42 protein-coding genes and 1 pseudogene (1 of these 43 cut by a window edge) are annotated in these 57,671 nt (G+C 61.7%); 19 read left to right on the top strand and 24 right to left on the bottom strand.

Going from position 1 to position 57,671, the window contains the following annotated elements; translation table 11 throughout:
• From AC3A5O_RS03300 to tagH (AC3A5O_RS03265), 8 genes are all read right to left on the bottom strand, one after another.
• Positions 1-1,775 carry the 5' portion of a protein kinase domain-containing protein gene (locus AC3A5O_RS03300; RefSeq protein WP_487752850.1) on the bottom strand. The gene continues 1,324 nt to the left of window position 1, outside the view, so only the first 1,775 of its 3,099 coding nucleotides appear in the window; the start codon lies at positions 1,773-1,775; its stop codon lies beyond the left edge, outside the window.
• Positions 1,772-2,503 carry a PP2C family protein-serine/threonine phosphatase gene (locus AC3A5O_RS03295; protein ID WP_003206909.1) on the bottom strand — a complete coding sequence of 244 codons (732 nt, stop codon included), beginning with the start codon at positions 2,501-2,503 and terminating at the stop codon, positions 1,772-1,774. The genes AC3A5O_RS03300 and AC3A5O_RS03295 overlap by 4 nt, the downstream gene beginning before the upstream one ends.
• Positions 2,504-3,157 (bottom strand): type VI secretion system-associated protein TagF, encoded by a 654-nt coding sequence (gene tagF / locus AC3A5O_RS03290; RefSeq protein WP_122567580.1) that lies wholly within the window; start codon positions 3,155-3,157, stop codon positions 2,504-2,506.
• Complete coding sequence (tssM, locus tag AC3A5O_RS03285; RefSeq protein ID WP_122567581.1) at positions 3,154-6,654, bottom strand: type VI secretion system membrane subunit TssM; 3,501 nt, start codon at positions 6,652-6,654, stop codon at positions 3,154-3,156. Before tssM (AC3A5O_RS03285) ends, tagF begins: the two co-directional genes overlap by 4 nt.
• Complete coding sequence (locus tag AC3A5O_RS03280) at positions 6,651-7,964, bottom strand: DotU family type VI secretion system protein (protein WP_116833752.1); 1,314 nt, start codon at positions 7,962-7,964, stop codon at positions 6,651-6,653. Before AC3A5O_RS03280 ends, tssM (AC3A5O_RS03285) begins: the two co-directional genes overlap by 4 nt.
• 6 nt (positions 7,965-7,970) lie before the next feature.
• Positions 7,971-9,305: a type VI secretion system baseplate subunit TssK gene (gene tssK / locus AC3A5O_RS03275; protein WP_487752849.1), complete on the bottom strand. Its 1,335-nt coding sequence runs from the start codon at positions 9,303-9,305 to the stop codon at positions 7,971-7,973.
• A 15-nt stretch (positions 9,306-9,320) separates the two neighbouring features.
• Positions 9,321-9,827, bottom strand: a complete 507-nt coding sequence (tssJ, locus tag AC3A5O_RS03270) for a type VI secretion system lipoprotein TssJ (protein ID WP_060740022.1) — start codon at positions 9,825-9,827, stop codon at positions 9,321-9,323.
• 68 nt (positions 9,828-9,895) lie between these two features.
• The gene (gene tagH, locus AC3A5O_RS03265) at positions 9,896-11,389 is read right to left on the bottom strand and encodes a type VI secretion system-associated FHA domain protein TagH (RefSeq protein WP_487752848.1); all 1,494 of its coding nucleotides are present in this window, start codon (positions 11,387-11,389) and stop codon (positions 9,896-9,898) included.
• 416 nt (positions 11,390-11,805) lie between these two features.
• Between tagH (AC3A5O_RS03265) and tssA (AC3A5O_RS03260) the strand changes: the two genes are divergently transcribed.
• The 19 genes from tssA (AC3A5O_RS03260) to AC3A5O_RS03170 all read left to right on the top strand — a co-directional run bounded on the left by tssA (AC3A5O_RS03260) (position 11,806) and on the right by AC3A5O_RS03170 (position 37,133).
• On the top strand, positions 11,806-12,843 hold the full coding sequence (gene tssA / locus AC3A5O_RS03260) for a type VI secretion system protein TssA (protein WP_354335992.1): 1,038 nt from the start codon (positions 11,806-11,808) through the stop codon (positions 12,841-12,843).
• Positions 12,844-12,924: 81 nt separating this feature from the next.
• A complete protein-coding gene (gene tssB, locus AC3A5O_RS03255) occupies positions 12,925-13,431 on the top strand; it encodes a type VI secretion system contractile sheath small subunit (protein WP_003206923.1) in 507 nt (168 codons plus the stop codon).
• A 2-nt stretch (positions 13,432-13,433) separates the two neighbouring features.
• Positions 13,434-14,930 (top strand): type VI secretion system contractile sheath large subunit, encoded by a 1,497-nt coding sequence (gene tssC / locus AC3A5O_RS03250; RefSeq protein ID WP_122567584.1) that lies wholly within the window; start codon positions 13,434-13,436, stop codon positions 14,928-14,930.
• Between the two features lie 223 nt (positions 14,931-15,153).
• Entirely contained in the window at positions 15,154-15,642 is a 489-nt protein-coding gene (locus tag AC3A5O_RS03245) for an Hcp family type VI secretion system effector (RefSeq protein WP_122567585.1), read from the top strand.
• An 81-nt stretch (positions 15,643-15,723) separates the two neighbouring features.
• A complete protein-coding gene (locus tag AC3A5O_RS03240) occupies positions 15,724-16,164 on the top strand; it encodes a type VI secretion system amidase effector protein Tae4 (RefSeq protein WP_122567586.1) in 441 nt (146 codons plus the stop codon).
• Positions 16,161-16,601: a hypothetical protein gene (locus tag AC3A5O_RS03235; protein ID WP_305468840.1), complete on the top strand. Its 441-nt coding sequence runs from the start codon at positions 16,161-16,163 to the stop codon at positions 16,599-16,601. Before AC3A5O_RS03240 ends, AC3A5O_RS03235 begins: the two co-directional genes overlap by 4 nt.
• Entirely contained in the window at positions 16,595-17,107 is a 513-nt protein-coding gene (gene tssE / locus AC3A5O_RS03230; protein ID WP_058542707.1) for a type VI secretion system baseplate subunit TssE, read from the top strand. The genes AC3A5O_RS03235 and tssE (AC3A5O_RS03230) overlap by 7 nt, the downstream gene beginning before the upstream one ends.
• Positions 17,104-18,963: a type VI secretion system baseplate subunit TssF gene (gene tssF / locus AC3A5O_RS03225; protein ID WP_122567588.1), complete on the top strand. Its 1,860-nt coding sequence runs from the start codon at positions 17,104-17,106 to the stop codon at positions 18,961-18,963. Before tssE (AC3A5O_RS03230) ends, tssF (AC3A5O_RS03225) begins: the two co-directional genes overlap by 4 nt.
• Entirely contained in the window at positions 18,927-19,976 is a 1,050-nt protein-coding gene (tssG, locus tag AC3A5O_RS03220) for a type VI secretion system baseplate subunit TssG (protein ID WP_487752847.1), read from the top strand. The genes tssF (AC3A5O_RS03225) and tssG (AC3A5O_RS03220) overlap by 37 nt, the downstream gene beginning before the upstream one ends.
• Complete coding sequence (gene tssH, locus AC3A5O_RS03215; protein WP_305468841.1) at positions 19,969-22,647, top strand: type VI secretion system ATPase TssH; 2,679 nt, start codon at positions 19,969-19,971, stop codon at positions 22,645-22,647. Before tssG (AC3A5O_RS03220) ends, tssH (AC3A5O_RS03215) begins: the two co-directional genes overlap by 8 nt.
• A gap of 174 nt (positions 22,648-22,821) precedes the next feature.
• Positions 22,822-24,753 (top strand): type VI secretion system Vgr family protein, encoded by a 1,932-nt coding sequence (locus AC3A5O_RS03210; RefSeq protein ID WP_122567591.1) that lies wholly within the window; start codon positions 22,822-22,824, stop codon positions 24,751-24,753.
• Between the two features lie 18 nt (positions 24,754-24,771).
• The gene (locus AC3A5O_RS03205; protein ID WP_487752846.1) at positions 24,772-25,206 is read left to right on the top strand and encodes a DcrB-related protein; all 435 of its coding nucleotides are present in this window, start codon (positions 24,772-24,774) and stop codon (positions 25,204-25,206) included.
• 12 nt (positions 25,207-25,218) lie between these two features.
• Positions 25,219-29,670, top strand: a complete 4,452-nt coding sequence (locus AC3A5O_RS03200; RefSeq protein WP_487752845.1) for an RHS repeat-associated core domain-containing protein — start codon at positions 25,219-25,221, stop codon at positions 29,668-29,670.
• A gap of 1 nt (position 29,671) precedes the next feature.
• Positions 29,672-29,950: a hypothetical protein gene (locus AC3A5O_RS03195; RefSeq protein WP_305468844.1), complete on the top strand. Its 279-nt coding sequence runs from the start codon at positions 29,672-29,674 to the stop codon at positions 29,948-29,950.
• A gap of 75 nt (positions 29,951-30,025) precedes the next feature.
• Positions 30,026-34,444 carry an RHS repeat-associated core domain-containing protein gene (locus AC3A5O_RS03190; protein ID WP_487752844.1) on the top strand — a complete coding sequence of 1,473 codons (4,419 nt, stop codon included), beginning with the start codon at positions 30,026-30,028 and terminating at the stop codon, positions 34,442-34,444.
• Entirely contained in the window at positions 34,435-34,845 is a 411-nt protein-coding gene (locus tag AC3A5O_RS03185; RefSeq protein ID WP_122567596.1) for an SMI1/KNR4 family protein, read from the top strand. Before AC3A5O_RS03190 ends, AC3A5O_RS03185 begins: the two co-directional genes overlap by 10 nt.
• 253 nt (positions 34,846-35,098) lie before the next feature.
• Positions 35,099-35,764 (top strand): hypothetical protein, encoded by a 666-nt coding sequence (locus AC3A5O_RS03180; RefSeq protein WP_122567597.1) that lies wholly within the window; start codon positions 35,099-35,101, stop codon positions 35,762-35,764.
• A gap of 72 nt (positions 35,765-35,836) precedes the next feature.
• Positions 35,837-36,460, top strand: coding sequence for a hypothetical protein (locus tag AC3A5O_RS03175; protein ID WP_305468848.1), 624 nt, complete (start codon positions 35,837-35,839; stop codon positions 36,458-36,460).
• 202 nt (positions 36,461-36,662) lie between these two features.
• Positions 36,663-37,133 (top strand): hypothetical protein, encoded by a 471-nt coding sequence (locus tag AC3A5O_RS03170; RefSeq protein WP_122567598.1) that lies wholly within the window; start codon positions 36,663-36,665, stop codon positions 37,131-37,133.
• 406 nt (positions 37,134-37,539) lie between these two features.
• Here AC3A5O_RS03170 and AC3A5O_RS03165 read toward each other — a convergent pair whose 3' ends face one another.
• From AC3A5O_RS03165 to tssA (AC3A5O_RS03090), 16 genes and pseudogenes are all read right to left on the bottom strand, one after another.
• The gene (locus AC3A5O_RS03165; protein WP_122567599.1) at positions 37,540-38,472 is read right to left on the bottom strand and encodes a serine/threonine-protein kinase; all 933 of its coding nucleotides are present in this window, start codon (positions 38,470-38,472) and stop codon (positions 37,540-37,542) included.
• Positions 38,469-39,194, bottom strand: a complete 726-nt coding sequence (locus AC3A5O_RS03160) for a PP2C family protein-serine/threonine phosphatase (RefSeq protein WP_487752843.1) — start codon at positions 39,192-39,194, stop codon at positions 38,469-38,471. Before AC3A5O_RS03160 ends, AC3A5O_RS03165 begins: the two co-directional genes overlap by 4 nt.
• A complete protein-coding gene (gene tssM / locus AC3A5O_RS03155) occupies positions 39,191-42,664 on the bottom strand; it encodes a type VI secretion system membrane subunit TssM (RefSeq protein ID WP_487752842.1) in 3,474 nt (1,157 codons plus the stop codon). The genes AC3A5O_RS03160 and tssM (AC3A5O_RS03155) overlap by 4 nt, the downstream gene beginning before the upstream one ends.
• 13 nt (positions 42,665-42,677) lie before the next feature.
• The gene (gene icmH, locus AC3A5O_RS03150) at positions 42,678-43,541 is read right to left on the bottom strand and encodes a type IVB secretion system protein IcmH/DotU (RefSeq protein WP_487752841.1); all 864 of its coding nucleotides are present in this window, start codon (positions 43,539-43,541) and stop codon (positions 42,678-42,680) included.
• A 5-nt stretch (positions 43,542-43,546) separates the two neighbouring features.
• On the bottom strand, positions 43,547-44,878 hold the full coding sequence (gene tssK, locus AC3A5O_RS03145; protein ID WP_305491349.1) for a type VI secretion system baseplate subunit TssK: 1,332 nt from the start codon (positions 44,876-44,878) through the stop codon (positions 43,547-43,549).
• Positions 44,875-45,378 carry a type VI secretion system lipoprotein TssJ gene (gene tssJ / locus AC3A5O_RS03140; RefSeq protein WP_305468855.1) on the bottom strand — a complete coding sequence of 168 codons (504 nt, stop codon included), beginning with the start codon at positions 45,376-45,378 and terminating at the stop codon, positions 44,875-44,877. Before tssJ (AC3A5O_RS03140) ends, tssK (AC3A5O_RS03145) begins: the two co-directional genes overlap by 4 nt.
• A 59-nt stretch (positions 45,379-45,437) precedes the next feature.
• Positions 45,438-46,229, bottom strand: a pseudogene (gene tagH, locus AC3A5O_RS03135) (type VI secretion system-associated FHA domain protein TagH); the annotation flags it as partial.
• Between the two features lie 20 nt (positions 46,230-46,249).
• A complete protein-coding gene (locus tag AC3A5O_RS03130; protein WP_305468857.1) occupies positions 46,250-46,390 on the bottom strand; it encodes a type VI secretion protein in 141 nt (46 codons plus the stop codon).
• Between the two features lie 61 nt (positions 46,391-46,451).
• Complete coding sequence (locus tag AC3A5O_RS03125; RefSeq protein WP_122567827.1) at positions 46,452-47,963, bottom strand: sigma-54 interaction domain-containing protein; 1,512 nt, start codon at positions 47,961-47,963, stop codon at positions 46,452-46,454.
• A gap of 10 nt (positions 47,964-47,973) precedes the next feature.
• The gene (tssH, locus tag AC3A5O_RS03120; RefSeq protein ID WP_487752840.1) at positions 47,974-50,568 is read right to left on the bottom strand and encodes a type VI secretion system ATPase TssH; all 2,595 of its coding nucleotides are present in this window, start codon (positions 50,566-50,568) and stop codon (positions 47,974-47,976) included.
• A gap of 11 nt (positions 50,569-50,579) precedes the next feature.
• Complete coding sequence (gene tssG, locus AC3A5O_RS03115; RefSeq protein ID WP_122567607.1) at positions 50,580-51,584, bottom strand: type VI secretion system baseplate subunit TssG; 1,005 nt, start codon at positions 51,582-51,584, stop codon at positions 50,580-50,582.
• Positions 51,548-53,335 carry a type VI secretion system baseplate subunit TssF gene (gene tssF / locus AC3A5O_RS03110; protein WP_487752839.1) on the bottom strand — a complete coding sequence of 596 codons (1,788 nt, stop codon included), beginning with the start codon at positions 53,333-53,335 and terminating at the stop codon, positions 51,548-51,550. Before tssF (AC3A5O_RS03110) ends, tssG (AC3A5O_RS03115) begins: the two co-directional genes overlap by 37 nt.
• Before the next feature lie 6 nt (positions 53,336-53,341).
• Entirely contained in the window at positions 53,342-53,752 is a 411-nt protein-coding gene (tssE, locus tag AC3A5O_RS03105) for a type VI secretion system baseplate subunit TssE (protein WP_122567609.1), read from the bottom strand.
• Positions 53,753-53,758: 6 nt separating this feature from the next.
• Positions 53,759-55,234 (bottom strand): type VI secretion system contractile sheath large subunit, encoded by a 1,476-nt coding sequence (gene tssC / locus AC3A5O_RS03100; protein ID WP_122567610.1) that lies wholly within the window; start codon positions 55,232-55,234, stop codon positions 53,759-53,761.
• A 25-nt stretch (positions 55,235-55,259) separates the two neighbouring features.
• Positions 55,260-55,763, bottom strand: a complete 504-nt coding sequence (gene tssB, locus AC3A5O_RS03095; RefSeq protein WP_122567611.1) for a type VI secretion system contractile sheath small subunit — start codon at positions 55,761-55,763, stop codon at positions 55,260-55,262.
• 32 nt (positions 55,764-55,795) lie between these two features.
• A complete protein-coding gene (gene tssA, locus AC3A5O_RS03090) occupies positions 55,796-57,352 on the bottom strand; it encodes a type VI secretion system protein TssA (RefSeq protein ID WP_122567612.1) in 1,557 nt (518 codons plus the stop codon).
• Positions 57,353-57,671: the final 319 nt, after the last annotated feature.

Below are 57,671 nucleotides of genomic sequence, written 5' to 3'. Positions count from 1 at the left end.
CCCGGGTCGATGGAGGCCACGTTCAGCAACTGCACCGGCTGGCCGTTCTCATCCATGCTTTCGCGGGAATCGAAGATCGGCAACAGGTAGAACTGGTTCTGCGGTACCGCGCTGGCGGCCGGTTCCAGGGCCAACACTTGCTGCTCTTGCTGGGGGCTCTGCTGGGCCTTGAGCAAGACGTTCTTGGCGGCCGATGGGTTAGCCAGGAGCTTTTCCACTTCGCCAGGCTGACGCAGGAACATCACCGGCGCACGGCCAGAGCGTTCGGTGAACTTGAGCACCAGGCTTTGCTTCCAGTCGCTGACTTGGGTTGCGGGCAACCAGCCGTCGCTGCGCCCGTCGGTGGCCGCGCCGACCCGCACCCAAGCGCTGCCATCCACGTCTTTGCGCTGATACACGTACAACACCGAAAACGCCGGCAGTGCCTTGCCGGGCGCAGCGCCCGGCGCCTCGGCGAGTTTCGCCCCCGGCTTGCTGAGCACGCGCTGGAACAGGGTTTTCTTGCCGGCCATCAGCAGCGGACGCTGGCCGCCGTCGGCCTCGGCCGCCACGGGTGGCTGGGCCGCAGGGGTGACGGGAGGTTTAACCGCTGGCACCTCGGGAGCCTTCGGCCGGGACACCTCGGGAGGCTTGACCGAGGTCGTCGTGGTCACCGGCTTCTTCACCTCTTTCCCATCATCACCGGCCAACCACCAATAACCCGCGCCACCCAACGCCAGCGCCACGGCGACTGCCACGGCGGCCAGGGCGAACACCGGCCCCTTGCGCTGCTCCGACACCGAGGATTGAACCGTCGGTTTTACTGGCGGCGGAACGGGCTTGGGCTGCGGTTGAGGCTGCGGTTGTGAGTAAGCCGGGCCGCTGGGAATGTCGATGGACATGGGCGTCAAGCCCGCCAAGTCATCCACCGGCGGTGGCGTGGTCGGCAGTTGAAACGACAACGGTCGGATCAGCGTCGCCTCCGACGATTCCTCTGGCAGGTTATCCAGCGCCCGCAGCAACGCCGCCGCATCCGGGAAACGCTCCGCCGGATCCTTGGCCAATAGCTTGCGCAGCACATCCTGGTAACGACCATGGTGCACCGGCAACTCCGGCAACGGTTCGGTCAGGTGCGCCAGGGCTGTGGACAGTGCGTCATTGCCGGTATACGGCAGTTTGCCGACGAGGATTTCGTAGAGCACCACGCCCAAGGCGTACAGGTCGGCGCGGCCGTCGATGTCTTGCCCACGGGCCTGTTCCGGGCTCATGTAGCTGGGCGTGCCGACGGCAAAGCCGGCCTGGGTGAATTGGGTGCGGTCGTCCAAGGACTTGGCGATGCCGAAGTCCGAGAGCACCGCCGTGCCATCGGCGCGGAACAGGATGTTGGCCGGCTTGACGTCACGGTGGACCAGGCCCAGTCCGTGGGCATACCCCAGGGCCGAGGCGATCTGGCGAATGTAGGTCAGGCCCTGCTCCGGCGTCAGGCCCGCGGCGATGCGTTCCTTGAGCGTGCCGTTGGGCAGGTATTCCATCGCCATGTAATACAGCTCACCGACGTTGCCGATGTCATGGATGGTGACGGTGTGCGGGTGCGACAAGCGCGCCAGGGTCTTGCCTTCGCGCAGGAAACGTTCGCAGAAGGTCGGGTCGGCGGCCAGGGCGGCGGCCATGACTTTCAATGCCACCTTGCGCTCCAGCGAACGCTGGGTCGCCAGGTACACGCTGGCCATCGCGCCTTCGCCGATCGGCCCTTCGATGTCGTAGCCGGGGATGACAATGTTCAGGGTCAAGCTCATGACGGCACCTTCACGACCACCACGGTGATGTTGTCCGGCGCACCGCGCATCAGGCCCAGGGACACCAGGCTGCTGGCGATTTCGCCGGGCTCGTCGTGGCTCAAGACTTCGCGGATCTCATCATCCTCGACGGTCTTGGTCAGCCCGTCGCTGCACAACAGGTAGCTGTCGCCAGGCACCAGCAGCAGTTCGGTCAGCGCCAGGTTCAGTTGCGCCTCGACGCCGATGGCCCGGGTGACGATGTTGGCTCGTGGATGGACCCGCGCCTCGGCTTCGCTGAGCAGGCCACTGTCCTGCAAGTCCTGGACATAGCTGTGGTCCCGGGAGATGCCTTCGAGTACGCCGTCGCGCAGGCGATACAAACGGCTGTCACCGGCCCACAGGCACATGCCACGCAGGTCCCGGGCGGCCAGCACCACCACGGTGCTGCCCATCATCGTCACGCCACGGTTGGCGGTTTCTTCGCGCACGGCGGCGTTGACCCGCAGCAGGTCGCTTTGCAGCGCCGCAACGTACTCATCCAGTGAACGCCCCACGGCAATGCCGCGCAGGCTGTCGACGATCAGGCTGCTGACGTAGTCGCCCGCCGCGTGCCCGCCCATGCCGTCGGCCACCACCCAGAGGCCGTTTTCCGGCAGGTCCAGGCAGGCGTCTTCGTTGACCTGACGGACCATCCCGACATGGCTCTTGCTTGCAGACTTGATTGCTTTTCCGGCACTTGGACGCATCTACACAACACCTTCTTGGCCGAGCAAAAATTGCGCAAAATCAGCGGCTGCCGGCAATCCCTGGCAGCGCATCAAACCCGGGGCAATGCGCTCCGATCCCTGGCCCCACCACAAGCTCACGCCTTCGCAGGCCGCTTCGGCCAGAGCGCTCATGCGCCGCTGCGGGTCGGTGGCATCGAAGCGATGCAGGCTGGCGAAACGGCTGCTTGGCGTGCGCGGCAAATACATCGGGCTGCCGAGGGTTTCCAGCTGTTCGTTGAACGCCTCGAAACTGGCCTCCACGCTCAACGTGCTCAGCAACAGGTTCTCCACCCGCTCGAACCACTCGTCCGCACCGCCCACCACCGACGCCGGGTCCGCGTCGGGCTCCAGCAGCACCGCGACGGTCAACGGAAAATAACGGCCGACCCGGTCGATGCTCGGCATCACCACCCCAACGGCGGCGTCCGGGCCACACACACCGGGCGCGACCATGAAGCGCCACAGCGGGCTGACCAGATAGGCATCCAGCCAGCGCTCGCCGAGGCTGCTCTGACTGGCGAGCAAACCCGCCGCCAACCACGAATCCCACGGACCGATAAACCCCTGGGGCAAACCACGGCTGACAAAGTCCCCGCGGCTGGCCAACTTGCCGTAGAAGCCCGGCGTACTCATAGCCGCTCCGGCAGGCTGAAGCCGCTGAGCACCCGGCTCTTGAACGGGTTGAAGGCGCTGTTGGCCCGCAATTCGTAAGAGGCGCTGGCACCATCGACCCGCAGCCGCAGGTTGAAGCGGTCCGGCGAGTTGCCGGCGGTCAGGTCCGATTGCTCCAGCAGCCGGAACCAGGCCCACGGCCCATCCAGGGTGATGCCGGAGCGACCGCTGGACGACGGCGGCATGATCGAGATCCGCACCACGCCGATGCTGCCCGGGTTCGGCCATTGCATGGCGGTCGGCCGGCTCGGGCCGTGGTCGTAGCTCAGTTGCTGGCCGTCGAGGTCGAGCAGGAACTGGGTGATGGTCGAGTCCATCGCCACCGGTTTGAGTTCGAAGCGCACCATCGGCTGGGTGCCGCCGGAACGGAAGAACGCATCGCGGATGGTCGCCGCGCGCTGGAAGGTCTGCAGCACGCCAGGGGCGATGCCGAGCTTCTGCGCCGCGCCCGGTTGCCAGCGCCAGGTCGGGGTCGAGGTGTCGACGTAGGGTTGCAGGTACTTGCGGAAGTAGTTGTCCATCACCCCGCCGACGCCGAAGAACTGGCCAAAGTCATCCAGGGTCGCGTCCCGCGCACTGCCCGGCGACATCGGATAGCGCCCGGCCAGGGACTGACGATAGATGTTCACCACTTCGCTGGTCCAGGCGGCGTTCAGTTGGTTGCGCACCCCGCCCATCATGCTGTTGGTGGTGGAGTTGACCACCGACTTGACCAGGCCCTGCACCAGCGGCGGCTGGCGTTCGGCGTTGAGGCTGACCCGAGTGGCAGCGGCCGAGGCCTGGTTCTTGGCCTCGCCGAGCAAGGCGTCGCCGCTGGCACCGACCATGGCGCTGACCTGCACGTACAAAGCGTTCATGTCCGCCAGCAAGCCATCGATGGCCGCCGGCTCGCCTTCGCTTTTGCTGACGATGCTGTTGAGCTCGGCGAAGTGCGCGGTGATCGGGTCATCGCTCGCCGCCGGCGCGTTGGGCGTCGCCTGCTCCTGGCCGAGCAAGCTGCCCAGGCGCTCCTTGAGTTTGTCCACACCGCCTTCCACCGGTGTACCTTGGGCGGCCAGCAGGCGTTCATCCTGTTGCAGGTCGGTTTCCTTCGCCACCGCCACCAGCAGTTTTTTCAACGGCGAGGTCGGGCCGGAAATCACCCGCAGCACGTCGGCGGCCTGGGCCACGCTGGTGATCGGCACAAAGTCGATGTCGGCCAGCAAGGCGTCCCATTGGCGCAGATAATCCTGGAAGTACAGGCGACGCACATCGGCGGCCAGGCTGGCGACGTTCTGCTGATCGGCCTCTTCGTGGCCCAGTACCCATTGCTCTTCGGCCAGGGTACCGGTCTGGCTCAGGCTGGTGAGCAAGAAGCCCTGGCGGTAGCCCTTGACGGTGAAGAACCCGCTCAGCGGCTCGCCCAACGGCTTGCCGCTCTTGCGGCTGAACACCAGCGCCGCGTCACGCCCGGCGGCTTCGTTGATGCGGAAGTCCGGGATGCCTTCGGGCAGTTTCTGGCGCTTGATCCGGTCATACACTCGTTGGGCTACCGGCAATTGCTGCAACTGGCGGCGCAGGTCTTCGACCAGGCGCGTGTCGAGGCGCGCCAGCGGCGGACGCCGCTCGAACAGTGCCTGCAAATGCGCGGTCAAGGCTTGGCGTTGCTCGGCTGGCAAGTCCCGCGGCAGGCTGCGATCCCAATCCAGGGCGATCCAGGCCTTGATGAAATCGGCATCGTAATGCTCGGTGTCGGCGAGCATCAGGTAGGCCTTCAAGCCTTCGTAGAGGAAATCCGAATTGCCGCCGCTGTGCAGTTGCTCTTCGATGCGTGTCAGCAGGCGTGGCGCAAACACCGCGATCAGCAGCTTGCGGTAGACGCTGCCGGACTCGGCTTCGAGCATGTCACCCTGATACAGGCCCAGGCCTTCGGCCCAGCTCGGGGCGTCGTCGGCCAGGTGCTTCACGGCGTTAAGCAGCGGCAACACCGCGAGCACATCCCGTTGCGCCGGGCTGAGGTTCTGCACCGTCTGGCCCAATGGCGCGACCTTCTGATCGACCTGGGCGATGTAGGCCTGGTTAGCGCGGTAGCTGACCCACCACAGCGTGCTGACCACCAACACCAGCACCACCGTGGAAGCCAGTACACCCCGGGCGATCCATTTGCGCCGACGCTCGACTTTCGGGTCGACGCCCACCAGCCCGCGCTCGGCGAAGGCCACGGCGGTGAAGAGTTTTTCGATGAAGTAGCTGCGCCCGGTGCCGGTCTGGCGCGCCAGGTGCTGACGGTCCAGGTTCATGCTCTGGGCCATGGAGCCGATCAAGCGGTCGATCGGGCTGCCTTCCTGGGTGCCGCTGGTGAAATACACACCGCGCAGCAACACGCGCTCTTCGAAGGCGTTGGGTTTGAACACGCCTTCGAGGAAGCTTTGCAGACAATCTTTCAAGGCGCCGAACTGCTGCGGGAAGCCGTAGATCAGATCACGGCGCGCCGGGTCGCGCTCTTGTTGCAAGCGCTCCACCAAACGGTCGTTGAGGCGCTGCTCCAGGCCGGTGAATTCGCTTTGCAGGTGCGCCAGCGGGCTGTCGTTGCTCTTGCCATCGTCCAGGGCAAAGGTCATGCCCCAGACCTGGGCGCGCTCTTCCTTGCTCAGGGTATCGAAATACTCCATGAACCCCGGCACGAGGTCGAGCTTGGTCAGCATCAGGTAGATCGGGAAACGCACGCCCAGTTGGGTGTACAGCTCCTGGATGCGCAAGCGAATTGCCGCGGCATGGGCGGCGCGCTCGGCGTCGCTGCCCAGCAGCAGGTCGGACAGGCTGATGGCAATGAAGGCACCGTCAATCGGGCGTCGGGCCCGTTGTTTTTTCAACAGGCCAAGAAAGCCCAGCCACGCGGCCTTGTCGATGGTCGCGTCGCTGTCCTGGGTGGTGTAGCGGCCAGCGGTGTCGAGCAGGACCGCCTGGTCGGTGAACCACCAATCGCAATTGCGCGTACCGCCCACGCCGCGCACGGCACCGGCACCCAGTTGCGCGGCCAGCGGGAAATGCAGCCCGGAGTTGACCAGCGCGGTGGTCTTGCCCGAACCCGGCGGGCCGATGATCACGTACCACGGCAGCTCGTAGAGGTTACGGCGCTCGTCACCGCCAAGCTTGGCTTTCTTGAGCAGGGCCAAGGCTTCGTCCATGCGCTGGCGCAGGGTTTCGAGCTCTTCGGCTGTGGCGATGCTGGTGGGGTCGGGTGGGGTTTGCGCGGCCAGGCTGCGCATCACTTCGGCGGCCTGCCGGCGCGCCTGGATGATGCGGAACACCCGGTAGGCGATCCACACCGCGAACACCAGAATGATCAAGGCCCAGCGGCGGCCTTCAGGCACCAGCCAATCGAGCAGCGGGCCCACGAACCAGATGATCAGGCTCAGGGCGATCAGCCCCAGCAATGGAATGACCCAGCGGGTCATAAAACTGAAAAACGCCTTCACTCGACCCCCTCCGCCAATACTGTGATTTCAACCCGACGATTGCGCGCACGCCCCTCTGGGGTGGCGTTGGACGCCAACGGCTCGGTGTCGCTGCGGCCTTCGGCGCTGAAGCGCTCGGGCTGGCCGGTCTTGGCCGACAGAATTTGCAGCACCGATTGGGCCCGCGCTTCGGACAGCGCCCAGTTGGACGGGAACCGGAGGGTGGCGATCGGCCGATTGTCGCTGTGCCCGGTCACCAGGACCTGGCCCTTGACCTTGCGCACCGCATCGGCGATGCGCAGCATCAGCGGCTGGAAATCGTCCTTGATGCTGGCGCTGCCCGAGGCGAACAGTTCATCGCCGCGGATGGTCACCACCGAGCGGTCGACGGCGTCTTCCACCGCAATGCGGTTGGCGCGGATTTCATCGGCGAGGAAGCCGGCCAGACGTGGGCGCTCGACCACTTTCGGCTGCACCACAGGGCGGTCGATGGTCTGCACCGGGATTTCACCGAGGAAATGAATGTTCTTGAACACCGGCTCGGCATCGGAGGCCAGTTTCATGCGCAGGCCGAACAGCAACGCCAGCAGCAGGGCCGCGCCGATAGCCACGGCGATCCATGGCGGCATGAACTGGGCCAACCGGTCGCGGGCCACGGTGACACCGCGCCAGTGCGGCGACAGCTCGCGCTCGTAGTCGCCCCGGGCGCTGCGAATCACACCAGCGGTGCGCTCACGCAAGGCTTCCAATTGGCTGCGACCGTCGTTCATTACCCGGTAGCGCCCCTCGAAACCGAGGCACATGCACAGGTACAAAAGCTCCAGCAGATACAGGCGCTCGCGGGGGCTTTGCAGGCAATGCTCCAGCAGCTGGAACACCTTCTCGCCGCCCCAGGCTTCGTTGTGCACGGTGATCAGCAGGCTTTGCTTGCCCCAGTCGCTGGTGCCGCCCCACGGGGTGCTCAACACCGCTTCGTCCAGCGCGGTGCACAAGGCGTAGCGGGCCAGCAACACATCGTTGCGCACCACACCGGCGGCCTCGGCGCGCTCTTCGAACTGGCGCAGATAGGCCAGCAGCTGTGCGCGCAAACTGGCCGGCGCCGGGTGGGCGATGGTGTTGCGCAGGCGCGTCAGCAGCGCCAGCAGCGGGCCGGCGGCGCTTTCCAACGGGTTGAGGCCCTCGGCCTTGCCGGTCAGGACCGGCGCGGCCGGCATCGACAGCGGCGCAGGCTGTGGACGACCCGGGTCCGGACGGCCAGGGTCCGGGCGAAATGGATCGGCGCCACGGCCACCGGGCGTCGGCATGAATTGGGTACGATCGTCGTTGCTCATCGCGGTTTATCCTCGGATCGCCCAGAAAGCCAGGTTCAGTCCTGGGAACTGGCCGGCGATGTGGAACGCAAAGCCGCCGGAGTTGCTCAACTGCTGCCAGTGGTCGCTGCCCCGGTCGAGTTCGTAGTAGGTGGAACCGGCGTGGTACGGCAGCTGCCGTGGCGCCACCGGCAACGGCAGCAGGCCGATGCCCGGCAGTTGCAGGTTGACCAGGTCGCGGATGTGCTCCACCGAACCGACCTTGCTCTGCTGTCCGAAGCGGCTGCGCAGGGTTTCGGCCGGCACATCGGCACGCACCACCAGAATGAAACTGGCGCTGTCGAGCAAGGTCTTGTCGGCGAGCATCGCCACGTGGATGCCGTAGGCTTTCTCGACAATCGGAATCGGCGTCGCCTTGCTGTCGATCAGCATCGACAGGGCTTCGCGCAGGGCCTGCATCACCGGCGCGTAGCTGAGCGCCAGGTCATCGTGCTGGTACGGCGGGTATTGCTGCGGTCGTCGCCCGGAGGCGGTGAACGTGGAAAACTCCCCGGCCAGGCTCACCAGTTCGCTGTAGAAGCGCTCGGGGTGCAGCGGGCTCAACTGGCTCAGGTGCTGGACCAGCGGCTGAGCGCGGTTGACCAGTTGCAACAGCATGAAATCGGCGATCTCCGAGGCGCCACCGGCACCGGACGCCACCACCCGCCCGGCCAAGGCTTCACCGCGTTGATGCAGCAGGCCCAGCAGTTCACTGCGAAACGCCGCCAGCGGTTTGGAAGCGATGACATCCAGCAGCGGCGGGATGTAGGCGTCGTCGAGCACCAAGGCACGGTCAGCACGTTTTTCCTTGATGCGCACCACACCGATGGCGGCGTAGTCGCCGATGCCATCCTGCTCGGTCAACAACCGCAGGGCCCGGGAGCCGAGGGCCACTGGCGCACGGTTCTCGAACGGCGCGTTGTCGTCGCGCACTTCGCACACCTGGCTCACATACCGCGCAGCACCGAGGTCTTCGCCTTCATCCACAGTGTCACGGGCGCCGGCACGCTTGAGCGGCAAGGCCAGGTACACCAGGCCGTCACGCAGGTTGTCATCGACGTTCAGCGGTGTGGGCGCCAGGTCATCCTGGGGAATGTTGAAGGGCGTACCGTCCGGCAGCAGGCCCCGCGCCGAGATGATCGCCAGCTTGCCCTGGGCCAGCAGGCCCTGGTCGATCAGCAGTTCGGAAAAACCCCAGGCGCCGGCCGACAATGGGCGGCTGCGTGCGTCGATGAGGTTTTCCAGGTAGCGGTCGTGCTGTTGGAAGTGCTGCGTTCCAATGAACATGCCTTCCGACCAGACCACGCGATTGTTCCAGGACATGGGGGCTCCGATTGCTTATTGGGCAGGGCTGGATGGGGGAACGACGACGGCGCTGCGCACGGCGCGCACATCGAGGCTGATCTGGTATTCGGTGTATTCACGCGCCGGGACATTCATCACCGTGCGCCACAGCGACTGGTCCAGCTCGCGATAGCCCACCAGTATTCCGATGTGTCGCGTGGCGGGGTCGAGGTCGCGTTGCAGGCTCAGTTGCTGGCCGGGCTGGATCAGCACCTCGTCCTGGTCGATCAGGTCGGCGCCCAGCGTGGCCTGGGCCCGTTCGGCCAGGGCGAAATAATCGGAACGGCCAAAGGTCGCGGCATTTTTCAGTTCGAAAATGCGCACCCGGACCGGGGCCGGCTGGCCGGTGGCGCCGGGGTTGAGGCCGGCAATGGCATGGAAATGCAGCTCGATGGCGGCAGTGTCGGCCTCAGCTTCTTCGGGCTGGGGGTTGGCCGCATCCTTGGCGCACGCCGTCAGCAGAAGCGCGGTGGCGACTGCGAGTAAAAACCTGGGAATCATCCTGCGTCCTCAATGACGTTTGAGCTATCCGTTGTTGGCTTATCAATATTGTTATAGGACAGCGCCGCTCAACGGCGTCGCTGTCGTGTGCTGTGTTCTTCGTAGGCGCGGCTGAATTCACGGCCGAACAGATCTTGGAAATCCTCCTGGGCCTCACGGGAAATGTTGCTGTAGAGCTCGGTGAATTGCTGCCAGTACTGGGCCTGCCGCGAGCCGCTGAAAATACCGGAGAGCCCACCGGGCTTGGCCATGCGTTCTTCCAGTTGCGCTGGCTCGAAGCGCCCCAGCAAATGCTTGATCGCCGCTTCCACGCCGGCCATCACCGCCAGTTGGTGGGCCCGCAAGTCATCGAAACTGTCACGCACCGCCGCGTCCGGGGCCATGAACGCCTGGTTGCCGTGGCGCAACAGCAACAGCAGGGCTTCATCGACATTGGGGGCGAATTTCAGCGGGTTGTTTTCCACCGGCTGGATCATCGTCTGCTGGATGCGGAACTCACCCTTGAGGCTGCTGCGGGCGCGCAAGACATCGATCAGGCCTTCGACCATCAAACGATAACTGCGCCCAATGCTTTCCATCTGCGCTTCGGCCTGGGCCTTGTCCAGGCGCAACTGATCCAGCCCGGCACCGCGCAGGAAGGCTTGCAGCAAGTCGGGTTGGTTGGCCTCAATCGGGGCGACTGGAGCAACCGGAGCAACCGGAGCAACCGGAGGTGCGACCGGGGGCTCGACGCGGGTCACCGGCGCTTCACGCACGGGCGGCGGCGGAGCACTGATTTCAGCAAAGATGTCGACGAGCGGAGGCTGCGCAACAGGCGTCGCGACAGGTTCAACCACCGGCGGTAGCGGCACCGGCGGCGAGGCCACGGGCAGCGGAGCAACCGCCACCGACGCAGGCTTGTCGCTGAACGGGTCCCAGTCGTCCGGAATCATCGAGGCGGACGGCGGTATCACTGGCTCGACCACCGGCGGTGGGCTCGGCCGGGGAATCGGCGTCGGCGGGCGGAAATTGTGTTGCTCGGCCGGGACATGGTCAGGCTGGGTGGCCGGCGGGACACTGCTTGGGGTCAAGAAGTCGAACAGGTCCGGCAGGGTGTCCATGGCCGACACGCCCTGGAAATGCGCAGGCGAGGCCACCTGGATCGGCGACGGCGTATGCGCGGGGGCGCTCTGCTGGCCCATCAGGGCCTCGAAACTGCTGGGCGACTCGGCGAACGGGTTGCTGTCGGTGACCGGCAGGTTGAAATCCACGCGTGCCTGGATTTCATAATCACCGATGCGAATCACTTCGCCGTCTTGCAGGGGCTCGCTGTTGCCCTTGCGCAGGCGGACGCCGGCCTTGACCAATTCCACACCATTAGTGCTGTTATCGGTTAAATAATAACGCCCGTCTTTGTATTGGATAACGCAATGTTTACCGGAAACCAGACGCTCGGGGTCCGGTAATACCCAGTCATTATCGGAATTACGGCCAATTGCCATCACCCCCTGATCCATGGACTTTTCAGAACACTGGCCTGGGGTAATTTTGTGATAACTAGTGATAGTCAAACACAGCGGCATCTTGCCTCCTTGCTGAATACTTCGCGCGCGGGCGGGAGTGAGGGGTCAGGCCCTGACAACCCGCCGGCAACCTTGCCAACAACCGTGAAAACGGCTTTTTGCCAGCATGATTGCTGATCATAACCGGCTTGCGTGACAAAAACCCCACGTCAGTTGCCGCTTCGACCGGTAGGTCGGGCAGGCTGTTAAGCGCATCACAACTGTTACAGAGGGGCTACACTGGTGAAATAGCTTACCTTGACAAGCGATAAGTACTACACCAAAAATGCACAACTTCTTGAATATAGATGATGGCACTTTAAAATCATTGCGGATCTAAAGGGCCATTATCGTCAAGGAACATGTGAAGTTTTATCCGAAACTTGCGTGTGAACTGCCCGACTTCTATCAAGCGGGTGATAGGGAGATCGATCCAAGTGGATGTGCCTTTGTTGCTCGCCGCCGTTTCCGCGACTTCGCCGTGCGGTGAAGATCTGGAATATGACGCGGATTTCCTGCGCCTGGAGCGCGACTCCCGGGGCCAACCCGAGCGCAGCATGGGCGATTCGATCCTGCCTGCCGAACCCCCTGAATGGCGCAGCATCCAGCAGCAGAGCCTGGACTTGCTGCAACGCAGCAAAGACCTGCGCATCACCCATTTCCTGATGCAAAGCTCCCTGGCCCTCGAAGGCCTGCCGGGCATGGCCCGTGTGCTGACGCTGATCAGCGAGTTGCTCAAGCAATACTGGGCCGAACTGCATCCGCGCCTGGACGCCGATGACGACAATGACCCCACCGTGCGCATCAATGCCCTCGCCGGCCTGACGTCCGATGTCACTCTCCGCCTGCTGCGCGAAAGCATCCTGACCCGTTCGCGGACCTTCGGTGCCGTCAGCCTGCGCGCCGCCGCCAACGCCAGTGGCCTGCAAAGTTTCCCGGATGAAAACCTCGGCGCCGAACAACTCGCCGGTGCCCTGCTCGACAGCGATCCCGAGCAGTTGGAAATTACCCGCGCCGCCCTGCTTGAAGCCCGCAGCGCCGCCGAAGCCATCGAGCAGCAGGTCAGCGACCAGGTCGGTTCCGCCCAAGGCGTGGACCTCGGCCCGTTGAAGCAACCGTTGAAGATGGCCCTGCAGATTCTCGGTCAGTTCGCCCCGCAGAGTGGCGACAGCGCCCTGCCCGATTCCGTGAGCGACGACAGCGCCGCAACAACAGAATATGCCAGCGCGCCAAGCGCACCGCGCCACACCAGCAACAGCACCGTCAGCGGCGACATCAACAACCGTGACGACGTGCTGCGCAGCCTGGACCGAATTCTCGCTTACTACACCCGTCATGAGCCCTCCAGCCCGCTGCCGGTGCTGTTGAATCGGGCCAAGAATCTGGTGCACGCCGATTTCGCGGCCATTGTGCGCAACCTGATTCCCGACGGCATGAGTCAATTTGAAAACCTGCGCGGCCCAGACAGCGAATAAAAAGCGAGCGGATCACGCAGTCACGTCACCGGCACCCCCGATGACGCCAACACCGTCGCTCAAGCGACCAGGAGCAGCAACGTGGCGAAGCAAAGTTCTCAGAAATTCATCGCGCGCAACCGCGCGCCTCGAGTGCAGATCGAGTACGACGTCGAGCTCTACGGCGCCGAGAAAAAGGTCCAGTTGCCCTTCGTCATGGGCGTCATGGCCGACCTCGCCGGCAAGCCCGCCGAGCCTCTGGCAGCGGTAGCCGACCGCAAGTTCCTCGAGATCGACGTCGACAACTTCGACTCGCGCCTCAAGGCCATGCAGCCGCGCGTGGCGTTCCATGTGCCTAACGAACTGACCGGCGAAGGCAACCTGAGCCTGGACCTGACGTTTGAAAGCATGGACGACTTCAGCCCGGCGGCCGTGGCCCGCAAGGTCGACTCGCTGAACAAGCTGCTCGAAGCGCGCACCCAGTTGGCCAACCTGCTGACCTACATGGACGGCAAGACCGGCGCCGAAGAAATCATCATGAAGGCGATCAAGGACCCAGCGCTGTTGCAGGCCCTGGCGAGCGCGCCGAAGCCAGCACAGGACCAATGATCATGACTGACAATACAGCCCGCGAAGGCGTGCAAAACCTGGGCGCCACTCAAGAAACCAGCGAGTTTGCGTCCCTGCTGCTGCAAGAATTCAAACCCAAGACCGAGCGCGCCCGCGAAGCCGTCGAGACGGCCGTGCGCACCCTGGCCGAGCAGGCCCTGGCGCAGACCGACCTGGTGTCCAACGACGCCATCAAGTCGATCGAATCGATCATCGCCGCCATCGACGCCAAGCTCACCGCCCAGGTCAACCAGGTCATCCACCACCCGGACTTCCAGCAACTGGAAAGCGCCTGGCGTGGCCTGCACTACCTGGTCAACAACACCGAGACCGATGAGCAGCTCAAGATCCGCGTGCTCAACATCTCCAAGACCGACCTGCACAAGACCCTGAAGAAATTCAAGGGCACTGCGTGGGACCAGAGCCCGCTCTTCAAGAAGATGTACGAAGAAGAATACGGCCAGTTCGGCGGCGAGCCTTACGGCTGCCTGGTGGGCGACTACTACTTCGACCAGTCGCCACCGGATGTCGAGTTGCTGGGCGAGCTGTCGAAAGTCTGCGCGGCCATGCACTCGCCATTCATTGCGGCGGCATCGCCGACCGTGATGGGCATGGGCTCGTGGCAGGAACTGTCGAACCCGCGCGACCTGACCAAGATCTTCACCACCCCGGAATACGCCGGCTGGCGCTCGCTGCGTGAATCGGAAGACTCGCGCTACATCGGCCTGACCATGCCGCGTTTCCTGGCGCGCCTGCCGTATGGCGCCAAGACCGACCCGGTGGAAGCCTTCGCCTTCGAAGAAAACACCGACGGCGCCGACAGCTCCAAGTACACCTGGGCCAACGCCGCCTACGCGATGGCGGTGAACATCAACCGTTCGTTCAAACACTTCGGCTGGTGCTCGCGCATCCGTGGCGTGGAATCCGGCGGCGAAGTGGAAAACCTGCCGGCCCACACGTTCCCGACCGACGACGGTGGCGTGGACATGAAGTGCCCGACCGAAATCGCCATTTCGGACCGCCGTGAAGCGGAACTGGCGAAGAACGGTTTCATGCCGCTGCTGCACAAGAAAAACACCGACTTCGCCGCGTTCATCGGCGCCCAGTCGTTGCAGAAACCGGCCGAATACGACGACCCGGACGCCACCGCCAACGCCAACCTGGCCGCACGCCTGCCGTACCTGTTCGCCACCTGCCGGTTCGCTCACTACTTGAAGTGCATCGTGCGCGACAAGATCGGTTCCTTCAAAGAGAAGGACGAGATGCAGCGCTGGTTGCAGGACTGGATCCTCAACTACGTCGACGGTGACCCGGCGCACTCCACCGAGACCACCAAGGCCCAGCATCCACTGGCTGCCGCCGAAGTGATCGTTGAAGAAGTCGAAGGCAACCCGGGGTACTACAACTCCAAGTTCTACCTGCGCCCGCACTACCAGCTCGAAGGGCTGACCGTGTCGCTGCGCCTGGTATCGAAACTGCCTTCGGCCAAGGGCGCGTAAAGCTTTACTGAACGGTACAAGGCCAATGTGGGAGCGAGCTTGCTCGCGATGGCGGTGGATCAGTTGTCATGAGCATGCCTGACACTCCGCTATCGCGAGCAAGCTCGCTCCCACAGAGGATCTTCAGTGAATTGGAGATCGCCTTCGTAGCGTTCAACGGCAGTAATTTCGCAAGGTCAGCGTCAACCAAACAATGTGGTTAGAAACCACACAGGGAGAAAACATGGCTGTTGATATTTTCATCAAGATCGGCGACATCAAGGGCGAGTCCATGGACAAGGCCCACAAGGACGAGATCGATGTCCTGAACTGGAGCTGGGGCATGTCCCAGTCCGGCAACATGCACGTGGGCAGCGGCGGTGGTGCGGGCAAGGTCAACGTCCAGGACCTGTCCCTGACCAAGTTCGTCGACAAGGCGTCGCCAAACCTGATGATGCACTGCGCCAGCGGCAAGCACATCGACAAGGTCAAGCTGACCGTGCGCAAGGCCGGTGGTGAGAGCCAGGTCGAGTACATGATCATCAACCTGGAAGAAGTGCTGGTCACTTCCCTGAGCACCGGCGGCTCGGGCAGCGATGATCGCCTGACCGAAAACGTCACCCTGAACTTCGCCAAGGTGCTGGTGGACTACCAGCCACAGAAAGCCGATGGCACCAAGGAAGGCGGCCCGGTCAAGTTCGGCTGGAACATCCGTCAGAACGTCAAGGTGTAATCGAACACGCCCCCGGTGCCACGCGCCGGGGGTGTTTGGTGCTTGCTCGAATCCAACCCTTTCCCACGTGGTATCTGAGTCATGGCCAAGCCTTCGTTTATCAATTTGTGGAACAGCTATCCCACCACCTCCACACCCTGTGACGGGCCTTGGGATAATCAGTGCGCTATCCGGATGAGCATCACGCTCAATGCGGAACAGACGATCAAGGTCAACAAGTCGACTTACAGCGAACCCAAGTGTGCACACGAACATGCTCGGGGCGCCGAGTCGTTGGCCAGCTGGCTTTGGCGTCATCATCTGGGTCGTCCAACGATTCTGACCGGAAGCGCCGAGGACCGCCGCACACTCAATCAGAAGACAGGAATCATTTTCTTCAAGGACTGTTTTGCACGGCTCGGGCAATCCGAAGAAGCCCGTACCGGCGACCATATCGACCTATGGAATCGCGGCAGAGTCACCGGCGACTTCGCCGATCAGGCTCATCGCTCAAAGCAAGTCTGGTTTTGGGAGCTGCCATGATCAAACGAGCGCTGCTGGCGGCGTTGTCGAGCAGTCTTTTCCTAAGCCTGAACGCTTGCGCCGAACAGACCGACCCTGCGGCTGCACAAAGCGTTCAGGTCGATCTCGCCGGCCAGACCCTGACCCTGGAAAACCACGGTCAACGTTGTGCCTTGCGCAAACCAGACCAAAGCCTGCTCACGCTGGACATGCCGTGGCCCTGCCACTTGAGCGTCGACCGTAAAGGCTTGCCACGCGTCGAGCGTTTTAACAACGCCTTGATCATCATCGTGCAGCATTTCGAACCAGAACCGGCGCCCAGCACTGAATGTCGCTCTCAATACCAAGCCATCAGACAAATCGAAGGCCGGCTGGAGGCATCGATTGTGGCCGGTGGCGGCCGTTGCATGGCCGGCGCCCTTGATCAGAAAAACTTTGTGGCCCTTTTTACGTGGTAACCGAAATCGCCACCCGCGATCGCCTGCAACCGTCCCTGCTGGACCGGTTGACCGACGACGATCCGACCAACCCCAAGGAAAGCGCCGACAAGCGCGTGCTGTCGCTCACCCAGTTGAAAGCCTCGGTGCTGCGTGACCTGGCGTGGCTGCTCAACACCACGTCATTGCTCGACGCCGATGCCACGCTGCATACCCCGGCGGGCACGTCGGTGGTGAATTTCGGCCTGCCGGCGCTGGCCGGCAACAGCGCGTCGAACGTCGATGTCTCGGCCCTGGAAACCTTGATCCACCAGGCCATTGCCACCTTCGAACCGCGCATCCTGCGTCACACCCTGCGGGTACGGGCCCGGGCGACGGCTGAGATGAACCACAACGCCTTGAGCTTCGAGATCGAAGGCGACCTCTGGGCCCAGCCGGTGCCGCTGCGCCTGATGCTGCAAACCGACCTGGACTTGGAAACCGGCCACGTGCGCGTGGTCAACGCCGACCAGCGGAGACGCTCATGAACCCGCGCCTGCTGGAGCTGTACAACCAGGAACTGCACCACGTGCGCGAAAGCGCGGCGGAGTTCGCCAAGGAATACCCGAAGATCGCCAGTCGGCTGACCTTGTCCGGCATGGACTGCGCCGACCCGTATGTCGAACGCCTGCTGGAAGGCTTCGCCTACCTGACGGCACGGGTGCAGCTCAAGCTCGATGCCGAATACCCGACCTTCACCCATAACCTGCTGGAAATCGCCTACCCGCATTACCTGGCGCCGACACCGTCGATGACCGTGGTGCAGATGCAGGCCGACCCGGACGAAGGCTCGCTGAGCAGTGGTTTCCCGCTGCCCCGCGATACCGTCCTGCGCGCCGCCCTGGGTCGCGAAACCCAGACCTGCTGCGAGTACCGCACCGCCCACGCGGTGACGTTGTGGCCGTTGCAGGTCAGCCAGGCTGAATACTTCGGCAACCCGTCCGCCGTGCTCGGGCGCCTGGCCGCCAGTGAACCCAAAGCCAAGGCCGGGCTGCGCATCACACTGCGCACCGGCGCCGAACTGCCGTTCAACAGCCTGGCCCTGGACAACCTGCCGCTGTACTTGAGCGGCGCCGACGAACAACCTTTCCGCCTCTACGAACAACTGCTGGGCAATGCCTGCGCGGTGTTCGCCCGCAAGCCCGGCGGCGATTGGGTGGAGCGCCTGCCCCAGGATGCGTTGCGCTCGCGGGGTTTCGACGATGCCGACGCCGCGCTACCGGTGGTGTCGCGAGCCTTCCAGGGCTATCGCCTGTTGCAGGAATACTTCGCCCTGCCCCACCGCTTCCTGTTTGTCGACTTCACTCAGCTAAGCCGGGCGGTCAAGCGTTGCGACGGCCAGGAACTGGAGTTGATCGTGCTGTTCGACCGTCACGATCCAAGCCTGGAAGGTAGCGTCGGAGCTTCGCAGTTCCTGCCGTTCTGCACCCCGGCCATCAACCTGTTTCCCAAGCGCCTGGATCGCATTCACTTGTCGGAGCGGGTCAACGAACACCACGTGATCGCCGACCGCACCCGGCCGATGGATTTCGAAGTGCATTCGCTGAGCGGCCTCACCGGCCACGGCACCGGACCAGAGCAGCCGTTCCTGCCGTTCTACGCCGTGCGCGATCCGTCCCGCTATGGCCGCGACCTGGCCTACTACACCGTACGCCGCGAACCGCGCGTGCTGTCCAGCGACCAGCGGCGCAACGGCCCGCGCTCGACCTACATCGGCAGCGAAACCTTCGTCAGCCTGGTGGACAGCCAGCAAGCGCCGTACCGCCACGACCTGCGCCAGCTAGGCGTGACGGCGCTGTGCACCAACCGCGACCTGCCGCTGTTCATGAGCGTGGGCAACGGCAAGACCGACTTCACCCTGGCCGACAGTGCGCCGGTTGGCGCCGTGCGTTGCGTGGCAGGTCCCAGTCGCCCGCGGGCCAGCCATGCCCACGATGCCAAGGCCTGGCGGCTGATCAGCCAGTTGTCGCTGAACTACTTGTCGTTGAGCGAACAAGGCCAAGGCGCCGCCGCCCTGCGTGAACTGCTGCGCCTGTACGGCGACAGCAATGACGCGGCGCTGCAATTGCAGATCGAAGGTCTGCGGGAAGTCAGCAGCAAGGCATGCACCCGGCGCTTGCCGATGCCCGGCCCGATCGTGTTCGGTCGGGGCCTGGAGATCACCCTGGAATTCGATGAAAACGCGTTTCGCGGCACCGGGGTGTTCCTGCTCGGTGCGGTGTTCGAGCGCTTCCTGGCACGCTACGTGTCGATCAACAGTTTTACCGAGACGGTGATCCGTACCACCGAACGCGGCGAGATCATGCGATGGAAAGCCAAGCCCGGACGTCGTCCGACCCTGTGAGTACCCTGGAGGCGATGCACCAGGAACCCTGGGAATACGACTTCTTCCAGGCGTTGCGGCGCATCGAGTGCGAATCCCCTGAGCTGCCGCGCCTGGGCCATTCCCTGCGCCTGGCCGATGACCCGTTGCGCCTCGGGCAACAGGCCGATTGCACCTTCGCCCCGGCCACCCTCGCCTCGGTGCAAACAGGCGGCGACGGTACACCGGCGCGCCTGGAGCAATTCTTCTTCGGCCTCGGCGGCCCCAACGGCCCGATGCCGCTGCACATCACCGAATACGTGCGCGAACGCCAGCGCAACAACGCCGACAGCACCAGCAAGCGCTTCCTCGATGTATTTCACCATCGCCTGCTCAGCCTGTTCTACCGGGCCTGGGCCGAAGCGCGGCCGACGGTCAGCCATGACCGTCCGGACGACGACTATTGGTCGGCGCGCCTGGCGGCCCTCAGCGGCCGGGGCATGCCGAGCCTGCTCAACCAGGGGCTGATCCCCGACACGGCGAAGCTGCACTACAGCGGCCACCTGTCGGCGCAAACCCGCTACCCGGATGGTTTGAAGGCCATTCTCAGCGAGTACTTCGGCCTGCCGGTGGAGATCGAAGAATACGTCGGCCAATGGCTGGAACTGCCGGAACGCAGCCGCGTCGGTGTCAACGCCCAGCTGGGCGTGGACTTCTGCCTGGGCCGCTTCGTGTGGGATCGCCAACACAAATTCCGCATTCGCCTGGGGCCACTCAAGCTCGTTGACTACATGGGCATGCTGCCCGGCAGCCAACCGTTCAACGAGCTGGTGGCCTGGGTCGCCGAATACCTGGGCCACGAGCTGGACTGGGACCTGAACCTGGTCCTGGAACAGCCCGAAGTCCCGGCCCTGCAGCTCAATGGTCGTTTCCGCCTGGGGTTCAATACCTGGCTGGGCCGCCCCGAAACAGATGCCAACGATTTAATACTGGCCCGGCATTACGCCGAACAGGCCAACACCTCACAGACCTCAAGGAGCCATGAGCATGGGTGAAATCAGTCGCGCCGCGTTGTTCGGCAAACTCAACAGCGTGGCTTACAAAGCCATCGAAGCCGCCACCGTGTTCTGCAAGTTGCGCGGTAACCCTTATGTGGAACTGGCCCACTGGTTTCACCAGTTGCTGCAACTGCAGGACTCCGACCTGCACCGCATCATCCGCCAGTTCAACATCGAGCCGGCGCGCCTGGCCCGTGACCTGACCGAAGCCCTGGACCGTCTGCCACGGGGCTCGACGTCGATCACCGACCTGTCGTCCCACGTCGAAGAAGCCGTGGAACGCGGCTGGGTCTACGGCAGCCTGATGTTCGGCGAAAGCCAGGTGCGTACCGGTTACCTGGTGCTGGGCATCCTCAAGACCCCGAGCCTGCGCCACGCGCTGCTGGGCCTGTCGTCGGAGTTCGACAAGGTCAAGGTCGAAGCCCTGAGCGAGCGGTTTGACGAATACGTCGGCGACTCGCCGGAAAACGCCCTGACCGCCAGCGACGGTTTCAATGCCGGCGCCGTGCCAGGCGAAGCCAGCGGCGCCATGGCCCCGGCCGCCATGGGCAAGCAGGAAGCCCTCAAGCGCTTTACCGTCGACCTCACCGAGCAAGCCCGCAGCGGCAAGCTCGACCCCATCGTCGGCCGTGACGAAGAGATCCGCCAACTGGTGGACATCCTCATGCGCCGCCGGCAGAACAACCCGATCCTCACCGGTGAAGCCGGCGTGGGCAAGACCGCCGTGGTCGAAGGCTTCGCCCTGCGCATCGTCGCCGGCGACGTGCCGCCGGCCCTCAAGGACGTGGAACTGCGCAGCCTCGACGTGGGCCTGTTGCAGGCCGGCGCGAGCATGAAAGGCGAATTCGAACAGCGCCTGCGCCAGGTCATCGAAGACGTCCAGGCCTCGCCCAAGCCGATCATCCTGTTCATCGACGAAGCCCACACCCTGGTGGGTGCCGGTGGCGCCGCCGGCACGGGCGACGCGGCCAACCTGCTCAAACCAGCCCTGGCCCGCGGCACCTTGCGTACCGTGGCCGCCACCACCTGGGCCGAGTACAAGAAGCACATCGAAAAAGACCCGGCCCTGACCCGCCGTTTCCAAGTGGTGCAAGTGGCCGAGCCGTCGGAAGACAAGGCCCTGCTGATGATGCGCGGCGTGGCCTCGACCATGGAAAAACACCACCAGGTGCAGATCCTCGACGAAGCCCTGGAAGCCTCGGTCAAGCTGTCCCACCGCTACATTCCCGCGCGCCAGCTGCCGGACAAATCCGTGAGCCTGCTGGACACCGCCTGCGCCCGCGTCGCCATCAGCCTGCACGCCGTGCCGGCCGAAGTGGACGACAGCCGCCGGCGCATCGAAGCCCTGGAAACCGAGCTGCAAATCATCGCCCGTGAGCACGCGATTGGCGTGGTCATCGGCACTCGTCAGACCCATAGCGAAAACCTGCTGAGCGCCGAACGCGAGCGCCTGGCCGAGCTGGAAAGCCGCTGGGCCGAAGAGAAGACCCTGGTGGACGAACTGCTCGCCACCCGCGCCACCCTGCGCGAGCGCGTCGGCGTGGTGGACAGCGAGGATGGCAGCGAGACCAGCCACGAACTGCGCGAGAAACTGGTTGACCTGCAACAGCGCCTGACCGCCCTGCAAGGTGAAACCCCGCTGATCCTGCCGACCGTGGATTACCAGGCCGTGGCCTCGGTGGTCGCCGACTGGACCGGTATCCCGGTGGGCCGCATGGCCCGCAACGAACTGGAAACCGTACTCAACCTCGACCAGCACCTGAAAAAACGCATCATCGGCCAGGACCATGCCTTGCAGATGATCGCCAAGCGCATCCAGACCTCCCGCGCCGGCCTCGACAACCCGAGCAAGCCGATTGGCGTGTTCATGCTCGCCGGCACCTCCGGCGTGGGCAAGACCGAAACTGCCCTGGCCCTGGCCGAAGCCATGTACGGCGGCGAGCAGAACGTCATCACCATCAACATGAGCGAGTTCCAGGAAGCCCACACCGTGTCGACCCTCAAGGGCGCGCCTCCGGGCTACATCGGCTACGGCGAAGGCGGCGTGCTGACCGAAGCCGTGCGGCGCAAACCGTACAGCGTGGTGCTGCTGGACGAGGTGGAAAAAGCCCACCCGGACGTGCATGAGATCTTCTTCCAGGTGTTCGACAAAGGCGTGATGGAGGACGGCGAGGGCCGGGTGATCGATTTCAAGAACACCCTGATCCTGCTCACCACCAACGCCGGCACCGAGCTGATTGCCCAGGTCTGCAAAGACCCGCAGAACGTGCCCGAGCCGGAAGAAATCGCCAAGGCCCTGCGTCAGCCGCTGCTGGAGATTTTCCCGCCGGCCTTGCTCGGTCGCCTGGTGACGATCCCGTACTACCCGCTCAGCGACGAGATGCTCAAGGCCATCACCCGCCTGCAACTCAACCGCATCAAGAAGCGCGTGGAGAGCACCCACAAAGTGGCCTTCGACTACGACGACGCAGTGGTCGACCTGATCGTATCGCGTTGCACCGAAACCGAAAGCGGCGGGCGCATGATCGACACCATCCTGACCAACAGCCTGCTGCCGGACATGAGCCGCGAGTTCCTGACCCGCATGCTCGAAGGCAAGGCCTTGGCCGGGGTGCGGATCAGCGCGGTGGACAACGAATTGCAGTACGATTTCAGCGACGCGGCCTGACGGTAAGGAACACCGTACAACCCTGTGGGAGCGAGCTTGCTCGCGATAGCGCAAGTACATTCAACATCAATGTTGACTGATACGCCGCCATCGCGAGCAAGCTCGCTCCCACAGTGGCATCTTCCGCAGTGGTGTTGCGTTCCTTCAGCCATTACAACTTGCACGAGACACTCGATGTTATTCAACCAAGCCTCACGCCTGGCCAAGATCACCAGCCCCCTCGGGCCCGAGGTCCTGTTGCTCAAGGACATGGGCGGCGGTGAAGAGCTGGGGCGGCTGTTCAACTATGAGTTGCAGCTGCATTCGCTGGACAACGCCATCGACCTCAACCAACTGCTCGGCAAGCCCATGTGCGTGAGTCTGCAATTGGATGGCGGTGGCGAACGCTATTTCCATGGCATCGTCGCCCGTTGCAGCCAGAACGTCGACCAGGGCCAGTTCGCCAGTTACCAGGCCACCTTGCGCCCGTGGCTGTGGTTGCTGACCCGCACCTCCGATTGCCGGATTTTCCAGAACCTGACCATTCCGCAGATCATCAAGCAGGTGTTCCGCGACCTTGGGTTTTCCGATTTCGAAGACGCCTTGAGCCAGTCCTACCGCGAGTGGGAATACTGCGTGCAGTATCGCGAGACCAGCTTCGATTTCGTCAGCCGCCTGATGGAACAAGAAGGGATTTACTACTTCTTCCGCCATGAACAGGGCCGTCATGTACTGGTACTGGCCGACGCCTATGGCGCCCACACCACGGCCCCCGGCTACGGTTCGGTGCCGTACTACCCGAAGAACGAGCAACAGCGCGAGCGCGACCACATCCACGATTGGCACCTGGCCCAGGAAGTCCAACCCGGTTCACTGGAACTCAACGACTACGACTTCCAGCGCCCCAGCGCGCGCATCGACGTGCGCTCGGCCATGCCTCGCCCGCACACCGCCGGCGACTATCCGCTGTACGACTACCCTGGCACCTATGTGCAAAGCGCCGACGGCGAACACTACGCCCGCACCCGCATCGAAGCCTTGCAGACCCTGCACGAGCAAGTCGAGCTGGCCGGCAATGCCCGGGGCCTGGGTTCGGGGCATCTGTTCAGCCTCACCGGCTTCAGCCGCCAGGACCAGAACCGCGAATACCTGATCGTCGGTGCCCGCTACTACCTCTCCCAGGAAAGCGGCGAAACCGGTGGCGGTGCGCCGACTGCGCAGTTCGAAAGCAGCCTGACCTGCATCGACGCCCAGCAAAGTTATCGCCCGATGGCGACCACCCATCGCCCCATCGTCAAAGGCCCGCAGACCGCGTTGGTGGTCGGCCCCAAGGGCGAGGAAATCTGGACCGATCAGTTCGGCCGGGTGAAGGTGCATTTCTACTGGGACAGGCACGACCAATCCAACGAAAACAGCTCCTGCTGGATTCGGGTGTCTCAGGCTTGGGCCGGGAAAAACTGGGGCTCGATGCAGATCCCGCGCATTGGCCAAGAAGTGATTGTCAGCTTCCTCGAGGGCGACCCGGACCGACCGATCATCACCGGCCGCGTCTACAACGCCGAACAGACCGTGCCCTATGACTTGCCAGCAAACGCCACCCAGAGCGGCATGAAAAGCCGTTCGAGCAAGGGCGGTACGCCAACGAACTTCAACGAAATCCGCATGGAAGACAAGAAGGGCGCCGAGCAGTTGTACATCCATGCCGAGCGCAACCAGGACATCGTGGTCGAGGTGGACGAGAGCCATTCGGTGGGCCACGACCGAAACAAAAGCATCGGCCACAACGAAACGGTGACCATCGGCAACAACCGCCTGCGCATCGTCAAGCAGGAAGACATCCTCTCGGTGGGACAGCGCAAGACCGACAGCATCAGCCAGAGCTACGTCATCGAAGTGGGCGAGAACCTGCGCCTGGTGTGCGGTGAAAGCATCCTGGAGCTCAACGCCAGCGGCCAGATCAACCTGACCGGCGTGCAGATCAGCTTCTACGCCAGCGGCGATGCCGAGTTCAACACCGGCGGCGTGCTGCACCTGAACAACGGCGGCGGCCCGGGTGCCACGCCGGACGGCCAGGGCGTCAAGGGCAGCATCGACGCCAACATCAGCGCCGCGTTCCCCAAGGGCTAACTTCGAGATTTATGCGCCATGACTTACCGCCTCAATGAATTCCAGCTCCAATTGCCGCCCAGCGAATTGCTGGACGCGACGATCAATATCCTCAAGTTCCCTGAACTGGGCACCTCCTTGATCGTCAGCCGCAGCTTGCTGGCTGAGGGCGAAACCCTGCAAAGCAACCTCGACGACCAGCTCAAGCGCCTGGAAAAACAGGTCCAGGACTTGCGCTGCCAACCGGGCGCCAACCTGCGCGTGGGCGCCAACCAGGAAGTCGAAGCCATCGAACTGCGTAGCCAGTTCAACAAAGGCAACGAAAAGGTCTTCCAGTACCAATTGGCGCTGGTATTGCCGGGCACCCGCAAGATGCTTGCCTTGAGCTATGTGAAAGCGGAAAAACTCGGCGACGCCGAAGCCGCGCATTGGGCGACGATCAAGGGTTCGCTGTTGTTCGACGTTCCGGTTTGATGAGCACCCTGCATGTCTGATGCACTCTGGGCCGCCCGGCTGGGCGACGCACTGAACCACACCTCGATGATGGCCGATATCCTCGGCGGCGTTCTGGAAGTGGCGGCGAACATTGCGATCACCGCAGTGGCGACGGCGGCCGTGGTGGCCGCTACGGGCATCACCGTTGCCACGGGCGGGTTGGGTTGTTTCCTGCTCGGCGCCGTGGTGGGCGCCGTCGTGGGCCTAGCCATGAGCAAGACCGGAGCCGACAAGGGGTTGAGCAATATATGCGAGGGCATCGGCAACGCTCTGTTTCCCCCCACGGTGCAAGCCAACATCCTCACCGGCTCCACCAACACCCTGACCAATAATATCCCTGCCGCCCGGGCCGCCGGGGCGATTCAATCCCATGTCGCGCCAGCCGGTACCGAGCTTGAGGCTCCCGAGCCAGAAGCCGAACCCAGTTACCTGGACATGGCCGAGAATTTCTTTTCGCAGATGTGGCGACCCACCGTCGCCACGCCCGCGCCCGGTGCCGTGCCCAAGCCGCTGGACATGATCGCGTGCATGAAGCATCCGCCGATGCCGCCGCAGTTCCTGGCCGAAGGCTCGGACAAAGTCACCATTAACGGCCAGCCCGCCGTGCGCAGCGGCGACCGCAGCACCTGCGATGCGACCGTGGTGTCGTCCGGGTTGATTTCCCCTGACGTGACCATTGGCGGCGGCTCAGTGGTGGTGCGCGAGATCCGCAGCGGCAAGACCCCAGGCGTAGGGTTGGCCGTCACTGCCTTGCTGATGCTCAAGGGCGGCAAAGGCAAATTCCTCAGTAACCTGCCGTGCATGCTGGTGGGCGGCGCGGCCTCCATGGCCGTCAGCAGCGCGATGGGCGCCGCGGCCAATGCCGCCATGGGCTCCTCGAACCCCGTGCATGCCGCCACCGGGGCCAAGGTACTGGGCGATGTCGAAGAGATGGATTTCGTCCTGCCCGGCATCTTGCCGATCGACTGGCAGCGCTTCTATAACAGCCGCGACGCACGCCATGACGGGATGTTCGGGGCAGGTTGGAGCGTGCCCTATGAGGTGCGCGTCGAAATCCTGCCTCACCCCGAAGGCGGCGAAACGCTGGTCTACACCGATGAACAGGGTCGGCGCATCGACATGGGCTCGATTGCCCTGGGCGGCGCCGTGTTCAGTGCCGGTGAAGGCCTCAGCGTGCGGCGCCATGCCAACGGCGAACTGCTGATCGAAAGCGCCGACGGCTTGTACCGGCTGTTCGAACCCACGCCCGCCAATGCAACGCTGCTGCGCCTGAACCAACTGGGTGATCGCAACGACAATCGAATCTACCTGGACTACGACGACACCGGACGCCTGGCACAATTGCGCGACACCTTCGACCTGACCCGCATCGCGCTGGCGTATGACGAGCGCTGGCCGCAGCGGGTCAGCCGGATCGACCGCCTCTATGCCGATCAACGCCGGGAAGTGCTGATGCACTATGGCTACGACGGCCAGGGCAATCTGGAACAGGTCCGTCAGTCCAACGGCCAGGTGAAGCGTCGCTATGCCTACGATGCCGGGCGGCGAATGGTGGAACACCAGCTGCCCACCGGGCTTCGCTGTTTCTATGAATGGGCGCTGGTTGAAAACCTGGAATGGCGGGTTGTTCGTCACTGGACCGACGCCGGCGACGCCTACACCTTCGACTACGACCTGGTCGCCGGCACCACCCGCATCACCGACGGATTGAATCGCATCAGCACCCGTCGCTGGGATGCTCGCTATCAAATCACCGAAGCCACCGACGCGCTGGGCCGCACCTGGACCTTCCAGTGGAACGAAGAAAGCCAGTTACTGAAGGCGACCGCCCCCAACGGCGGGCAGCATCAGTTCAGCTATGACGAAGCGGGCAACCTTTGCGAAACCCGCGACCCGCTGGGGCGTAGCGAATCCACACTGTGGCTCGAGCACTGGGCCCTGCCCCTGGCTGAAACCGATGCCGCGGGTAACACCTGGCAGTATCGCTATGACTCACGGGGCAATCGCATTCGGGAAACCGACCCGCTGGGCAACATCACCCGCTATCGCCACGACGCCCACGGCCAGGTGGTGGAGGTCATCGACGCCACCGGCAAAAGCAAAACCATGCGCTGGACGGCCCTTGGGCAACTGAGCGAACACACCGACTGTTCCGGTTACACCACACGCTTGAGCTACTGCGAGCGCGGGCTGTTGCTCAGCAGCACCGATGCGCTGGGGGAACGGACGCTTTTCAGCTACGACGATCAAGGCCGCTTGCTTAGCAAGCAACTGCCGGACGGGCGCACCGAGCACTACCAGCGCGATGCGAGCGGACAGTTGATCGGCTATAGCGACCCCGCCGGGCACACGACGAATTTCCAGCACACCCCAAGCGGTCAACTGCAGGTGCGCACCGACGCCCATGGCCGCCGGGTGGAACTGAGCTACGACAACTACGGGCGTCTATTGGCGCTGACCAACGAAAATGGCGAGTGCTACCGATTTACCTGGGACGCCGCCGACCGCTTGAGCGCTCAACACAGCCTGGATGGCAGTCTCAAGCGCTACGCCTACGACCCGCTGGACAACGTCACCCGCGTAGAGGCCCTCGCGGTGCCTGGCAGCACCGACCTGGACCTCTCGCCACACGCCCCCATCATCCATGAGCTGGAGCGCGATGCGGTGGGACGGCTGGTGGCAAAAGTCACCGAAGACGGGCGTACCGAGTACAGCTATGACGCGCTCGACCAAGTCAACGCCATCACCTTCACCCACCAGACCGGCGAAGTGCAAACCGTGGGTTTCGGTTACGACGCGTTGGGACAACTGGTAACCGAACAGAGTTGGGCCGGGTGCCTCGAACATCGCTACGACGAACTGGGCAACCTGACCCAGACGCAGCTTCCCGATGGCCGTTGGCTGAACCGCTTGCACTACGGCAGCGGCCACCTGCACCAGATCAACCTTGATGGCCAGGTCATCAGCGATTTCGAACGCGACCGTCTGCACCGCGAAGTGCTGCGCACCCAAGGACGCCTGAGCACCCGTAGCGAATACGACCGCAGCGGCCGCCTGCGCGCCCGCCAGCGTCGACAGCAAGGCCAATCCACGCTGCTGCCCCCAGCGGCGCAATCGCTGTTTGGCTATGACGCCAGCGACCAGTTGGTGGAACGCTTCGACAGCCAGCCCGATGCCAGCCATCGCCAGTTGCTGCACTACGACGCCACCGGCCGCATCCTCGCCAGCCAGGACAACCTCCAGGGCCAGCGCGAAGGCTTTGCCTATGACCCCGCCGCCAACCTGCTCGACGGGCTCACGACCGGTGCAGGGCGGGTCGCGCATAACCGCCTGTTGACCTACCAGGACAAGCGCTACCGCTATGACGGTTTCGGTCGCATGGTAGAAAAACGCAGCGCCCGGCGTGGCGTCCAACGTTTTCGCTACGACGCCGAACAGCGCCTGGTGGAGGTTCACAACGATAATGGCTCGGTCGTAAAAATGACCTACGACCCGCTGGGTCGACGCATCGAGAAAACCGAATACGACCGCCACGGCACTGTGCTCGGCTGCACCCGTTTCACCTGGGATGCGCTGCAACTGTTGCAAGAACACCGCGACAGCCAGACCAGCCTCTACATCTATGTCGACGACAGCCACGAACCCCTGGCACGGGTCGATGGCCTGGGCGACCAGCAAAAGGTCCGTTATTACCACAACGATTTCAACGGCCTGCCCGAACAGCTTTCGGAAGCCGATGGCCACACACTCTGGCGCGCCCGTCACCAGATATGGGGCGGCACGGCCGAAGAATTGCGCGAACCCTATTACATCGAAGAGCAGAACCTGCGTTTCCAGGGCCAATACCTGGACCGCGAAACCGGGCTGCACTACAACACCCTGCGCTTCTACGACCCGGACATCGGCCGCTTCACCACACCGGACCCCATCGGCCTGGCGGGTGGGCTGAACCTCTACCAGTACGCGCCGAACCCGGTGAGCTGGATCGACCCGTCAGGACTGATGAAATGCTCGACGCCACCCAAGGGTCGCAAGGTCAACCGGACGGTCTATCGCTTTGAAGAGCCAGGGCGCATCAGCACCACGTGGACAGCGCACAAATGGAACGTCGCAGCCCGGCACCGCTACACCGCCCCGGGGCTGGGCGGTGTCTATGGCGCCAACTCACGCAAGACCGCCATGGGCGAAGTCAATCACTGGGGTGTGGACCTCTCCACCCGGGTGCTGGTGAGCAAGAAAGTACAGCTCAACAATGTCCTGGATCTGACCCGGGCCGATGTGCGCAAGCAATTGGGTGTTTCCCTCAAGAGCATCACCGGCGACAAATACACCCAGACCCATCAAATCGGCGCCTGGGCCAAGGCTAATGGCTATGATGGGATCCTGGCGCCGTCGGCGCGAAACCCGACCGGCAGCAACTTGATTTCCTTTGCGGGTTTTTAGAATGGGACTGGAAGACGAATACGTCGGCGACGCCGATTGGCAGACATTCGTGCGGCTGTATGAAGAGGACTACCTCGACGACAACGCCCGTACGCTGGCCAAGGCCATGGACGAGCACCTCGACATGGCCGTGGTGCTGTATGGCAAAAGGGGGCTCAAGGAAGGCTTATGGTGGCTGGAACAGACCGTGCCCGCCTTGGGCAACAAACGGCCGGCCGATTGCCTCAAGACCCCGAAACTGATCAAGCGCCTGAGAATGGCCTTGATGAGCATGCCGTAACCCACAAGGACACCGGTGCAATGGAAGGCATCCAATTGCTTGAACACACTGTCATCAGCCACCTGAGCGACCTGCATGTCTGACGCGCTCTGGGCCGCCCGCCTGGGCGATGCACTCAACCACACCTCGATGATGGCCGACATCCTGGGCGGCGTCCTGGAGGTGGCGGCGAACATCGCGATCACCGCCTTGGCAACCGCCGCCGTGGTCGCGGCCACGGGTATCACCGTGGCCACCGGCGGCCTGGGCTGCTTCGTCCTGGGCCTGGTGGTGGGCACCGTCGTTGGCCTGGCCATGAGCAAGACCGGGGCCGACAAAGGCCTGAGCAATTTATGCGAGGGCATCGGCAACGCCCTCTTTCCGCCCACGGTGCAGGCCAACATCCTCACCGGCTCCAAGGACACCTTTACCAACAACATCCCCTCGGCCCGCGCCGCCGGCGCTGTGGTTTCCCATGTCGCGCCGGCCGGCACCGAGCTGGAAATGCCCGAGCCGGAAGAAGAGCCTAGCTACCTGGACATGGCCGGGAATTTCTTCTCGCAGATGTGGCGCCCCACTGTCGCCTCGCCCGCCCCCGGAACAGAGACCCGGCCGGAAGACCTGGTGATCTGCACCAAGCATCCACCCATGCCACCGCAGTTCATGGCCGAAGGCTCGGAAAAGGTCACCATCAACGGCCAGCCCGCCGTGCGCAGTGGCGACCGCAGCACCTGCGATGCGACGGTGGTGTCGGCCGGGCTGATTTCGCCCAACGTGACCATTGGCGGCGGTTCGGTGGTGGTGCGCGAGATCCGCAGCGGCAAGACCCCGGGCGTGGGCCTGGCGGTCACCGCGTTGCTGATGCTCAAGGGCGGCAAGGGCAAGTTCTTCAGCAAACTGCCGTGCATGCTGGTGGGCGGCGCGGTGTCCATGGCCGCCAGCAGCGCCGCGAACGCGGCCGCCAACGCCGCCATGGGCTCGTCGAACCCGGTGCATGCCGCCACGGGCGCCAAAGTATTGGGCGGTGACGAGGAGCTGGATTTCGTCTTGCCCGGCATCCTGCCGATTGACTGGCAACGCGTGTACAACAGCCGCGACGAACGCCGCGACAGTTTGTTCGGCGCCGGCTGGAGCGTCGCCTACGAAGTCCAAGTGCAAATCCAGCCCCACCCCGACGGCGGCGAAACCCTGGTCTACACCGACGAACAGGGCCGGCCCATCGACATGGGCTCCATCCCCTTGGGCGGCGCGGTGTTCAGCGCCGGCGAAGGCCTGGCCGTGCGCCGCCATGTGAACGGGCAATTGCTGATCGAAAGCGAAGACGGCCTGTACCGTTTGTTCGAACCCTCGCCAGCCAACCCTTCGCACCTGCGCCTGAGCCAACTGGGTGACCGCAACGACAACCGCATCCACCTCGACTACGACGACGCCGGACGCCTGGTGCGGCTGCGCGACACCTTCGACCTGGTGCAGGTCGAGCTGATCCGCGAACGCGAGCGCGTCACCCAGATCGAACGCCTCTACCCCGACCAAACGCGAGAGGTGCTAGTCAGCTACGCCTACGACGCGGCCAACACCCTCGCCGAAGTGCGCGACGCCACCGGCCAGGTGCAACGGCGCTTCCGCTACGACGCCGGGCTACGAATGGTCGAGCACCAGTTGCCCACCGGCCTGCACTGCTTCTACGAATGGGCCCTGATCGACGATCAGGAATGGCGCGTGGTCCGGCACTGGACCGACGAAGGCGACACCTACCAGTTCGACTATGACCTCAAGGCCGGCATCACCCGCATCAGCGACAGCCTGCAACGCGTCAGCACCCGGCACTGGAACAGCCAGCACCAGATCACCCAGTTCAGCGACAACCTCGGCCAGACCTGGCTGTTCGAATGGAACGACGAACGCCAGTTGCTCAGCGCCACCGATCCACAGGGCGGCCAGTACTCATTCAACTACGACGACGCCGGCAACCTCATCAGCGAAACCGACCCGTTGGGCCGCAGCGAATCCACCCTCTGGCTCGAACACTGGGCCCTGCCGCTGGTGGACACCGACGCCGCCGGCCACAGCTGGAAGTACCGCTACGATCAACGCGGCAACTGCACGGCGGAAACCGACCCGCTGGGCCATGTCACCCGCTACCGCTACGACGCCCATGGCCAGGTCGTGGAGATCATCGACGCCACCGGCAAAAGCAAAAAGCTGCGCTGGAACCCGTTCGGGCAATTGGTGGAACACGTCGATTGCTCGGGTTATCCGACGCGCTTCAGCTACGACGCGCGCGGTTACCTGCAGACCATCACCGACGCCCTTGGCGAGCGCACCCAATTCAGCTACGACGCCCAAGGGCGCCTGCTCGGCAGCCAATTGCCGGACGGTCGCACCGAGCACTACCAGCGCGACACCGCAGGCTTACTCACCGGCTACACCGACCCGGCCGGGCACACCACGCTCTACCAACACAACCGCCGCGGCCAGGTTCGCCAACGCACCGACGCCCAGGGCCGGCAGGTGCAGTTCGCCTACGACAGCTTCGGCCGGCTGCAAGCGCTGACCAATGAGAATGGCGAGAGCTACCGGTTTGCCTGGGATGCCGGGGATCGGTTGACCGAACAACAAGACCTGGATGGCAGCGCCAAGCGCTACGACTACGACCGCCTCGACAACGTCGCGGCAGTGACGGCGATTCCCGCGCCGTACGGCACGGGCCTGGCGATCATTCCCGAAGCACCGCCGGCGCCCATCGTCCATCGCCTGGAACGCGACGCCGCGGGCCGGCTGATCGCCAAAGTCACCGACGATGGCCGCACTGAATACAGCTACGACCCGCTGGACCAACTCATCGCCGTCACCTTCACCGACCTGCAGGGCAACGCCCAGACCCTGAGCTTCGCCTACGACGCCCTCGGCCAGTTGCTCGCCGAAAACAGCGCCGCCGGCAGCCTGCAACACCACTACGACGAACTCGGCAACCTGATCCAGAGCCAACTGCCCGATGGCCGCTGGGTCAATCGCCTGTACTACGGCAGCGGCCACCTGCACCAGATCAACCTCGACGGCCAAGTCATCAGCGACTTCGAACGCGACCGCCTGCACCGCGAAGTGCTGCGCACCCAAGGGCAGATCAGCACCCGCAGCGAATACGACCGCAGCGGCCGCCTGCGCACGCGACAACGCCGCCACAGCAGCCAACCCTCGCTGCTGCCAGCGGCGGTGCAACAACACTTCGAGTATGACCCCGCCGACAACCTCATCGGCAAACTCGATCAGCAACCCGCCGCGCAACAGCGCCAGCTACTGCACTACGACGCCACCGGCCGCATCATCGCCAGCCAGGACAGCCTGCACGGCCAGCGCGAAACCTTCACCTACGACGCCGCCGCCAACCTGCTGGACGGCCCAGCCCCCGGCGCCGGGCTGGTGGTGCACAACAAACTGCTGACCTACCAGGACAAGCGCTACCGCTACGACGCCTTCGGCCGGATGATCGAAAAACGCAGCGCCAAACGCGGCGTGCAACACTTCGCCTATGACGCCAACAGCCGCTTGATTGAAGTGCGCAACGACAATGGCAGCGTCGTGAAAATGGCCTACGACCCGCTGGGCCGGCGCATCGCCAAGGCCGAGCACGACAACAATGGTTACCCGCTGGGCGAAACCTGCTTCACCTGGGACGGCATGCGCTTATTGCAGGAAAGTCGGTACAACCAGACCAGCCTTTATCTTTATACGGATAACACCTACGAACCCCTTGCACGGATCGATGGATACGGCGCGCATCAGAAAGTCCGTTATTACCACAACGACCTGAACGGCCTGCCAGAACAACTCACAGAAGCCGACGGACGAAGCGTCTGGCAAGCTCGATTTGAGGTGTGGGGTAACCCCCTTCAGGAAATTCGTGAACCCTACTTCATCGAAGAGCAAAACCTGAGGTTCCAGGGACAGTACCTCGATCGAGAAATTGGGCTGCACTACAACGTTCTCAGGTTTTATGATCCCGACGTGGGTCGCTTCACTACGCCCGACCCAATAGGCTTGGCCGGAGGCCTTAATTTTTATGCCTATGCACCCAACCCTATCGGCTATGCAGACCCTCTAGGTCTTGCAGTCGACCCGCTGATAAAACTGAAAGACCGCGGGTACACAGGCGTCACGAAGACACCCGGTGGAGGTCTCGACTATTCTGAAAGTAACGCGCTTTACAACAAAAAACCCGGCGTGAACCCAATCGTTAGAATTGAATACACCGGGGACTATGGGAAGGACTTCGAGGCCGCAAACAAGGCGGCCAAATTGAGTCAAAAAACTACGCCGTCCGGTCATGTATGGCACCACCTGGATGATTACGATCCCAAGACCAACACAGGCACGATGCAACTCATCAAGCAAAACGCCCACAACGGCATAAGCCATAACGGCGGCGTAGCTCAATACAAAGCAGCTACGGGCAAGGCCTATACCCACCCAGCTCGTTTCAAGAGCAGAACAAAAGGAGCATCCAAATGCGGCTGACCCTCGAAGAATCCGAACGCGCCCTCTCTGTGCAAGAGTTGAATGAGTTCCAAGAAAAATTCAATGTGGAATTACCGATAGCCTTTAGGCAATTTTATCTAAAGCACAACGGCGGCGATTTGTCTGAGAGCAATAGCGAAAATGATTTCTTGCTGGGTGGATTCACGCCGATCAAATACGGACAAGCCCCTATCGAAACGGTCTATCGCGACTTGACGGACGACGTTCCGTCGTTAAAGCAGATGATCCCCTTTGCGTACGATCAGGGTGGTAACTCCTTCCTCTTATCCGTTAAGGAAGCTGACTTCGGAAATATTTATCTGTACTTGATGGATGAAGAAGATCTGGCGTTCGTATGCGAATCATTTGAGGAATTCCTTGCTGAACTCACAGGCCAATAGAGCCGGTGGCGTCATCGCTGGACAGGCTTACCATGCTGCCTGGAAATAACCTACCCACGAGCCTGTGAAGCGATTGCCTCACGAGGCTCGCTCAGGTCTACGTATGAGTATTGGATTTCAAGAGGACGTTACGAATCCAGAGTCATCAAAAAAGAGCCGGGCGGCCCATTTGCTCGTTGGAACGTCGAGATTTTGAGCGAAGAACCGCGAATCGACGCAGGCAGGAACTAGACCCAGCGAGGCATTCAAGACCATGATCTTAAAAGAAATCTACCTGTACCCAGACTTGGGCGAATTCAGCGACGAAATTATTCATCCGTTTCGCGACCAAAGCCGATCGCTTTGCAATTTTCTTGAGCGCAGCCTGAGTGCAGAAAAGTTCGAAACGCCCAACTTCAAGAAAATCTGCTTTGTCGGCACCCGCCATGCCGTCAATGAGCCCTATGTAAACTCCAGCGGTGCGCTCATCGTCAATGTTGGCCTGGATACCGAACTGTATAAAAAATGCACATCGGTCAACGAGCTCAATGAGTTCTTTATACAACGGTTGCTGGAGGGCCTGGAACAATGCCGCCCACACATGGCCTTGCCCCTTGATCTGCTGAAAAACGCCATGGATGAGTTCCGCCGCAACCACTATAAAAACGAGTGGACCTTCAAGCAGAAAAAAATAAAAGGGTCGGACTATGTCTGCGCCCTGGAATGCCAGTTAACCATCGACTGCTTTCTCATGAACCTTAAAGTCTTGAGGAAAGACACACCGGTACTCGACAAAGAAATTCTGCGGACCGCGCCCGACGAAATAGCGTTCGGTCCGTACCTCAAAGACCTCAAGGAAGAAGGCGGCAGAATAAAAGTCATCGACAAGTCGGGTGTGGCCTTCTACACCACCACGGTTGCTAGCCTGGACAAGCTTTGACATTTGTATGCCAATCGAGCCAACAGATGAGCATGAAGTGATTGCCCCACGAGGCTCGCTCGGGTCTACGCCATGAGTATGGAAATTCGCAAGCACCTGGAAGTGGAGCTACTGGCGGCGCTGAAGCAAACAACGGCAGCCCACTTGGACCTGAAGGCCAGCAAAAACAAACTTGGCCTGCTTGCGGCCAAGGAAAAGCTGGGGGAAATCTACGTTCAACACCTGACCAAGGCCGATGGTTATTACGCCGGGTTGGAGATCCATACCTGCGAGGCCTTCAGCTTCTGCAAAGAGCAATCCCCGCCCTACCAGAGCCGGCTGCTGAACGCGTCGTTTTTGTCGAAGAGTTCCTTGTCGGAAGATGCAAAACAATTCGGTGACGAGCTGGGCGGCATCATCAGAACCCCGTCCCCTCAAGCCATCAGCGCAACCGTCAAAAAAATAACCGAACGGCTCGAGAAACTTTACCTGCCCAAGGCAGAGCACAGCGTTCTTGGCTCGCCCGCATTAATCGATGACGTGTTGGCTGAGCCGGATAACTATGCGTTTCCATTCCTGACGATTGTTTTTGCAGCGCACAAAAATAATCTGAGCCTGGATTCGGATGTGCTCAAGAAAGCCCTGGCAACTAAATCAATATTTGGGAACAAGCAGTTCGACTTGGCGCTTGCAAACAAATTACTAGGCGCAGGTTAAACACAAATCCTCGTGGCGAGGGAGCTTGCTCCCGCTGGGCGGCGAAGCCGCCCCAAAAAAAAGGCTGGCGCATTCCTACAGAAAACTGCTGCGCCATCGAACGGGAGCAAGCTACCTCGTCACGGTCTGAATACATCTTGAAGTCAGGTATGTATGTGCTGCCGCCCTCTTAAACGGCACGTTAATGTACGGTGGAATTTAAATGATTGATTTTGCAGCCGACATAAAATCCAAACATTCAATTGCGAACATTTTATTGCAAGACAATATCTCGACCTACATGAATGAGCTTTATGAGCGTCATAAAGTCGAGATAAAGAGCTACACGCTACCTGACGGTGAAACTAGAACAGCGTACGTAATCGATAGTACGCTCACCCTCTCGATCCTTCCTGACGGAACAATTTTTTCAATCGGTTGCAACGCGCGATACAAAGGGCTTTACCAGAACACGCTTTCTACAGGTATGCCTTTTGACCAAATAAAAAAACTGACCAAACGCCAGCGCATATTCAATGGCGTCATAATCCTCAACGAGGACTTCGGCCTCTGCTATGTCTTGCCAGCGCCTTATGACGAGATAGCTGACAGTATCGAAAATATACCGCCGACGCTAACGCTGGATGAAATTTACATATCCGACTTTTCTTCCTGGCTTCATAAACCGCAATAACATAAACCATCAAATTATCCGTCTGAATGCCAGCTAGAAAGAGGCAGAGCGGAACGCTGGCTGAGCACACGATTTGAGGCGAAACGCAGATCCCGTGGCGAGGGAGCTTGCTCCCGCTGGGCGGCGAAGCCGCCCCAAAACAGGCTGACGCATTCCTCCAGACAAACCGCGTCAGCCTGGTCACGACGGCTGCGCCGCCGAGCGGGAGCAAGCTCCCTCGCCACAGGACCGCGTACATCTTGAAGCCCGGTGTGTCATGTACCGCCGCCTTCGCGAGCAAGCTCGTTCACAGCATTCTTGTCCGCCCCCCTGTGGGAGCGAGCTTGCTCGCGATGATGGCGACACATTCAACACCACCGGGTCAGACGGACCGCTATCGCGAGCAAGCTTGCTCCCACAGGGGATGTCACCACCAAGACGAAACATCACCCAAGGCATCACGTAACTGAGCCGCACTAATACGCCGCTGCCCCGGATCAAACGCCAACGCCATCCGCAGCGCCGGCCAGCAACGCCTGGGCAGGTTGCGCGGTGCCTTGAGCGCGCGTTCCAACCGGGCATCGCGGGCCTGGATGGCGGGTAAGCGTTGGAACGGGTGTTTGCCGCTCGCCAGCTCATACAGCACGCAAGCCACACCATAGACATCGGCACCCGCTGACAAGGGCGCACCGTCAAGCAGTTCAGGCGCCGCGTAACCCGGCGTCCAGGCGTTGAGGCGTTCACGGTTCAGGTTTGGCAGGTGCTGCGAGGCCCCTCCCTCGGCCAGGCCCAAACCGAAATCGAACAAACGCAGCCCTTCTTCGCTCAACATGACGTTGCTTGGCTTCATGTCGCCATGCAGCACGCCACGGCTGTGGGCGTACGCCAGGGCATCGAGCAGCGGCACGGCGATCGCCTTCAGTTCCGGCCAAGGTAACCCGAGGGGCCGTTCGCAAAGCAGCTGGTCCAGGGTCATGCCGCGCATCAGTTCCATGGTAATGAACGCTCGCCGTTGGGCGGCATCCACTTCGAAGGTGTAGGGGCGCAAGATATTCGGGTGGTGCAATCGCCGCATCAGGGCGAACTCGCTGTAGAGCAGCGCACTCGCATCGACTGCCCCATTGAATGCCTCACTGAGCATCTTCAGCGCAAGGTACGGATCGGGATCGGCGTATTGTTCGTGCAACAGATCCCGCGCGCGGTAAACGACGCCCATGCCGCCAGCCCCAAGCAAGCGTTCGAGGCGATAGCGTCCTGCGAGTATGTCCGGTACTTCGCTGACGCAACGCTGGCCGGATGTCACAGCGGGCACCGCGTTGGCGAAGGCGAAATACGTGGGATGACCACCCTCTTCATTCACGGTCGGATCACGACGGCCGTCAGGTTATCCCGCGCTGGGCCACGCAAGACGTCAGCGAAAAGTTGCTCCAGCACCCTACATGGCGAAGCCAGGCCCAAGGCATTGCCAAGGGCTTGCGCGCCAAGGTCCTGGTACACGCCGTCACTGCACAGCAAGAATGTATCGCCCGGGTGAACATCCAGCTCCAGCACCTCCAACGTCAGTTCTGGCGCGGCACCCACCGCGCGGGTCAATGCCTTGGCCGCAGGATGGGCACCGGCTTCATCGCGGCTGATGTGTTGCGTGTCCATCAGTTGTTGTTGCAGCGAGTGATCTTTGGTCAGTTGGTACAACCGTCGACCGCGCCACAGGTAACAACGGCTATCGCCCGCCCAGACGCAGACTCCGCGGTTCCCTTCCAGCAACAACACCACCACCGTGCTACCGGTAATGCCGGGATGATCTTCAGTGACGGTAAGCTCCTGGCTCAACCGGCGGTTCGTCCGGCGCAGGCATTGGCGCACCGCTTTCGAACGTTCATCCAAGTCCTGATACAAGGGCAGCTCCGTCAGGTTGGCAACGATCAATTGGCTGGCGATGTCGCCGCCCGAGTGGCCGCCCATGCCGTCGGCGACCGCCCACACGCCCTGTTGTGGGCAGTCAAGAAAGGCGTCCTCGTTACGTGTTCGGGTCTTGCCAGGATCGGTGCGCGCGGCGCTGCGCCAGGGGCCGGGCTGCTTCAAAGCTGCACCGGTAGGCGAAAGGTGCGCAGCACACTCATATCAAAAGGGTTCGGCGTGCGCTGGCTCGTCAGTAAATAATTGGCGCGCAGGCCACCCAAATCCGCCTTCAATACGCGGACATCACGCCCGACCAGGTATTCGCTCTGCATCAGATCGAACAGCCGAAACAGCGACCACGGCCCGCTATTCTTCTCGATGCCGACGCCGCGTCCGACCATTTTGTCCAGCACCAGGGCGGTTCGACCATTCTGCGCGTCGCTTGGCCAAGTAAACGCCATCGGCAGGATCGGACCGTGGCGGTACTCAAGCGTCAGGTCGCCAAAGCGGAATTCAGCACGGCTCACCACCGGATCCAGGGTGTACGGTTCAAGCTTGAACTGCACTTGCGGTTCGGTCGGGTTGTCGGCGAAAAAGCTCCGGCGAATGGTATGCACGGTCGCCATCTGCTCCAGATAGGCCCGGGACATCGGCAAGCTCTGGCCGTCGATGCTGCGCAGGCGATAGCGCCCCGCGGGGCCGCTGACGAAGGGCTGCATGTAATGGTCGAAGAATCGATCGACGATGCCCTGGTCCTTGAAGAACTCGCGGAAGTCGTTGAGCGCGACGTCGCTGGCGCTGTGGGCGCTGAACGGATACCGCTTGTTGATCGCCTTGCCGTAAAAACTGTACAGCTCGCTCTGATAACGCTGGTTCAGGTAGCGGTACGCGTCGTTGAGCACCAAGCGCCAACTGTCCTCAGCGAGCACGTTGAACCACGCATTGACCGGCCGCGGCAGACGAGCAGAGGCATTACGAAGGTTGCTCAACGCGTCGCGCTGGCCACCCATGCGCAGCCTGGCCAGTTCGAAGGCCGCTTGTTCCGGTGCGCTGGCCCGCGCCAGGTTCGCCAGTTGCAATTGCACGTCATCAAGGGCCCGCAAAGCCTGGACCAGGTCAGCCGTGGGCGCTCCCTCCCCGTCCAACAGGCGATGCAGCGGTTCGAAACGCCGTCGCAAGGATTTTTGCGCGGTGTCCGGCAGATGTTCGGTGAGGGACGCAGCGGCTTTCCCCGCCACGGTGGCAAACTTTTTAACGGCCCTTCCTCCCTTTCCTGCCGCTGGCGTCAGGTCTCCGAGTGGCTCGGCAACAGTCTGGAAACGGGTGTTTTCGCGCACTTGCACCAGCAGCCGCAGGATCGGCGAATGAGCCGAGGTCAGGCCCGCGAGTTGCTCGGCGCCCTCACCCACATGACTGATGGTTTGCAGGGCGACCTGGCCGACGGCTTCACTCCAGTGGTCGGCATAATCACGAAAATACAGCTGTTCCAATTCGACCATCAGACGACGCATGTCCATGCCGCTGAGGCCTTCGCCCTCACCCAGTACCCAGTTGTCCCGCAGCAGTTCGGTGACAAAGGCCGCGCCCTGAACCGAAAAGTAGCGTTCGTAGCCCTGGCGGGTGTAGAAACCGGGAATCACACGGTCGGTGCCCACCAGCAGCGCACCTTGTGAACCCAGGTGTTGGCTGAGTCGGTAAGGCGGCAGAGGACTGGCCTGTTCGTGCAGCATCCTGTACACGACGGCGGCCAAGGACTCACGCCGAAGGGCCTCCCGAGCCTGGACCACCAGCGGCTCGTTGAGCACATGGATGAAGGGCAGCTCCAACAGGCGCGCAAAGTGAGTATTCAAGCGCTCTTGCAGTGCCGAGTTGCCGGGGTAACGAAGCGATCCGTCTTTGGCCACCCGATCCTTGAGCCAGGCGATATCGCGACGCTCTTTCAAGCCCAGCATCAAGTACGCACGCAGGCTATTGAGCAGTTGCCCGCGATCATCCCGGTTGTTGCGGACATGTTCCTCCAGCCTCTGCGCGATCCTTGGTAACAGTTGCACCTGCAATTCGCGCTCGTATGCATCGGTCACCGCAGCCTTGGTCGCTTCACCCTGATACAGACCGACACGCTCATACACCGGCACCGCACTGGAGGGTGGAAAAACCTGAGTGGCCTCGAAGCGGATATCCAATGATTCGAGCATCGCGGTCCAATCATCGGTGCTCATTCGGGTCGATTGCTGCCGATCCCAGCGCTGCGCCAGCGTACGCAAGCTGTCCAGGCGCTCGTGATTGGTTGAAAAACCGTTCGCCCACAACAGCCCGCACAAGCCAACGACCGTCAGCGCCCCCAAGTACAACGCCCGCTGGCCCCAATGGATACGACGGCGTTCGTGCTGAACGAGATCGCTCAGATCGGCTTCCGGAAAAATCACCCGGCTGAGCAGGTGATGAATGAACCGCGAGCGCCGGCCAGGGGCGGTATGGCTGGCACCCAAGCCTGCGTTACCAGGTTCGGCGCTCAAGGTCGCCGTGCGGTCCGGCGACGATGCGCAGGTCAAATAGAAACCACGCAACGTTCCGACGTTGCCACTGAACGCCTGCTCGACCAGCAGGCACAGACTGGTGCCGAGTTGTCCCAGTTGATGAGGAAAATCCAGCATGCGGCTACGGCGCAACGTGTCGCGCTCCTGATGCATGCGCATGATCATTTGGCTGTTGAGCCGATGCAGCAGCGCTTCGAACTCGGTACGTAACAGGGTGATGTCGCTGCCGTGCGGGGCCCGACTGAAACTCGCGCCCAGCACCTGGTGGTTTTCCTCGCGAGTCAGCGAATCAAAGAACTCATTGAAGCCGGGCACGCTGTCCGCTTTGCTCAGCACCAGGTAAATCGGGACATCGATGTGCAGTCGCCGTTGCAGCTCCTGCAGGCGACCACGAACTTGGCGGGCCAGTGTAGTGACTTCATCCTCGCCGCCAAGCAACAGGACTTCGCATGGCACCGTCACCAGTACGCCGTTCAACGGACGACTGCGGCGGCGCTTGCGCAACAGTTTGAGCAATACGGCCCAGCCGCTGCCGTCGACCTCACTGTCCGTTTGGGTCAGATAACGCCCAGCGGTGTCGATCAGCACGGCGTGCTCGGAAAAATACCCATCGCAATACCGAGTGCCGGATGCGTCGCTGACAGCGCTGCGCTCTGGTCTATTGAGAGGGAACTCCAGGCCCGAGCAATCCAGTAGACGGGTCTTGCCGCTGGCAGGCGGGCCTAGCAGCAGGTACCAGGGCAAATCGCTGCGGCCGGCATAAAGGTTCGAGGACCTTAACGTGGTTAAGGACTGCTTGAAGCGCGAGCGCACTTCGCGCCGCTCATCGTCAATCCTGGCTTGGAGCAGGGCCCGAGCCTGGTCGGGGACATTCTGTTGGGGACTCGCGTTTGAAGCGGCACGCCCATTGACGAAAACCATGCCCAGACCCCAGCCCAGCGCCAGCACGCTGGCGGTCAGCAATCGCGCCGTCGGGCTCGCCCAGAACTTGTAGTCATTGACGGCCAGGAGTGGCCCGGCGAACCACACCAACAGCGTGACACACAGCACCAGCAGCAGCGTCCAAACCCAGGTTTGGCGCACCCAGGCGCCGGCTTTCCTGAAAAGCAATTTCATGACACGTCCCTGTTTACGGCAGCGGCTGAGCAGCGACCGGTTCTGACAGTTGATAAGGTTGCAATACGCTTTTGCGTTGCTCGTCCAATACCCAGGCGAAACTCGAATACATCACCCCCAGGCAGACCAGCGTGAACACCGCCACCGTCCAGGCCGGGACAATGCGCACCGGACGGCGGCGCGCACCGTCGAAGCCCTCCCAGTGAGGCGACAGTTCACGCGGGGTGTCGCCACGGGTCTGGAGAATCTGCCGATACAGGGCGTCGCGCAGGTTTTCGAGTTCGAGCATCCCGCGGGTCTGAATCCGGTATTTACCCTCGAAGCCCAGGGACAGGCACAGGTACAACAACTCCAGCATGGGCAGGTGCTTGATGGGGTTCTTCGACAGGCGCTCAAGCAATTGAAAGACTTTCTCGCCGCCGAAGGTTTCGTTGTGGAAGGTACTGAGCAGACTTATCTGTGACCAACCGCCCCCGTGGCCCCACGGCGTGGTGACAATCGCCTCATCGATCACCGTGCACAGCACGTAACGTGCGGCGATCAACTGACTGTTTTCTACACCGCCCTGCAAGGCACAGGCTTCGAACTGCTCCAGGCCGCGCTTCAGTTCTCCTTTAAGAGCGTGCAGGTCCTCGCGTTCACGACCGTGCTTGAGCTGAACCATGTGCGACAGCAACCCGGACGCCGCCGCGACCAGCGGATTGAGGCTGACCGTGAATGCTTGGGACTGCGGCAGGTGCGCGGCGTAGATCATGCGTTCTTGCAACTGTTCGAAGCGCGGCGGTGCACCAGCGTCGGTCCAGGGCCCTGAAGTGGGACGTTGCCCGTGGTGGTCGAGCAGGACCGTTGTTTCGTCCTGAAGATGTTCCTGATCCATTTGGTTCAGTTCCTGATGGCCCAAAAATTCAGTTCAAGCTCGGCGAAATCGCCACTGACATGGAATGCAAAACCTGCGGAGCGCTTCAGTTGCGCCAGGTCTTCGGCGTTGGGCTCGAGAATGAAATAGGTTTTGTTGGCATGGAACGCAATCTGCCGCGGGGCCACGGGCAAAGGCCTGATCTTGATGCCGGGCAGATGCAGGTTGACCAACTGGCGGATGCGTTCCACCGAACCGACCTTGAGGTGCGCCGGCAATCGATGACGCAGCTCTTCGCCGTCGCAGTGGGCACTTGCCGCCAGTACGAACGAAGCGGTGTCCAGCAGCGACAGATCCGGCACCGGCGAGACGATGATTCCGTATTGGCGCGGCTGCAGTGGCAGCTCGATAGCGTGTTGCTCAAGCACCATCGACAAGACCTGGCGGATCGCTTGCAGCAGGCCTCGAAAACATGCGCCTTGGTCGCTGTGCTGATAGCGGTTGTTGAGTGGTGGGCGCTTGCTGTCACTGGAGAACGTTGCCAAGTCACCCAGCAGCGCCAGCAGCGTTCGGTACAGCGTTTCTGGGTGCACCTGCTCCAGATCCAGGTCATGACGCAGCAACAGTTCGCTGCGGTTGATCAGTTGCAGCATCATGAAGTCGCCGACTTGCGCACCACCGGCCTTGCCACTGGAACGGATCCGCTCAGCCAGGGTGTCGCCTCGATGGGCAAGCATGCCGATGATCTCCTTGAGACACGACAGCAAGTAGTGGGAAGAGCGAGCCTGGATGAAGGTCGGCACAAAGTTCGGATCGAGCCTGATCACCCCATCGGCCGTGGTATCGAGCACCTCGCAAAGCTTGAGTTTCACGAACGCATGATCACTCTGCTGCTCGCCTAATAGCAGGCGCAGGTCCGGACGGCCGCAACTGATCTGACTCCCGCCGGCCTCTCCGGCGTTGGAGTCGGTCACCTGCGCGTCGTAGAGGGTATAGCGCGCCAGCACATCAGACTGCTCCGGACGACGGGACTCGATGTGATTGCCGGTCACCAATGGCAGCGCGAGGTAGATCGGCGTATTGCGGGTATTGGACGGCACTTCCAGGGCCAGCGGCTCGGCGTTGCCACCCAGTTCGAACAGGCTGCCGTCCGGCAGGACCCCGTTGGCCTGGCTGACCACCAGCTGCCCCATGTTGAGGAATTGCAGATCGATCTCCAGTGCCAGGAATCCCCAGGCGTAACTGGCCAGCAACCGAGTACGAACCTTCAACTGGTGGTCGAAATAGCGATCGTTGTGTTGCAGATGTTGCGGGCGCAACAGCATGCCTTCCTGCCAGATGACCTTATCGTGATTCATCGGTCAGCCACCTTGGCCAGTCGCTCAAGCGTATTGGCGATTCCATCCTCGTCGAGGGTCAGGCGCGCTTCGGTCACCTGCGTCGCAGCCACCGGCAGTGTGTAGCGCCAGCGGGCGTGTGGCAGGTCACGGTACGCCGCGAGCAGGCCGACGTAACGGCCGCTCCCAGTGATACCGAGCCTGAGCTCGACGGTTTCACCTGGGCGCAGTTCCAGCTCTTCACTGGAAACCAGATCAGGGGCCAGTGTTTCCCTCGCGCGCTCATAAAGGCTGAAGAAATCTGCGTTTTCAAAGGCCACCGGATGCTTGAGTTCGAACAACCGCACCACCACGGGTGACGGTCGTCCATTGAGATCGGGGTTGAGTCGATCACTGGCCGCCAGGGTGAGGTTGAGCTTGGTCATCGTCGAAAAAGGCGACAGCGTGGTGCAACCGGCCAGCAGCAGGGTCGTGGTGAGCGTCGTCAGTATCTTGGATAAGTGCATCGTGCAGTGCGGCATGGACGTCATCCGTGATGGTCGATTTGCAGGCTGGCAATCAAGCGAACCTGTTCTTCATAGGTCTGGGCCAGGCGCAGTTCGCTTTTCAATTCCGAGCGAGTGCGCAGGCTCTGTTGCAAGCCCTGAATGCTTTGCTTGAGCAGTAGCGCGGCGTTGATCGCCAGGGCCTCGCGCGCCTTGCCATCCAGGCTTTCGAGATCCATGCCCAAGGCCGTACCGAAGCGCTGCCAAAAGCCGTCGCGCAGGTGGCCATTAATTTCGTTGGGTGGGATGGGGGCAGGTCCTGGTTCGACTGGCGCTGCGACCAGCTCCGGCAAGAGCAGGCTTTCCATGTCGATACGCGCATAGTCCGGCCGTTCAAGGGCGTCCGTAGGCACGGGAGCAGGGTTTATCAGCTCATCGATGTCCAGCAAGGCCCGCTCCTGCTGATCCAGCGCCTGCAGCGGATCGAGCTCCAGAAAGGCGTCATCCGGGATGAGACTGTCGACCGGACTCGGACGGCTCGCTTCGGCAAGATTGCCCGCTGGCCCGGAGACCAGCCGTGCGAGGATCTCGAAATCGCCCATGATGTAGGCATTCCCATCCAGTATCGGTACCGGCTCGCCCTTGGGCAGGCGCACGCCGCTTTCACGATGGGTCGTGCCATTACCACTGGTGTCGGTCAGGAAAAATGCGCCGTCACGAAAACTGACGTACGCGTGACGCTTGGACAGCAGGCGCTCTCGGTCAGGGATGAGCCAGTGGCAGCCCTCGCCCCGCCCGATCACGCCACCGGCCGGACCGAAGGTCTTTTGGCACAGCCGTGACGGGACGAACTGACTGGCGTTGAGCATTTCGAAAACAAGTTCCATCTATCAAAGGCTCCTTGGCGTCACTTGCCGCGATTGACCGCCTGTGGATCACCCAGAGGGCGATAACCACTGTCGTTGAATTTATAATTGGCGTTGCAACCGCCCAGGGCGAATGACACGAGAATCGCCAACAGGACGGCTCTCCAGGGAAAGACAGGCATCAATAAGTCTCCAGGATGAAAGGGACGGGCTGGAACGTGTACGAATAGCGCGAGGGAAGGATCAACCATTGAAATCACCGCGCTGGACGTTCAGGCGCGCGAGGCGATAGATCAGTGTGCGCAGCGGCAGACCGAGTTCGCGGGCGGCGCGGGTTTTGTTACCCGAGTGCTCGCGCAGGCAATCGATCAACAGACCACGCTCGATCTGCTCCATCCGCTCACGCAGGTTGATACGACCGCGCTCGGAGGGGGGGTCGATGTGCAGCGAAAAATGCTCGATGAGCAGTTCGCCGCTCTCGCACAGGAGCACAGCCCTTTCCACGACGCTCTTGAGTTCACGGACGTTTCCCGGGAAGCCGTAGGCAGACAGGTGATCGAGCGCCGCGTCTGACCAGCGCACCGGATCACGCTGCAGAAGCGTGCAAGCCTTGTCGGCAAAATGCCGCGCCAGCTCAATGATGTCGCCTTCGCGCTGACGCAGCGCCGGTAACTGGATCGGGAACTGTGCGAGGCGGTAATAAAGGTCTTCGCGGAACTTGCCCTCCTCCATCAACTGTTTAAGGTCGCGATGAGTGGCGGCAACGATGCGTACGTCGACGTGGTGAGTGTCGTTGGAGCCCAACGGACGAATTTCGCCCTCCTGCAACACTCGCAGCAACTTGGCTTGCAGGGACATCGGCATGTCGCCAATTTCATCGAGCAACAGCGTGCCGCCGTTGGCCGCGTCGAATAGTCCGGCACGGTCTCGGTCGGCACCGGTGAACGCGCCCCTGCGATAGCCGAACAGCTCACTCTCCAGCAAATTCTCGGGAACCGCGGCACAGTTCTGCACGATAAATGCCTTGGATCGACGCGGGCCGTTGTCATGGAGAGCCCGGGCCACCACCTCCTTGCCGGTACCGGTCTCGCCCCGCAGCAAGACGGTATAGGGGCTGTGCAGTACCTTACTGATCAATGAGCAGGTCTTGCGCATGGCCATGCTCTTGCCGATCAGGCCGTAGCTGATGCCGCTCGGCAGGCTTGAGGTAACAGAGGCCTCGGCCGGACGGCGCAGACGCTGCAGCTGATGCAGCTGGCCAAGCACGAAGGCCCCGAGATACCCCAGGGATTCAGCGGCTCCATGCAAGTCGAGGTGCTGAACACTGGCACACAACAACAGGCCTGCGACGCTCCCTCCCGGGTCGATCAAAGGTACACAAAGTAGCGATTGCCAGGGCGTGGCCCGGGCAGGCAGGAAGCGGGTTTCGTGCACGCTGTCGCTCAACGCGCCAAGGCACACCACACGGTTCTGGCACAGGGAAAACTGCAGCAATTGCTCAGTGTGGTAATCGGAGGACAGGCTTTGCGGGTCACGAAACTGCAGCTGGCCGTCCAGGCATTCGGTGTTCAGTTCCAGGCGGGTACCGGTGGCATCGAGCAAATACAACTGCACCAGTTCACAGCCGCTGAGCCGTGCCACTCCCTGAATGAAATGCCCTACCAACTCCGCACCGTCCGCCAAACGTGAAAGGCTGGAGAACTGCGCCAAGAGCGCTTCGGCATAGTCCAGCGGCTGCGAGAGCTTATTGAACATGGCGCTCATCTCAGGAGAACTCACACGACACGCTGGCATCGCCGTTGAGCACCGCGTGTACATGCCGCAGCGGTTCGCCACCGGCCATGGCCGCGAGCAACCGGTCGGCAACCAGCGGCGTGACATGCCGGTCGAGCAGTTGGTCAATCAGCCGCGCGCCACGGTCATTGCGACTGCAGCGCTCGACCAGGTGGCTCACCAAATGCTCGCAGTAACTGAAGCCCAATTGACGACGGTGCAGCCGCTCGCCCAGGCGCTCGAGTTTGATTTCCACCAGTTCACGCAGCACAGGCCCGCTGACCGGGTAATACGGCACCACACACATGCGGGCCAGCAGCGCTGACTTGAAATGGTCGATAAGGATCGGGCGAATGGATTCCTCAAGGCGTTCGGCACTCGGTTGTGCGCCGTTTTCGCACAGCTCGTCAATACGCTCACTGCCCAGGTTCGATGTCATCAGAATCAGGGTGTTGCGAAAATCGATCTCCCGCCCTTCCCCATCATTGGCCAGGCCTTTGTCGAAGATCTGGTAGAACAGGTTCAACACATCCGGGTCGGCTTTTTCGACCTCATCGAGCAACACCACGCTATAGGGCTTTTGCCGCACGGCTTCGGTGAGCATGCCGCCTTCGCCAAAACCGACGTAACCCGGCGGCGCTCCGATCAGTCGGGAAACGGTATGTTTCTCCTGGAACTCGGCCATGTTGATCGTGGTGATGAACCGCTCACCGCCATAAAGCAGGTCGGCCAGGGCATGTGCCGTTTCGGTCTTGCCGACACCACTGGGGCCCACCAACAGAAATACGCCCATCGGAGCATCGGGTTTGTTCAGGCCTGCGGCGCCAGCGCGTAACGCGCGATCAAGCGCCTGCACGGCCGGTTCCTGGCCGCGAATGCGAGCACGCAGGTCTGTGGCAAAACTGGCGATTTTCAAGTTGTGCTCGCGCGCCAGTTGCGCCAGCGGTACACCGGTCCAGGCGTTGATCACTTCGGCGACCAGTCGCGGGCAAACTTCAAAGCTGACCAGGTGTTCATGGGTTTGCGCGGCCACCAGCGTGCCGTGTGTTTCATCCACCGCCGCCGCCAGGGCTTCGATACTGAGGGCTTGGTCCACTGCGCTTTCCCGTGCCCCGGCCAATTGCTGCCGCAGCGACAGCAAACGTTCCGCGAGGATACGTTGCTCGGTCCATTGGATTTCCAACGTTTGGCGCTCGTCTTCAATGGCCGCCAGACGCACCTCCAGCGCCTCCAACGCTTGAAGATCAATTGATAGGCCCGCCTCTGCATCGCGCCGCAGCGCCCGGCGTTGGCGCTCGCCTTCGGCCCATTCGCCGCGCAATCGCTCCAGACTTTGCGGGGCAGCGGCCAGGCTGATGCGCACGCGAGCGCAGGCGGTATCGAGCACATCGACGGCCTTGTCCGGCAACTGACGACCGGCCAGATAGCGAGCCGACAATTGCGCTGCCGCGACCACCGCGTCATCGCGCAGGTAAATGCCATGACTGTTTTCGTAGACCCGGGCCAGGCCACGCAGGATGGTCACCGCCTCGCTGACGGTCGGCTCGTGCAATTGCACCGGTTGGAAACGACGGGCCAGGGCTGGGTCTTTTTCAAAATATTTTTTGTACTCGGTCCAGGTGGTGGCCGCGATCGTTCGCAGCTCGCCCCGGGCCAAGGCCGGCTTGAGCAGGTTCGCCGCATCGGCGCCCCCGGCGCTGTTGCCTGCGCCGATCAAGGTATGGGCCTCGTCGATGAACAGGATGATGGATGTTGGCGAAGCCTTGACCTCGTCGATCACCCCCTTGAGACGACGCTCGAATTCACCTTTGATGCTGGCACCGGCCTGCAGCAGCCCCATATCCAGCGACAGCAGTTCAACGCCCTCAAGCGCCGGGGGTACGTCCCCGGCGACGATACGCAACGCCAACCCTTCAACGATGGCGGTCTTGCCCACCCCCGCTTCACCGACCACGATTGGATTGTTTTTGCGACGCCGAACGAGGATATCGATCATCTGCCTGATTTCGCCGTCGCGACAAAGCACCGGGTCGAGTTGGCCTTCGCGGGCCTGTCGGGTCAGGTCATGGGTAAAGCGCGCCAGCAGGGAGCCGTCCGGCGGGGTGGGCAGGCCGGCAACCGGTTGAGCCTGTTGAGCCTGTTGCGACAAGGCGAACGCTTTCAGCCGATCGATGCTCAGCCGGTTAAGCAGCGTCAGATAAGCACTCCCGGCGTAGCGAAGGGGGTTGCGCAGCAACGCCAGGAGCAACGCGGCTTGTCCGACCTGGCTACGGCCGAGTTCGAGATTGGCCACCAGCAGCGCATCCTGTAACCACTGCACCAGTTCCGGGGCGAATACCGGGTTGCGCGAAGCGCTGTGCCCCATCCGTGGTTGCAGGGCCGCGCTCAGCTCGCCCGCACTGACCTGGGCATCGTGCAAGGCACGCACCAGCAGACCTTGGGGACGTTCCAACAAGCCCAACATCAAGTCTTCCACCAGGACCTTGTCTGCACCACGGGCCACGCATTGCTCGGCAGAGCGCTCCAGATCGCGCCTGGTTTCGGCGTCCAACGCCTGGATCAGTTGCTGAAGGTCTACGTTGATCATGTCATCCATTCCTAATGAATTTTGCTGCCAAGGGTCACCACGCCATCGGCGCGCTCGTGTCCCAGCCAACTGGTCCATCCCAGGCGGCAGGTATTCTGTTCACCGATGCACAGCTCACGAATCTCCTGCTGGCGCAGGACCAGGCGAATGTCATATTCAAGGGGATCACGCAGGGTGAATCGCACCAGCGAGCACAACGGCTGGTAACCGTTACCGATGGGCAGGAATTCGTGGAAACGCTGCCAGTCCAGCTCGCAGATATGGATCCGGAACTTGCCGCTGCGGTCGCGCACCCGTTCGCCGAGCACCAGGTCTTGGCTGAGCAGGTTGTTGGCGCTCCCCAGGCGATTGCGCTGTTCGTCAAGGATGTCCACATGCCGCTCGATGCACTGTTCGAGGTTCAGTTCAGCGTGTTTGAAGTAATAACGCAGTACCGCCTCGATCAGCGCCGCCGAATGGGCACGCAAGCTCAGCAAGCCCAGGTATGGCAGCAGACGTTTCCAGTTCAGTTGGCTGGCCTTGCGAATCTCTTCGCCCCCCAAACCGATCAACGCGTACAACTGCTCGGAAAATGGATCTCGGGCACCACTCTGAAAACTTGCGCAGTAACGGTACTTGCGCCAGATCGGCAACATCAGCCGTTGGAGACGATGGTGAAAGATGTCGAGGAAGTCGCGTGTCGGGTTGTCCTTTTCCTCCCCTAGGGCCTGCTCACCATAGAACGCTGGCAGCGGCGACCCTGCCCCCACCAGCCCGATCAGGTTCAAGCACAGACGCGCCCGCGCCTGGCCGTGTTCTTCGAAAAACTCCACACGATCAATGTCGCTGGCCGCAAACCCCAGACTTGGGTTGGCCTGGAACTCCAACCGGTCGTACAACGCTTCATCATCCAGGCCAGGGTGAGCCTCGCGCAGCCGATCGATGATCAGCAACACAGCCTGGAATAACGAGTACTCGCGTATTTCTCGTGTCAGCACGCTTAGAGAAGCGGCTGTTGGCCCATGCGGGGTGTCCATTGGTACACCTCTCCCTGTGTGCTGTTCACCCGCAGCTCGTGGTACGAATTGAGGCTGGCATACAACGCGAAGAACTCGTTGAGGACCGAGGCGAAGACGAACAGATCGCCCTCGCCGATATAACCTTGCGGGTCGATAGTCAGCTCGGTGCGCAAGCCACGCACCGGCAAGCCTCGGTGCAGGCGGTCGACGTGCTGGTGCCGGATGGACTTGAGCCCCTCCAGCAAACGCTTGCTGACTTTCTCTGCCTGCTCGTCGTGGTAACGCGGAAAATCGTAGCTTTCGAGAATCACCTTGAGCGCATTGACGTCTGCCAGCGACAAGTAGTTGAGCGACATGTTGCTGATCAGCTTCCAGAGGAAGTCGCGGTTGAGTGGCGGCGCGAAGCTTGGCGTGACCGGACCGATGTTGCGGAAACTCAGTGCCTCGGGACTTTTTTCGCCGGGTTGGTCGATGTCACCCGGCTTGAGCTCGCGAGGCAGGTTCCGGTTGGTGCACATCAACTCAATGGACAGGGTTTCATGCGGGTGAGTGTGCCGGACGCCAAAGCCCAGGCAAGTGTCCAGACCGTCGTGCAACAACGAAGGCCGCTGGCGAACGCTGTAGTAGGGGCGGCTGTGGGGTACATCGAAGCTTGAATCGTGCTCGAAAGACTCGAACGGCACATAGGCCTGATAACCCAGGCCTCCGGGACTCCAGCCGGTGACGCTTTCGACCGAAAACACGCCGCAGTGCGCCTGGTCGTAATCGGCCGGCAACAGCAGGTACTCATCCTGTTTGCCGTCCAGGCGGATCGGCTGGGCGTCATGCTTGAACAGATTGACGATCGGCGTGCAGTACAGCTTGATGTTATCCAGCGTCGGGCGCATCCGCTGGATTCCACTTTTACCAATATCGAAGCGCAGCTCCAGGCCACGCGTCTGTTCGATGCTGCCGTGCGGCAGGGCGTTGATCACGTCCAGGCCATCGATGTCGACGAACAGGAACTTGTCCTGGAAAGCGAAATATTCTTGCAGGTAGCGATAGCCGCGAAAGGTATTCAGCGGATACGGAACCAGCGCTTCCTCTTCGGCAAACCCTACCGGCTGGACACGGTCGGCGGGGAGCCTGAACGTCGTTGGGCTGCCATCTGCCGCCCGCAGGGCCACGCCGGTGCCGTCCAGCGGGATCAGCTCGATACCCTCGAGGTTACGTAACAGGCTGAGATAGAGCATCTGGCTGATGTAGCGCTCGCCGGTCAAGTGCAGACGCAAACGGCTCAGTTGCAGCTCGCCCACATGACCGTCGCAACGCATTTCCAGATGCAGGCTCAACAGCGACCCTTCCCCTTTCACTGAGTAACTCAACCGGGTCAGATCAAGCGCCAGGACGTCGGTGGGGTAACACGTCAGGAAACGACAACGCACCTGTTGGACAGGCTTGCTTTCGACTGGCGTATCGCGCTCAACCCGCAGCGCAGGGCCGGATCGCTGCAGCGGATCGAACTGCAAAATGCCGAAGGCTGGCAATGGCCGCATGTAGTTCGGCCACAACAGCTGCATCAGCGAATGGCTCAGCTCCGGCAACTGGTCATCGAGCTTCTGGCGCAGTCGCCCGGTCAGAAATGCAAACCCCTCCAGTAGCCGCTCTACATCCGGATCCCGTCCGGCCTGTCCCAGGAAGGGAGCCAAAGCCGGGTTACGCTCGGCGAAACGTCGACCCAACTGGCGAAGCGCCGTAAGCTCGCTCTGGTAGTAATGGTTGAACGACATCAATGGCTATCCTTGTCTGACCTTGACCTGACCGCTGCCGTCCAGGCACGCGGAAAAACTGACCTGCCGCTTGATCCCTTCCACATCCAACAACGCATCGATGCGCAAGGAAAGGCGAAGCTGATCGGCGTTACTCGGCACTAAAAAGACACAGACATTGCGCAAGCGTGGTTCGTAGGCCTTGATGAAGGTCTCGATCGCCTTGCGGGCTTGGCTCCCCGCGTCGTGCAGGCTCAAGCGCATGTCATTGAGGTCCGGCAGCCCATAATCCGCGAGTGTCTGCACGCTACCTGCCCGAGTGCTGAGCATCTTGGCCAGATGCGCAGCAACGGATGTGACGGTGCAAACCTCGCGGCTCAACCCCCTGCGCTTTTCAGAATTACCAGCCAGTCGCTCGAAAAGGCTGCCGTAAGTCATGGGTGCTTACGCCTTGTCCAGCTTGCCAACCAACGACAACGTGAAATCGGCGCCCATGTACTTGAAATGAGGCCGAACGTTGAGGCTAACGCGGTACCAGCCCGGTTCACCTTCCACGTCGCTGACGATGATCTTCGCGGCACGTAGCGGACGACGGCCACGGACTTCGGCACTCGGGTTCTCCTGGTCAGCCACGTATTGGCGAATCCAGTTGTTGAGCTCACGCTCCAGGTCCGTACGCTCTTTCCAGGAGCCCAGTTGCTCGCGCTGCAGCACCTTTAAGTAGTGAGCCAGGCGATTGACGATCATCATGTAAGGCAACTGTGTGCCGAGCTTGTAGTTCAGCTCTGCATGCTTGTCCTCGGCGCTGTTACCGAAAAACTTCGATTTCTGCACGGAGCTGGCGGAGAAGAAGGCGGCGTTGTCACTGCCTTTGCGCATGGTCAGGGAGATGAAGCCCTCCTCGGCCAGTTCGTATTCGCGACGATCGGACACCAGGACTTCGGTCGGGATCTTGGTTTCGATTTCGCCCATGCTTTCGAAGTGGTGCAACGGCAGGTCTTCGACCGCCCCACCGCTTTGGGGACCGACGATGTTCGGGCACCAGCGGAATTTGGCGAAGCTGTCGGTCAGCCTCGTGCCGAACGCGTACGCTGTGTTGCCCCACAGGTAGTGCTCGTGGCTGTTGGCAACGGTTTCCTTGTAGACGAACGATTTGACTGGGTTCTCTTGGGGATCGTAGGGGGTGCGCAACAGGAAGCGCGGTACGGTCAGGCCGAAATAGCGGGCGTCTTCCGATTGACGGAAGCTCTGCCACTTGGCGAATTGCGGGCCTTCGAAATGGTCTTTCAGGTCCTTGAGGTCCGGCAGTCCGCAGAAGCTCTCCAAGCCGAAGAATTTCGGACCGGCTGCGGCGATGAATGGCGCATGGGACATGCAGGCGACACTGGACACGTACTGCATCAATTTCACGTCCGGCGAGCTTGGGGACATGAAATAGTTGGCGATGACCGCGCCCACCGGCTGCCCACCGAACTGGCCGTACTCAGCCGTGTAGATGTGCTTGTACAGGCCCGACTGCATGACTTCCGGCGAGTCCTCGAAGTCGTCCAGCAAATCGTCCTTGGACACGTTGAGCATTTCTATCTTGATGTTTTCGCGGAAGTCAGTGCGGTCCACCAGCAACTGCAAGCCGCGCCACGCCGACTCCAACGCCTGGAATTGCGGGTGATGGAGGATTTCGTCCATCTGGCGGCTGAGCTTGGCATCAATTTCGGCGATCATGCGGTCAACCATGGCTTTCTTGACCGGCTCGCCGCTGTTTTGCGGCTTGAGCAGCTCTTCGATGAACGCAGACACACCGCGCCTGGCAATGTCGTAGGCTTCATCGTCCGGGGTCAGGCGGGTCTGGGCGATGATGCTTTCAAGAATGCTGTAGTCCGCGTTGTCCTGGCTCTGCTGCTGTACTGCATGGGTATTCATGTTTCGGCTTCCTTGGCTGAAAGAATCAAGCGCTCTTCGCGGTGGTATCCAGACCCAGCTCATCCAGTACGCGGCGGCGGGAATCGTCATCGGCGAGTACGCCTTCGATGGCTTTACGAAACGCCGGCGCATTGCCCAACGGCCCCTTGAGCGCCACCAACGCGTCGCGCAGCGCCATCAGTTTGCTGAGTTCCGGCACTTGCTCGACCAGGCTCGCCGGGTTGAAGTCTTTCATTGAGTTCAAGCGCAGCTGTACAGGCAGTTCCTCAGCGCCGCTCTCTGCCTGGAGACGATTCGGTACGCTCAGGGTCAGGCTCAGCGCTTGCTTGGCCAACACTTCGTCGAAGGTCATTTTGTCGATGCCAATCGGCTTGCGATCCTCGACCTTGCGTTCATCCCTGCGGTGGGTGTAGTCACCGATCGCCAACAGTTTCAACGGCAGTTCAATGTCTTCCTGAGCACCGCCGGTAGCAGGTTTGAAGGTGACGTTGATGCGTTCCTTGGGGGCGACCGAGCCTTCTTTGGCCATGACTTTCTCCTTACAATTTTGGACCCGGAGGTCTATTCAATAACCCGTTCCAGGTCGAGGTGACACAACCTGCGATGGGTCTCTTCCTTGCACTCACGTACAGAGTGGTTTTGTGGCAACAACTCGCAGCAGCTGTGCAACAAGTGCAGCACCTGCAGCTCCAGGGCAGGCTCCCAGGTGCTCAGGCCTGCGTTTCGTAGCGTCTGATCGAGGGCCTCCAGCTGAACCTTGGTGAGTTCGTATTTCCTGGCGGAGAAGCACAGGCGAGCCAGCGCGAACTGCCAGAGGAATCGCTCGCGTGCCCCATTGGCGCTTTGCATGGCTTGCCTGAGCAACTTAACGGCAGGTTTGAGACCGTCCTTGCGCAGGATCGCCTCGGCCTCCTCCAGCGCCAGCTCCCAAGGCGCCTGGTTGTCGGCGACATCGGCTGTGGGTGCCCCGCCGGGCCTTTGCAGGTGAGGCATGACCTGGGCAGCGATCCAACCCCGTGTGGCCGAATCGGCGAACGGCGTACCGTCATGCCAACGCAATTCGATAATGCCCGGCAGGCGCTGGATGAATAATGCGAAGTGGACTTCCACTTCACGCATGGCCAACTCGGCGTTCAGCCCTTGCAGGCATTCCCAGGCAAGCCTCTGGCCATCGAACCAGAACGGTGCCGTCGCCAGGCTCGCCTCGATCTCCACAAGCAGGTCTGCGTAATCACCCTGCTGGAGACGGTCCTGATAAGCCTTGAGTTTGTCCACCGGCAGGCCACGCAACTGGGTGACCTGCTCAGCGTTGCGCTCGGGCAATACATCGATGGCCAGCCAGAGCAGGGTGCGATTGAGGCGCAGGGCACGAGCGTCCGTCGCTTTTTGTTTGAGCCACCAGATGCATAACGGACGCGCCCCATCCTGCTGGGCGCGCAGGGCCTTGTGAGCTTCCTTTTCGTTTTCGATCGGAGCGCCGGGGGTAAGCAGTTGGGTGGCAACTTGTTTTACCTGAGCCACAACCGTTCCAATGGCACCAGGCTGCGGTCGGTTTTCGATGGCCCGCTGGATCATGGTGTTAAGACGCCGGCACAGCGGCAACAGTAGAGGTGCGTCATCCCCCAAGTGGACGGCGCAAGCAGCGTCGAGGCCTTCCAGCTGTTCCGCCAGATGACGGAACATCGGCAACTGCTCCTTGATCGCAATATCATCGCCGAACGCTTGCTCCAGGCGAGGCATCAGCCAATTGATGCTAGCGGCACGGGTTCGATTCTTGAACGGATGAACTTCAAGCCAATGGTGTTCACATAAGTGCTGCAAGAGACCGAGCCCGGCCAGCAGGCCCTGGAATGATTCACGCTGATACAGCGCCCAAACCAGCCAAGCCGCCACCCGCAGATCCTTCGACTGGGTGCGCAACAGCGCTTCACCTCCCTCCAGGATCTTCAGCCAGTCGACCTGGCCACTTTCGTGCATCGACTGAGCTTTGCCCACCTCACGTTCCAAGGCTTCGTATTCATTTGAAAAGCGCACGTCCGCACCCGCAAAACTCTCCTTGGAAACGGGCGTTTTGGCGAGAGCCAGATAATGGGCGAACAGTTTTTCGGAATACGACATTCACGACCCTGCTAAGACAATTGGTTTGTGGCATGGGCAATTTGGACGGCATGGCTATTCAAGATGAATATTCAGCCTCACTTGTAGGAAGTTTCGTTAAACACATCCAGACATCTTTCCTGCAATCACGTTATTTTCTTAGCTACCGAACGCCGCCAAGAATGCCAAGGTTTTCCACATAAAAAAGTAGGAACTTTCCTCTTTTCCAAAGAGACACATCCATATTGAGACCACCTGAAACTTCCGACGTCGAGGCGGCCTTTAACAAATTTGAGAACTCCAAGCCAGTCAACGAAAAATCACTTCAAATTATTTCGTT

The sequence above is a fragment of the Pseudomonas sp. Soil_N_39 genome, from assembly GCF_057655955.1.
This window is presented reverse-complemented; position numbering and strand designations above follow the sequence as displayed.

Bases quoted from the DNA above. Each gene is read 5' to 3' on its own strand.
- AC3A5O_RS03280 (WP_116833752.1), bottom strand. From the start codon at position 7,964: ATGAGCAACGACGATCGTACCCAATTCATGCCGACGCCCGGTGGCCGT.
- AC3A5O_RS03185 (WP_122567596.1), top strand. From the start codon at position 34,435: ATGCGGCTGACCCTCGAAGAATCCGAACGCGCCCTCTCTGTGCAAGAG.
- AC3A5O_RS03200 (WP_487752845.1), top strand. From the start codon at position 25,219: ATGTCTGATGCACTCTGGGCCGCCCGGCTGGGCGACGCACTGAACCAC.
- tssG (WP_122567607.1), bottom strand. From the start codon at position 51,584: ATGGACACCCCGCATGGGCCAACAGCCGCTTCTCTAAGCGTGCTGACA.
- tssK (WP_487752849.1), bottom strand. From the start codon at position 9,305: ATGTCCTGGAACAATCGCGTGGTCTGGTCGGAAGGCATGTTCATTGGA.
- AC3A5O_RS03235 (WP_305468840.1), top strand. From the start codon at position 16,161: ATGATCAAACGAGCGCTGCTGGCGGCGTTGTCGAGCAGTCTTTTCCTA.
- AC3A5O_RS03130 (WP_305468857.1), bottom strand. From the start codon at position 46,390: ATGCCTGTCTTTCCCTGGAGAGCCGTCCTGTTGGCGATTCTCGTGTCA.
- AC3A5O_RS03210 (WP_122567591.1), top strand. From the start codon at position 22,822: ATGTTATTCAACCAAGCCTCACGCCTGGCCAAGATCACCAGCCCCCTC.
- tssC (WP_122567610.1), bottom strand. From the start codon at position 55,234: ATGAATACCCATGCAGTACAGCAGCAGAGCCAGGACAACGCGGACTAC.
- tagH (WP_487752848.1), bottom strand. From the start codon at position 11,389: ATGCCGCTGTGTTTGACTATCACTAGTTATCACAAAATTACCCCAGGC.
- tssF (WP_122567588.1), top strand. From the start codon at position 17,104: ATGAACCCGCGCCTGCTGGAGCTGTACAACCAGGAACTGCACCACGTG.
- AC3A5O_RS03175 (WP_305468848.1), top strand. From the start codon at position 35,837: ATGAGTATGGAAATTCGCAAGCACCTGGAAGTGGAGCTACTGGCGGCG.
- tssG (WP_487752847.1), top strand. From the start codon at position 18,927: ATGGAAAGCCAAGCCCGGACGTCGTCCGACCCTGTGAGTACCCTGGAG.
- tssE (WP_122567609.1), bottom strand. From the start codon at position 53,752: ATGACTTACGGCAGCCTTTTCGAGCGACTGGCTGGTAATTCTGAAAAG.
- tssM (WP_487752842.1), bottom strand. From the start codon at position 42,664: ATGAAATTGCTTTTCAGGAAAGCCGGCGCCTGGGTGCGCCAAACCTGG.
- tssH (WP_487752840.1), bottom strand. From the start codon at position 50,568: ATGATCAACGTAGACCTTCAGCAACTGATCCAGGCGTTGGACGCCGAA.
- tssA (WP_122567612.1), bottom strand. From the start codon at position 57,352: ATGTCGTATTCCGAAAAACTGTTCGCCCATTATCTGGCTCTCGCCAAA.
- AC3A5O_RS03180 (WP_122567597.1), top strand. From the start codon at position 35,099: ATGATCTTAAAAGAAATCTACCTGTACCCAGACTTGGGCGAATTCAGC.
- AC3A5O_RS03125 (WP_122567827.1), bottom strand. From the start codon at position 47,963: ATGTTCAATAAGCTCTCGCAGCCGCTGGACTATGCCGAAGCGCTCTTG.
- icmH (WP_487752841.1), bottom strand. From the start codon at position 43,541: ATGGATCAGGAACATCTTCAGGACGAAACAACGGTCCTGCTCGACCAC.
- tagF (WP_122567580.1), bottom strand. From the start codon at position 3,157: ATGAGTACGCCGGGCTTCTACGGCAAGTTGGCCAGCCGCGGGGACTTT.
- tssJ (WP_060740022.1), bottom strand. From the start codon at position 9,827: ATGATTCCCAGGTTTTTACTCGCAGTCGCCACCGCGCTTCTGCTGACG.
- tssB (WP_122567611.1), bottom strand. From the start codon at position 55,763: ATGGCCAAAGAAGGCTCGGTCGCCCCCAAGGAACGCATCAACGTCACC.
- AC3A5O_RS03295 (WP_003206909.1), bottom strand. From the start codon at position 2,503: ATGCGTCCAAGTGCCGGAAAAGCAATCAAGTCTGCAAGCAAGAGCCAT.
- tssK (WP_305491349.1), bottom strand. From the start codon at position 44,878: ATGAATCACGATAAGGTCATCTGGCAGGAAGGCATGCTGTTGCGCCCG.
- AC3A5O_RS03190 (WP_487752844.1), top strand. From the start codon at position 30,026: ATGTCTGACGCGCTCTGGGCCGCCCGCCTGGGCGATGCACTCAACCAC.
- AC3A5O_RS03195 (WP_305468844.1), top strand. From the start codon at position 29,672: ATGGGACTGGAAGACGAATACGTCGGCGACGCCGATTGGCAGACATTC.
- AC3A5O_RS03205 (WP_487752846.1), top strand. From the start codon at position 24,772: ATGACTTACCGCCTCAATGAATTCCAGCTCCAATTGCCGCCCAGCGAA.
- tssH (WP_305468841.1), top strand. From the start codon at position 19,969: ATGGGTGAAATCAGTCGCGCCGCGTTGTTCGGCAAACTCAACAGCGTG.
- tssC (WP_122567584.1), top strand. From the start codon at position 13,434: ATGACTGACAATACAGCCCGCGAAGGCGTGCAAAACCTGGGCGCCACT.
- AC3A5O_RS03240 (WP_122567586.1), top strand. From the start codon at position 15,724: ATGGCCAAGCCTTCGTTTATCAATTTGTGGAACAGCTATCCCACCACC.
- AC3A5O_RS03170 (WP_122567598.1), top strand. From the start codon at position 36,663: ATGATTGATTTTGCAGCCGACATAAAATCCAAACATTCAATTGCGAAC.
- AC3A5O_RS03245 (WP_122567585.1), top strand. From the start codon at position 15,154: ATGGCTGTTGATATTTTCATCAAGATCGGCGACATCAAGGGCGAGTCC.
- tssF (WP_487752839.1), bottom strand. From the start codon at position 53,335: ATGTCGTTCAACCATTACTACCAGAGCGAGCTTACGGCGCTTCGCCAG.
- tssJ (WP_305468855.1), bottom strand. From the start codon at position 45,378: ATGCCGCACTGCACGATGCACTTATCCAAGATACTGACGACGCTCACC.